Source organism: Streptococcus cristatus, assembly GCF_003943535.1.
Taxonomy (GTDB): Bacteria; Bacillota; Bacilli; order Lactobacillales; family Streptococcaceae; genus Streptococcus; species Streptococcus cristatus_L.
In genome coordinates, this window is record NZ_RJPU01000007.1 from 1 (window position 1) to 57,671 (window position 57,671).

A 57,671-nucleotide genomic window follows, 5' to 3' on the forward strand; every position below is an offset into this window, starting at 1 on the left:
TGGAAGTTGCTTACCTGCTGTCTCACTCTCGAAGCGGTAAGTAGCTTGGTACTTGTTGGCTTCAAAGGCCCATTTTCCTACAAACTCAACATTGGCCTTGTTCACGACTGCATTGCCTGCGTCATAGCCTTTGAAAGTCCATGTGCCATCATTCACACTATCTGTATAAGTGGTTTGAGCTGGTTGTTGAGCTGAAACAGAGGCACCATTCACATATCTTGCACTGTCGCTTGGAGTCAATGCGGCGATCGCTGCTGGAAGTGCTTGACCTGCTGTGGCGCTCTCGAAGCGATAAGTAGCTTGATACTTGTTGGCTTCAAACTTCCACTTACCTGTGAAAGTCAAATCAGCTTTTTTCACAATCTTACTTTTGGCATCATAACCAGCGAAAGTCCAGGTACCATCATTCACATCATCTTTGTAAGTCTTTGTTGTCGGATCTTCTGCAAAAACTCTCGTCCCATTGAAGTAAGTTGAGCCATCTTTTGGTGCTTTCTTCTGGATAAATTCAGGCAAATCAACACCAGCCGTTTCGCTTTCAAAAGTGTAGTTTACATGATGCGGTCTAGGCGTTGCTTCCCAGATACCTGTAAATGTCACGCGCTTGCCATTATAGGTCGCATTCTTCTGATCGTAACCTTTGAAGGTCCAGACATAATCTTTTTCTTCTTCAACTACTGATTCTTTAGCAGGTTGTTTGGCTACAATAGTGTCTCCAACCTTATAAGAAGCTTCATCACTTGGCAACTCTTCTAAAATACTTTGTGGCAATGGAACACCTGCTTTAGATGATTTGAATACATATTCTGGATTTGGAGTAGGTACCCAGCTTCCAAGGAAAGTCTGTCTGCCTTTTCCTACAACGATTTTTTCTTTATCGTATCCTGCAAATGTCCAAGTTACCTTGTTTGCTGTGTCAACATAAGTCGTTTCACTTGGTTGTTCAGCGTCTACTTCTGTAAGGAACAGACCGCCCATCTTATAATCAATTGGGTTTTTCGGAGTCAACTTGGTGATATGATCTGGTAATACGAAATCAGGATTAGTTGATTGGAACTGATAGTCTATACCATTTGGCGTAAAGCTCCAAGATCCTGTGATGGTCTTCACTTTTGTACCTGCAATAGCTTTTCCGTATTTATCTGCATCAAAACCATGGAAGGTCCATGTACCTGTCGGAACAGTTACTGTAGATATGTCGAGTTTGCTTGCATCTTTGTAATCGTCAGCTCGTCCAACGAAATCAGTGCCAGCTGGAAGCATCTCGCGAATCTTATTTGGAAGAGGATAAGCAGGAGTCGAGTTAGTAAATTTATACTCTACCCTATAGATCGTATCAGACTGATTGGTAGGAACCAAAATCCATTTCCCTCTAAAGATAACGTCTCCTGCCTCGACTGTTTTCACACGTGGAGAAATAGTCGTATTATCATCTTCATAGTAGTCATCAAAGACCCAAGTTCCTCTGCCATCAGGATCCTCAAATCTTGTTTTAGATGGCATTTTAACGCGAGCTTTTTCACCCTTGACAAATTCTCTTTCGTAAGTGATTAGATTATACAAAGTTGATGGCGGATAGATCGTTTGACCAGAATCATCTTTTGAATCTGTATAGAAGTCATAGTAAACACTATGCTTGGTCGGTAAAAATTTCCAATGAACCGTGTAGGTAGAATCCTCATCGTCAGCTGGTTTCTCAACTTCCTCCTCTCGCTGAGGAATCTGCTGAGCAACCCATGTACCATCATTTTCATTATCGACGTATGAACTGAGATATTGAATTTCATTAAAGACATTGGCAGAATAATCTGATGGAGAAGTCGTGATAGGGGCAGGGATTTGTGCCTTCAAATCATCAGGGATGGTCTTCCCTGGAGTATCACTCACAAAGTCAAAGGAAACAACCTTATCGCGGTGTGGTGTGAAGGACCAGCTACCTGTAAAGAGGACGCCAGCTTTATTGACTACCTTTTCATCCTTGTCATAGCCTTCAAATTTCCAAGTACCTTTATTCTCAAAGTCCATGTAAGTCGTCTTCTCAGGTTTTTTTGCCTGAACAGTAGCACCATCAACATATGTCTCTGTGCTGATTGGCGGGAAGGTTCTGAGTCCATCTGGTAGAGCTAGGCTAGGGTCTTTGCTGACATACTCATAGTTTTCTGGGTACTTTTTCTCTTCAAATGTCCAAGTACCTGTGAACTTGAGATTCCATCCATCGTGCTCCCAGTCGCTCACTGGTTTTTTAGTAAAATCGTAGCCTTTAAAGTGCCAAGTCCCCTTCTTGTCCTTATCTTCATAGGTTTCTTGAATTGGTCTAACAGACTGAACTATATCCTTGCCTTTCGGGTATTTCTTTCTATCTGCATACGCCCACTCATCCATATAAACAGGCTTCAGATTATTGATCTCAGCAGGTAGTTCTTTGCCAGCCGTTCCACTGACAAACTCATAAGTCGGTTTCCGAGGAACTGGTGTAAATTTAAACATCAATGGTATCGTAACTTTTGGTATTTCTCCATATGTAGCCGCCCGCTCTAGTTCACGACTGAAGGTTAAATCTACTACATCTTCCTCAAAGGTCCAATTTCCTTCATGTTCCGCATCATAAAAGGGTTTGTAGAGATTTTGAGTTTCATCATAGCGGCGCAAAGCAGCTACCGTGTCCAGTATATCTTTAGGTAAATACTCATCTCGTTTATCAAACTGATTGAGAGAAAGCTTGTAATCGTATAGCTTACTTTCTAGATCTTTTATCTCCTTAGGAAGAGGTAATTTATATTCGTCACGTGAGGTCTTAGGACTACTTGGTAAATGATAAAAATTCTCAAAATCGTGCTGGTTCATAGGTTTGTAGGATACAGTGACATCCTCAAAGTATTTCCAAGTTCCTACGAACTCTACATCGCCATTGTTTGCCACTTTACTTGGAGCATCAAAGCCAGTCAAAGCCCAATAGCCTTTTCGGTTAGGATATTCTTCTGAAGTATAAAAAACATAGTGAAATTCTTGTGCTTTTACTACTTCACCCTCAGCAAATCTTCTTTTATCTTCTGGGCTCCAATTTGCAACATAAGATGGCGGAGTTTTCCCAGGTGAGCCATTAACTGCTCTATAGGTAGCCTTGTATGGTGTTGGTGTATATTCCCACTTACCTGTGAAGAAAACATCATCTTTGTCAATCACCTGACTATCATGGTCATAGCCCTTAAAGGTCCATCTACCACTTCCATCATACTCTACATAAGTTGTTTCAGTTGGCTGGATGGCCTTTACTTTATCACCCTTTTTGTAGATTTTTGTGTCTTCTGGCTTCAAGTAGTTCAGAGTAAGCGGAGTTGTTTTTCCTGGTGTAGCACTTTCAAACTCATAAAGTGCCGAGCGAGGAGTTTTATCCTGATCTGGGATGAACTTCGGATTTTTATCACGAAGACCAGAATTGACAAAGTTCACGAGATTGCGATAAACCTTATCAATTTCTTCTTGCTTTGTTGCAGTTTGAAGCACACCATCAGCAGCCGTCATTACGCCATTCAAGATTTCTAGACTATCGTCTGTCTTACTTGAAAAGTCCTTGCTGCGCAAGTTTTTGAGGTAGTTCTCTAAAGCGCTCTTGTTTAGACTTGCATTTGCTGAAGCAGGTTGAGCAGTGGCTGCAGCTGGCTGGCTTGTGCCTGTAGCTGGCTGAGCATTTTTAAAAGTAGTCGAATCTGTCGCTTGACTTGCCTCTGTCTCAGCAGGCGTAGCAGATTTCAATGAGGCTTGGTTATCCCCTTGCGTTTCTGTCTGTGCTGGCGCAGGAACTGTTGTTGTGATAGCCTCTTTACTTTCTACTTGCACGGGTGCAGAAGGCGTTACTGAGACAGTCTCTTGAGTTTCTGTTTTCGCTGGTTCAGAAGTTCCCACCGAGACTTGATTTTCTGACTTATTTTCTACTTGAGCTGTAGCCACAAGCTCATCCGCATGGGCTACTTGACCCGCTCCAATCGCTGCGGGTGCAAACAAAAATCCAATCGCAAGTGATACAGTAGCAACTGATAATTTGCGGATTGAATACTTTATCTTTCTATCCTGAAAAAACATCTTTTCCTCCTTTTTGCTTTTTCGATAACTATTATAGCATAAAGAAGAGGAATTGCATATATTTTGAATTATTATTTAAGGGTTTACGGTTACTTATAGGATAGCAAATTCACCCTATATAAATATAGATATTCGCCTATTTTTTCAGTAGAAATTATCTCATCCAACCCCAAAAAAATTGAAAAAGATAGCTAGGCTACGCTTCTTCAATCTTTTTGATTTCTTTATCGAGACGCTAGCAGTCAAATATTCTATTCATCCTCCGCAGCAAAACCATCATTTCTAATCGCATACTGCTCTATGATGCCATTATCACCAAAGAGAACTCCATGGAGTACTCCGCCATAAACAGCTCCGCCATCCATGCCAATCTTGCCATCCTCAGTCATCCAAAGCTGATCAGTTCCCGGCGCTTCATGCAAGAGATAAAATGTCGGTGTATGACCAAAGACAATCCTTTTGCCAGTCTGATTGCTGCCTTCGTGAAAAGGCGCGCGAATCCAAACTTTTTGATAATCACTGGTCTCTCGCCAGTCTTTCAGTTCCAAATCTAGGCCAGCATGGACAAAAATGTATTGCTCTGTCTCCAATAGGAAAGGCATTTGGCGAATAAAATCTACTAAATCGGCCGCCTCCGTCTTTACATGTCCCGCGTCTGCTAGTCCATCTACAGGAGCATTGAGAGGTCGGCCTAAAAGCGAATTAATTGTCGTATCTCCACCATTGCGTCGGTAATGGTCATAAGATTTTTCAGGATTGTGCAGCCAAGTCAGAAACATATACTCATGATTGCCAGACAGACAAACAGCTCCTTCTTGGTCCACTAAGTCCTTGACCCGCTCCAAAACTGCTCGGCTGTCTTCGCCACGATCGATCAAATCGCCTAGAAAGACTAGTTGGCTACGACCGTCCCAGTGCTGGAGCAATTCATCAAGCATGCCAGCCTTACCATGGACATCACCAATTGCAAAATATTCTGTCATACGCGCCACCTTCTAAAGGAGACCGAAACACTAGTGTCTCAGTCTCGCTTGTTTATTTCTTTAATAATTCTTTGGCTTGAGTCAAAGCAGCCTCCGTCACATCTTCGCCAGCCAGCATCTTAGCAACTTCCTGAACACGATCGTCAGCTGTCAACAGGCGAACCGTTGAGACGGTCGAATTCTCATCCGAAATCTTCTCAATAAAGAACTGATAATCGGCAATCGCAATGACCTGCGGCAAATGGGAAATGGCCAATACTTGTCCATTGGAGCCAATCTTGTGAATCTTCTGAGCAATAGCCTGAGCCACTCGGCCAGAAACACCCGTATCCACTTCGTCAAAGACAATGCTGGTCTTGCCTTCCTTACGAGAAAAGGCAGACTTGATTGCCAACATGAGACGGGAGAGCTCCCCACCAGACGCAACCTTCACCAAAGGTTTGAAATCCTCGCCCGGATTTGCTGAGATGTAAAACTCTACTTGTTCATTGCCTTCACGGTTGAACTTGCCCTTACTGAACTGCACTTTAAAGCGTGCCTTTTCCATGTAGAGATCCTGCAGCTCCTGCTTGATTTCTGCTTCCAGCTGGGCTGCTAGGCCGTGACGAGCTTGACTCAGCTCCTGGGCCAGCTCTACCAGCTCTCTCTCCAAGGCCTTCAGCTCTCGGTCCATATCCTCTGAGGACAAGTTACTTCCAGTTAAAAGGCTGTATTCTTTGGAAATCTGAGCAAAATATTCCAGCACATCATCTACTTGGCCACCGTATTTACGCGTAATGCTGTTAATCAAGTCTAAGCGACTCTCCACCTGCAGCAGCCGATCTCCGTCAAAATCCAGTCCATCCAAAATATCCTCTAGGCGCTTGCTGACATCCTCTAAGACATAATAAGTCTCTGACAAGCTGGCAGAAAGCTCCTTGTAGGCTGGATCGTAATCCTCGATAGACTCAAGGTCATTCATAGCTGAACGGACATTGGTCAGACTGGAAAAGTCTTCATTATCCAGCATGGTATAAGCGTTGGTCAGCGTATCTGCAATGAGCTTGTGGTTGAGCAAACGATCTCGTTCCTGATGCAGGGCGGTGTCTTCACCACTTTTGAGAGCAGCACTCTCAATCTCCGCTATCTGAAACTCCAACATCTCAATTCTGGCCTTATGCTCCTGCTGGTTTTTCTGCAGAGTCAGGACTTGCTTGCGTAGACTTCGATAGCGGTCAAAGGTTTCCTGATAGCGGCCTTTGAGATGCAAAAAGTCTGCTGTTCCAAACTCATCTAGCATGGCTATATGAAGCTGTGGTCTCATCAGCTCTTCCTGATCATGCTGACCATGGATATCCACCAAGTGCTGGCCGACAGCCTTTAGAACAGACAGATTAACCATCTGGCCATTGATACGGCTGACACTGCGGCCGTTTTGCAGAATTTCCCGACGGATAATCAGCTCATCGGTCAGCTCCCAGCCCTGCTCCTCAAAAATCTCTCGCAAAGCTCTGCTATTTTCCAGCGAAAAAAGTCCCTCTATCTCAGCTTTAGGCGCTCCATGACGAATAACATCCGTCGTAGCACGGCTGCCCAGCATCATGTTCATGGCGTCAATAATAATAGACTTGCCGGCTCCAGTTTCCCCAGTCAAAACCGTCATACCTTGCTCAAAATTAAGGGAAATCTCCTTAATAATGGCAAAATTTTTAATCGAAATTTCTAATAACATAGACTTTCCTACCAATTATTGATTTCAGCCGTGACTTTTTGGGCTGCACTTTCACTTACTGCAACGATTAGGATACTGTCGTTATCCGCAATGATGCTGAAAATTTCCTCAGCAAATTCTTTACTCAGATAACGCTTGACGACCGCCGCACTCCCTGGCACCAGATTGAGATTGAGCATATTTCCTAGATTTCGACAGGCCAAAATATTATTTTCAGCCAACTTCAGACTATTGCTAGCTGTTTTTGGAAGCTCGTAAATATAGGTATTATCTTTAAAAGGGATTTTGACAATCCCTAGCTCCTTGATATCTCGTGAAACCGTTGCCTGTGTCGCTGTAATCCCAGATTCCCTGAGATGTTCTACAATTTCCTCTTGGGTGCCAATCTCAAACTCACTGACAAATCGTCTGATTTTCTCTAATCTATCCTTCTTCTTCATCTTTAAATTCCTTGTGGGCCGCCTCCACGACAGCGACTAAGTCTTTCTCCAAGTCATTTTTCGGCTGCTCGCTTTTCTCCAGAAAGGCAAGAAATTCAACATTGCCATGCCCACCCTGAATCGGAGAAAAATCCAAACCTTTGACTGAAAAACCCGCTTCCAGCATAAAGGCTGTCACGGTTCCCAGCACCGCCAAATGAACTTTCTTGTCCTTGATAATCCCCTTCTTGCCAATCTGCTCGCGGCCAGCCTCGAACTGAGGCTTAATCAAGGCCACGACCTGACCTCCCTCTTCTAAAATCTGATAGAGGGCCGGCAAAATCAAGCTGAGCGAGATAAAGCTGACGTCAATGCTGGCAAAGCTGGGCTGAAAGTCAAAATCAGCTGGCTCGGCATAGCGAAAATTGAACTGCTCCATGCTGACAACCCGTTCATCTTGGCGAAGTTTCCAAGCCAACTGGTTGGTTCCGACATCAACAGCATAGACTAATCGTGCTCCCGCCTGCAACATGACATCGGTAAATCCTCCAGTCGAAGCTCCGATATCCAAGGCTACTCGGTCTTCCACCGAAAGGCCAAACACTTGCAAAGCCTTTTCTAATTTTAGGCCGCCCCGACTGACATACTTGAGCTTTTCTCCCTTGAGCTTGAGCTCTGTTGCATCATCGATTTTTTCACCTGGTTTGTCAAAACGCTCTCCATTAGCAAGTGACACGACCAGACCTGCCATCACTCCGCGCTTGGCCTGTTCTCGGGTCTCAAAGAGGCCTTGTCGATAGGCCAGTACATCCACTCTTTCCTTAGCCATCCAGTCTCAAACTTTCTATTATTTTTTGAATTTCTTTAGCTGAAAAATCACTTTCTTTTTCTAATTGCTCTAGCATACTTTTCGCTTGTTCCAGCGTTTCATCGAAAAAGTCTCTGGCTCCATCCAAGCCCAGCAAGGCTGGATAGGTTGATTTCTCAGCCGCCAGATCCTTCTGCGGTGTCTTACCGATCTGCTCAAAACTGGCTGTCACATCTAAAATATCATCCCGCACCTGAAAAGCCAACCCCAAGAGTTCTCCTACTTGACGGAGCTTCCCTAGGACTGATTGACCAGTCTGAGCAATAATTCCCGCTGCTACAAAAGGATAGGCCAAGAGCTTGCCTGTCTTATTGGCGTGAATGGTCTGGAGCTGGTCCATGGTCAACTTGTGACCTTCTCCCTGCATATCCAAAACCTGCCCAGCTACCATACCAAAGGATCCAGCCGCCCAAGACAGCTCTGCTATCAGATCCACCTTGACCTGACTAGGGAGCTCTGACATTGCCACCAAACCATAAGGATCCAAAAAGAGAGAATCTCCCGCTAAAATGGCCATATCCTCCCCGAATTTCTTGTGGCTGGTCAGACGCCCACGGCGATAGTCATCATTATCCATAGCTGGCAAATCATCATGGATCAGGCTACCAGTGTGAATCATCTCTAGAGCTGCTGCCACCTGAAAGTGGGCAGGAGTTAATTCCAGACCAAAGCCCTCCAGCAACTCCAAAAGCAAGAGAGGGCGAATCCGCTTACCACCAGCCTCGATAGAATAGAGAATGGTCTCAGTCAAATCCGCTGACACTTCCTTGCTCTGATAAAAATCTTGAATCGTCAGGCCAATTTGCCTGATTTTATGCTCTGTTGTCATTCCATATCCGTTTCCGTGCCATCAGCCTGCATGACCTTGACCAAGGTCTTTTCTGCCTGATCTAGCGTCTTTTGCAAGTCTTTAGACAGCTGCATGCCCTTCTGGAATTCAGCGATTGCCTCTTCCAAGGCTACGTCTCCATTTTCCAGCTTCTGGACAATAGCTTCCAAATCAGCTAAGTTTTCTTCAAATTTCTTGTCTTTTGACATCTTTTACCTCAACTTGGACCTGACCATCCCGCATAAGAATGGTCAGCTGGTCCTTCTCCTTGATATCCTGACTGGACTCGATTACTGTTTCATTTTTTTGGATAATAGCATAGCCCCGCGCCACAATACGACTGGTGTCCAGCATGAGTAGCGCATCTGACAGCCGTTTGGCTTCAGCCACCTTATGATCATAGATCACTGCCATATTGCTACGCAACAAGCGTTCTTGCTGACGAACCTGCTCCTGATAGCGCTGCACCTGTCGCAGAGGTGACAAAGACTCCAAGCGATGCTGTAGAATCTTGACCTGCTGGACTTCTTCACTATAATATTCGCGAATTTTTTGCTTTAAACGCAGAATAAGTTGGTCTAACTTTTGCAGATAGCCATCATAAAGTCGCTCTGGCTGCCGAAAAATAACAGAGGAAGCCAATTTATGCAAGCGTTCTCGCTGGTAAGCTAGACGATTTGAAGCTGCATTTGCCAGACGATTTTGCTGCTGGCTCAAATGCCCCAGAAGATCCAGCTTGGTTACTGGCGTCGCCAATTCCGCTGCTGCTGTGGGAGTTGCTGCTCGTCGGTCTGCCACAAAGTCAGCCAGAGTCGTATCCGTTTCATGCCCCACACTGGAAATAATTGGAATCTGAGACTCAAATATAGCCCGTACGACGATTTCCTCATTAAAAGCCCAAAGATCCTCGATGGACCCGCCGCCCCGACCAATAATCAAAACATCCAAATCTTCTCGCTCATTGGCTCGACGGATATTAGCCGCCACCTCGGCGGCAGCTCCTTCGCCCTGAACCTTGGTCGGATAAAGCAGGATATCCACGCCTGGAAAACGGCGGCTGACTGTCGTGATGATATCTCGGATGACAGCCCCGCTAGGACTGGTCACCACCCCAATTTTCTTAGGAAATTGAGGTAAGGGCTGTTTAAACTTATCTTGGAAAAGACCTTCTTCTCCCAGTTTTTTCTTGAGCTGCTCAAACTGAACAGCCAAGGCACCAATGCCGTCTGGCTCAGCCTTTTCAATGACAATCGAATAAGACCCACTTGGCTCATAGAGCTGCACACGGCCGATGACATTGACCTTCATGCCCTCTTCTAGTTCAAAACCAAGCTTTTTATAAACACCTGACCAAATAGTCGCCTGAATAACTGCCTTCTCATCCTTGAGGGAAAAATACTGGTGATTGGGGCGCTTGCGAAAATTAGAGACCTGACCTGTCAGATAAACCCGTTCCAAATAAGGATCACGGTCAAACTTCATCTTCAGATAACGGGTCAAGGTCGAAACCGATAAATAATCTGGCATGTCGCTCCCTTTCTATTTTCTAGTATTTGCGTAACCTTTATTATACCAAAAAATGGAAGAAGGCGGTGCTTCCAAGTTCCCAATTTTCAGAATAAAAATCACTAAGATTTTGTACTTTCCTTGATAATTTGATACATTTCGATATGCAACTGTTGCGCAATGAATTCTAAGGTTAGTAAACTAGGAATCGAATCGCCTGCCTCGATCCGAGCAAGCTGTCTGACTGTCAAACGAGTCTCATCTTCACACAGCAATTCCCTTGTCATTTTACGTTGTTCCCTTAATTCTCTAATTTTTTTTCCAATTGCTATCCTTAACTCTGACATAACACTTTTTGCACTTATCCACTTCTACTAAATTGTATAATATTAACTCTCATACTTTATTATTATTATAGCACAAAAAAAGGTTCTATCATATTAACTTTTTTAATATATATTGAAAAAATAGATCATGTGAAAAAGAAGAAAAATCCTATTTCTCCCCAGTCACGACAAGATTTCCTAATCAACAAAAAGAGACTCGGATTTTTCCAAGCCTCTCAAGATTTATTGACTCAAATTTTTCATCCAAGTTGGAATTCGTTGACTCAGTTCTGTCGGTAATACCACATAAATCTCCTTGGCTAACTCATCCGCAATGGCTGAATGCAAGTAGGTCGCAGCTATCACTCTTTCAAAAAGTGAAACCTGCTGAAATTGACCTGCAAAGCCAGCAATCATCCCTGCCAAGGTATCTCCCATACCACCAGTTGCTTGATGGGGACCACCAATCTGCAGTTGATAAACATCCTTTTCCCCACTCTGAAAAACTCGCGTTCCATTCCTTTTCTGTACAACTAGAGTTCCCTTAGGAAATTGGTTAACAGCCTTTTGGCTAGATTTTTCGTCCTGTGACTCGATGGGCAAACCAGACAAGCTTTCCCATTCTTTCTGATGAGGGGTAAAAATTGTCTGGGACTTTGGAAAAGGCAGAGCTTGCTTGGCAAAAAGCGATATAGCACCCCCATCCATAATCAGGATTTGTTGCTTGTTTACAAGCTGTAAAACCAGCTGCAGCACTGATTTCTCTAAAGAATTTTCAGCTAAACCCGGCCCAATTAAAATAACAGTAGCCTTGCGGATCTGATCCATCAGTCGCTCTTGCTCCCACAAATCAAAGGCCATAGCCTCTGGCAAATGAGCATGGAGGGCAGAAATATTTTCCCGTTCAGTTGCAACTGTCACCAAACCAGCTCCGCTCCTTACTGCGGCCAGAGCAGCCATGATAATAGCTCCGCCATAGGGATAGGTCCCACCAATCAAGAGCAGGCGACCATAGTTACCTTTATGACTGTCTGGCGATCGATTTATAATAACCTTTTTCAAAAGCCTGTCACTGACTAGTTTCATATTTGAACCTCTATAATTATTTAAATGTTTTCAAAAACCAATATTACCCGCTCAAGCACATCAAGCAAAGAAATTTGACTGCTATTTTCTATCCCTCATAAGCATATCTTTATTGAATTCTAGTTGCGTAAGAGAACAGTGTTGAGCCCAACAAAAAGCATTATCTTTCTTCACTTCACAATCAAAAGCTAAAATTACTCTCCATCTCGCCAGTTATCGCCAATAAGTATATCCTATACTTTGACAATTTTTTCCGAAATTTCCATTCTTCATTTCGACCCGAGCAATTTTTCTTCTCCCATATTTTACCATATTTTCGCTCGATACTTAAAATGAAGAAACAGATTCAGAGAAAGGACCATGTGGAACTGTTACATCGCTTACTACCACAGCACTTAATAAATGGAAACTTCCACCAAAGAAAACTATACCACGATACTCTAGCCTCATCTAAAAAAGACCCAGCGGATTTTAAAAAACATGTAGTTGCCAATGCAACTCTTTGCTTGTAACCAAAAACAGCTATCGGCTCATCCAAATAAACAAATTTATCTTGAAAACAAAAAAAGGTCCATTGGACCTTTTCAAAATGTTAAGTTACTACTGTATCTTTCTATCAACAACCTAAAAATGTCCCCCAGACATTTTGAAGAAAACTCGCTTTCGCGAGTTCCCATCTGCAACCTGAAACAATCCCCCGGATTGTTTCAGCCACCTAGATATGCTTTGCGGACTTCATCAGAAGCGAGGAGCTCTTGACCGGTTCCAGACAGAACGATTTTTCCTGTTTCAAGAACATAACCACGGTCTGCGATAGACAGTGCTTTATTGGCATTTTGCTCAATCAAGAGCACAGTTGTCCCCTGCTTTTGGATATCTTGGATGATGTCAAAGATTTCTTGGATGAAGATAGGAGCCAGCCCCATTGACGGCTCGTCCAAGAGTAAGAGCTTAGGCGTAGACATGAGCGCTCGCCCCATAGCTAGCATCTGCTGCTCACCACCTGAAAGGGTTGCAGCATCTTGATTTTTACGCTCTTCCAAGCGTGGGAAACGAGAGAAGACCTTTTTGAGATTGGCTTGATTTTCTTCACGATTTTTCTTAAGAAAAGCTCCCATTTCAAGATTTTCCAAAACGGTCAGTCCTGGAAAGACATGGCGCCCTTCTGGAACCTGTGAAAGCCCCGCAGCTACAATCTTTTGAGCAGGAACTTTTTGAATTTCATTGCCTACAAATTCAATTTTCCCAGCACTTGGACGAACCAAACCAGAAATCGTGCGAAGGATGGTTGTTTTCCCAGCACCATTGGCACCGATAAGGGAAACAACCTCTCCTTCATTGACTTCAAAGCTGACATCTCGGACAGCCTGAATCATGCCATAGTGGACAGATAGATTTTCAACTTTGAGCATGGACATTAGGCTTCACCTCCTAGATAAGCTTCAATGACGCGTTTGTCATTCTTAATCTCATCTGGTGTGCCGTGGGCAATCAAGCGACCGTATTCTAGTACGTAGATGCGCTCAGTTACTTCCATAACCAGACTCATATCATGCTCAATCAGCATGATGGTAATATTAAATTCATTTTTAATCCGACGGATCAGGGCAGTCAGCTCAGCTGTTTCCTGTGGATTCATCCCAGCAGCTGGCTCATCCAAGAAAAGAATCTTAGGCTCTGTGGCAAGCGCTCGGACAATCTCCAGACGACGTTGCTGGCCGTAAGCCAAATTTTTAGCTAAGGTTTCTGCTTCCTTATCCAAGTCAAAGATGGCCAGCAATTCCAAAGCTTTCGCTTTCAATTCTTCTTCATTTTTATAAAATGCTGGAAGGCGGAAGAAAGAAGCCAATACATGAAGTTTATGGTGATTACCGAAAGCAATCAATACATTGTCCAAAACGGTCAAATCTTTAAAAAGACGAATATTTTGGAAAGTCCGGCTGAGACCCAGAGTTGCAATTTTGTAAGGTGTTTTACCATTCAGCAAATGACCATCCAAAGTAACCGTTCCCTCACTCGGTTCATAAACACCTGTCAAAAGGTTGAAAAGAGTTGTTTTTCCAGCACCGTTAGGCCCAATAAGACCGACCAATTCTCCCTCGTTCAATTCCAGACTTACATCGCTAACAGCCGTCAGTCCTCCGAAATTTTTGGTTAATTTTTGTACATCAAGAAGCGCCATTATTCTTTGACCTCCTTATTCTTTTTAAAGAGCTTAGCCAAGCTCAATTCCCAAGTACCCAGCAAGCCGCCTGGACGGAAAATCATCACCAAGATTAGGGCAAGTGAATAAACAATCATCCGAACACTGGAGATATCTTGTAAAAGCATATTGAGAATCCCTAATACTACTGCCGCAACGATTGCTCCAGTCATTGATCCAAGACCGCCAAAAACGACGATAATCAAGACATTGATTGTATTGATAAAGGAATAGTCTTTTGGTACAACAGAGCCAACAAAGCCTGCCTGCAAAGAACCTGCAATAGAAGCCGTAATAGCTCCAAAAACGAAAGCAATGACCTTAATTTTTGTTGTATTGACACCGACAGACTCTGCCGCAATCTCGTCCTCACGAACAGACAAGGTGCTACGTCCGATAGGACTGCGGAGGAAGTTGAGAGTCAAAATAGTTGTAATTACGACAAAGACATAAACCAACTGCCAAGAGGTAAAGTTAGGAATGGATAGGATACCTGCCGCACCATTGGTCAATTCACCACCATTGACAATCAAAATCCGGATAATTTCAGAAACACCCAGGGTCGCAATCGCCAAATAGTCTCCCTTTAAGCGCAGGGTCGGAATACCAACAAGCAGAGCTACTGCACCTGCAATCACAGCGCCAACCAACATAGCAATAAAGAAAGTCCCATAGTTTGGAGACTTAGAGCCCATGATAGCTACTGCATAGGCACCAATCGCCATAAAGCCAGCATGCCCAAGCGAGAATTGCCCAGAAAAACCAACGATAAGATTGAGGCCCACAGCCAAGATAATATTAATCCCAATCTGCTCAAAGATTTGCAGATAGAAAGGATTGAGAATGCCTGTGCTAGCAAGCACTGTCATCAAAAGGTAGCCAAAGAGGATCAGAGCAAGCCATAACGCATTTACTTTTAAATTATTTTTCATACATTACACCTTCTCTTTCACATTTTTACCTAGAATACCAGCTGGGCGAACCAATAGAATGATAATTAAGATCGCATACACAATCGCATCACGGAAATCTGACAGTCCAACTGCTGTTGCAAAAGTTTCCAAGAGACCGATTACAAAACCACCCAAAGCTGCCCCTGGGATGATACCAATTCCTCCCAAAACTGCCGCAACGAAAGACTTGATACCTGGGGTCATTCCCATCAGTGGCTCAAGTGAGTTGTAATAAAGGGCAATCAGCACCCCTGCTGCTCCTGCCAAGGCTGAACCCAAGGCAAAAGTAAAGCTGATCGTACGATTGACATTGATTCCCATCAGCTGGGCAGCATCGCTATCCACGGAAACAGCCCGCATGGCTTTCCCCATTTTGGTTTTTTGCACGATAAACTGCAAACCAACCATGAGTAAAATAGAAATTCCCAAAATCATTAGTTGGATATTGGAAATCGAAACTGGTCCAATCGTATAACGCACTGTTTCAATCACCTGAGGGAAAGAACGAGTATTGGCACCTACAAAGAAGACCATCCCGTACTCCAAAAGGAAAGAAACCCCAATTGCTGTGATCAAGGCTGCAATCCGTGTTGAATTGCGCAGCGGACGATAGGCTAAGAACTCAATCACTACACCAAGGATCGCTGTTCCAACCATAGATAAAATAAGGGCCACAAAGAAATTCAGGTGAAGGGTGTTAATCAGGTAATATCCCATGAAAGCACCGATCATATAAATGTCTCCATGCGCGAAATTGATCAGTTTGATAATTCCGTAAACCATGGTATAACCCAAGGCCAGAAGCGCATAGACACTCCCCAAAATCAATCCATTGGCTAGCTGCTGAAGAATTTGTTCGAGCATTCCACACCACTCTTTCTAATATAAAATAAGAGCAGAAACAACAATCTCAGACGAAGCCTTGTCTTGCCGTCTCTACTCAAACATCATAAACAAGTAAGAAACAAGTCAAAGACTGGGTTTGTCCCCAGCCTCAGACCCTTTATTCAGGTTTAACTGTCTCAACAGTATCTACTTTACCATCTTTCAAACCGATCATCAAGGCTGTCTTCACAGGGTTGTGATCTTTATCAATGGTAATGGATCCAGTAACTCCTTCAAAGTCTTTTAACTTAGCAAGGTTATCTTTAATATCTACAGATGTTTTTGCACCCTTAGATGCTTCTGCTGCCATGTAAACTGCGTCATATGAGAGCGCTGCAAACATAGATGGTTCTTCATTGTATTTAGCCTTGTAAGCTGCAACGAATTTCTTCGCTTTATCTGTCATGTCGCCTGAAGTTGAGAAACCAGATACATAATAAACATTAGTTGCTGCTGCTGGAGTTGCTTGTTCTACAAACTTAGCATCGCTAAATCCGTCTGGTCCAACGATTGTTTGAGTGATACTCAAACCACGCGCTTGGTTCACCAATTTACCAGCTTCTGTGTAGTAACCTAGTACAACCAGTGAATCAAATTCTTTGCCTTTGATCTTTGTCAAAGCAGCTTGGAAATCTGAGTCACCAGAAGCAAAGGTTTCTGTCGCAACAATTTCACCCTTGTATTCTTTCTTGAAGGCTTCAGCCATTCCTTTAGCATAGTCGCTTGAGTTGTCATAATAGAGTACAACTTTCTTAGCTTTCAAGTTTTCTGTTACATATTTAGAGATGACTTTACCTTGGTAACTATCAGTAAAGGTTGCACGATACAGATAGTCTTGGTTTTTTGTCAAATCATCCTGTGTAGCACTTGGTGTTACCAAAGGCACACCAGCTTTACCAGCATTGGCAATTGCAGCCGCAACCCCACCTGAAGTCGCAGGACCGATGATGGTATTCACCTTATCTTGAGTCGCCAAGCTTGTAGAAATAGTAGCTGCTTCTGCTGTTTCTGATTTGTTGTCTTTATCAGTTACTTCGATTTTCTTGCCGTCTACACCGCCAGCTGCGTTGATTTCATCAACAGCAAGTTGAGCACCGTGTTGTTCTGCAGTACCGTAAGCTGCTACAGCGCCAGTTTCTTCAAAGTTGAAACCGAACTTAAGTGTTTTACCGATTTCTGTTCCAGTAGCAGATGAGTTGTTTGTAGAAACTTCTCCACAGGCTGCTAGAAGCGCAGCACTAGCAAAAGCTACAAGCGAAAGTGCAAATTTTTTCTTCATGAATAATCTCCTCTATTTTGTTATTTGCTTTGTTTGCAAATGATATAGTAAGAATATACCGAATTATCTGACAATTGTCAACCCAAAGAAGCCTTTTTTTTAAATAATAGCGTTTTCTTGGTTTCTAAACAAGCTTCCAACAAAATTCGTATCCAGATTTTGGATCTCGCAGGTCTGGATTTTTTTGATATAGGACTCTTTTGACAGGCTCTCCTTCAGAGAATCCGCCTGATCTTTTGCCACATAAAGCTGCAAATAGCGGTGTTTCTTAGAATGATAAATAATATCTCCAACATGCGCCAGCTTCTTTGCATCTCGATTATAGTATAGATGAATGATGAAGCCCATTCGTTCCTCTTTTTTAAACATGACAATCCTCTCTGGTCATTTGTACTCTATTGATTATATCAAAAAAAGCCCGCAAATGGGGCATTTTTCGTAGTTATAAATGAAAACTAGCTAAGATTATTATTCGCCATGATTTCATCGATAAAACCATATTCCAAGGTTTCTTGGGCACTCATCCAGTAATCACGTTCTGCATCTGCGTGAATCTGCTCAACCGATTTACCAGAATTGTCGGCAAGAATTTGCTCCAAGGTCCTACGAGTCTTAAGCAAATGCTCTGCTGCAATAGCCATATCTGTTTGCTGAGTACCTCCACCAGTACCACCCATTGGCTGGTGAATCATATACTCTGCATTTGGAAGCATGAAACGTTTGCCCTTCGCACCGCTAGAAGCAATGATAGTTCCCATGCTGGCTGCCATTCCCATGACAATCGTCTGCACATCAGACTTAATGAAGTTCATGGTATCTACAATCGCCAATCCCGCTGACACAGAGCCACCTGGAGTATTAACATAAAGATAGATGTCCTTGGTGCTGTCTTGTGCATCTAGGAAAAGTAGCTGCGCAATAACAGAATTAGCCATATTGTCCTCAACAGGACCTGTCAGCATGATAATACGGTCTTTTAAAAGGCGTGAGTAAATGTCATAAGAACGCTCACCACGGCTGGTTTGTTCAATAACTACAGGAATCATGAATATTTTCTCCTTCATTCGATCTATTCATTATTATAACTTTTTGGTCAAAAAAGGTCAAACATTTGCTTTCTCTGTCGGATGACAGAGAACAGCGCTGAGATTATCTTTGGTTTAGAAAGCACAAATCCACCGGTTTGGCAGAACTTTCCTTTTTGTAACTTCTAGCTATTATTTTGTACCAAAGAGGCGGTCACCAGCATCTCCGAGACCTGGAACGATGTAGCCGTGTTCATTAAGATGATCATCAAGGGCAGCAGTGAAGATATCTACATCAGGATGCGCATCCTGCAAGGCTTTGACACCTTCTGGAGCAGACACTAAGCAGACAAATGTGATGTTGCTTGCACCACGTTTTTTAAGTGAATCCACAGCCAAGATAGCAGAACCACCTGTAGCCAACATTGGATCAACAACAAAGATTTGACGTTGGTCAATGTCTTCTGGCAATTTTACCAAATATTCAACTGGCTTCAAGGTCTCTTCATCACGGTACATTCCGATGTGGCCGACTTTAGCGGCAGGAACCAAACTCAGGAGACCATCCACCATACCGATACCAGCCCGCAAGATTGGGACGATCGCCAATTTTTTCCCTGCAATCTGCTTTTGAACTGTTTTCGTAATTGGTGTTTCAATTTCTACATCTTCAAGTGGTAAATCGCGCAAAACTTCGTATCCCATCAGCATTGCGATTTCATCTACCAATTCACGAAAAGCTTTAGTAGAGGTATCTGTACGACGCAAGATAGACAATTTATGCTGAATGAGTGGATGAGCGATAACTTCAAGTTTTCCCATGATTGGATTTCCTTCTTTCATTTTATTCTTCTTATTATATCAAAAAAGAAGAAAAAAGGCTTGCAACAAGCAAACCTTTTCATCTATTTTAATTACTTTTTGATAGAAGAGTTTGATTTCAATTTAGGCTTTATTGATAGACTATTACACCAAACCTTCTAAGAGGCCTCTCATAAAGTTCTCAGAATTAAACTCGCCGATGTCGTCAATTTTCTCGCCAAAACCAATCAGCTTCACTGGAATATCCAGTTCCTGACGAATGGCAAGAACAACACCACCGCGCGCAGTTCCGTCAATCTTAGTCAGGACAATACCTGTCACAGGCGTAATTTTTGAAAATTCTTTGGCTTGAACCAGTGCATTTTGACCCGTAGAGGCATCCAAGGCTAGGAAGGTTTCGTGCGGCGCTGCTGGATCCACCCGCTTGATAATACGACCGATTTTTTCCAGCTCTGCCATGAGATTGTCCTTATTTTGCAAGCGACCAGCTGTATCAATCATGAGAATATCGACATTTTCAGCCTTGGCTCTTTCCAAACCGTCAAACACGACGCTGGCAGGATCGCTCTTCTCAGGCCCCGTTACTACTGGAACATCTACGCGCCGCCCCCATTCAGCCAGCTGAGCCACTGCTCCAGCTCGGAAGGTGTCTGCTGCCACTAGCATCACTTTTTTTCCTTCCTGTTTGTATTTATAGGCCAATTTACCGATTGAGGTCGTCTTCCCTACTCCATTTACACCGACAAAGAGCATGACAGTCAAACCGTTTTGGAAATTGATTTTTTCATTAAAGCGGCCATCTTTCTCATAGATATCGACCAATTTTTCAATGATGAGTTGACGCAAGGCGTCTGGTTTCTTAGCATTTTCCAGACGAGCTTCATAGCGCAAGTCCTCAGTCAGATTGGAAGCTACCTGTACACCGACATCACTGGTAATCAGCAATTCTTCCAAGTCTTCAAAGAAATCTTCGTCAACTGAGCGGAAATTAGCAAAAAAGGCATTAAGGCGAGCACCAAAGCCAGTCCGCGTCTTTTTGAGACTGCGGTCATACTTGTCTTGAACACTCTCTTCTTGGTATTCAGTAGAATTCTCAGATGTTTCTGCGGGAGCCAACTCTTCCGTCGCCTCTTCTCCATACTCGGTCAAGTCTGCTTGTAAAGATGTGCTTGCTTCCTGCTCACTAGATACTTCTTGCTCTGGTTCGTGGCTGATTTGCTCTCTCGCTGCAGCCAAACGCTCCTGCAATTCTTGGTAATAATCTCTGCTTTCGGTCGCCGCTTCTGATTCGCTACTACTTTCCAAAGCTTGATTTGCTGAAGTTTCAGACTGCTCTTCTGCCTCAGCCAAAACTTGCTCAGGACTTTCCTGATCTTCAAGCACTGGTTGAGATAAGTCAGCTTGCTGGCTAGTTGGGGCCAATTCCTGCTCAGAAATTGCTGAAACTGCAGGCTCTGTATTCTCTTCTGGCACAGATTCTACTACCGGAGTTTCCGCTGTTTCTTCACTAGAAGCAGCAAGGGGCTGGAAGTCTGTCTCAGATGGAACTTCAATCTCTGTAGTCTGATAACTCTCCTCTGCCTGTTCATCTAACTGGGGCTTTTCTTCAAGTTCCTCTTTTTTACGTCCAAAAAGACGGTCAAATAATCCCATTCTTTAGTTCTCCTTCAATACATATTTCCGAATGGCCCAAGCAACTGCATCTTCATCATTGGTCATCGGAGTGACAACTTCTGCGACTTCCTTGACTTCTGGCACAGCATTTTGCATGGCAACTCCTAGCCCAGCCCAAGCAATCATTGACAGATCATTGGCTTCGTCACCGCAGGCCATAACTTGGCTTTTATCAATTCCCAAGTGGGCAATCAGTTTCTCCAAACCAGTCGCCTTGTGGACATTTTTAGGTGACCATTCCAGCAGCATTTCCCGTGATTTGAAAATTTCATACTGGTCAAACAGTTCAGGCGAAATGTGAGGAATGGCCGCATCTAGCGGTTCCTGAGCAAAGGCTGTGACGCACTTATTATAGGTAATCTGGCTAGAAAGGTCTTCAAAAGCAATGGATTCAAAATTCAGAGCTGGATTAAACTCCGCATAGAGCGATGCCTGGTCTGATTGAATCTGATAAACCAAGCCACCATCAATCGCATCCAGAGGTAGGCCTAATTTCTCAGTCTCTTCATAAATTCTAGCCACATCATCATAGGCAAAAACTGTTTTATCCAAAATTTCGCCTGTATTGCGCTGAACTAGACCACCATTAAAGGTAATGGTGTATTCATCTGCCTGACCATCAGTGCCCAGCTCATGCAGGAAAAATTCCATAGCCTTAAGCGGACGCCCTGTGGTCAATACAACTTTGACACCTTGCTGCTGAGCCGCTTTGAGCGCTGCCAGATTCCCTTGAGAAATCTTTTTATCCGTAGTCAAAAGCGTCCCGTCCAAGTCCAAAGCGATCAATTTAATATCAGCCATTATAAGCCCTCCATGTAGGTCATAACAGATTGGGCCGCATGGTGGCCAATCACTTCTTTCGCAACTGCCAAAATTTCCGGCCGTGCATTTTCTGGTGCAATCGGGTGCCCCACCACCTGCATCATATGCAGGTCATTGAGGTTATCGCCAAAAGCCATGACCTGGTCCATTTCTAGGCCTAGCTTCTTAGCTAGCTCGACAAGAGCCACGCCTTTATCCACATAGTCCAGCACGATATCAATCGACTTATAGCCTGTTGTCATCGCCTTGACACCTGCGACATTTTCATTGACCCAGGCTTCGCCGTCGGCCACTGTTTCTTCGCTGAAATTGGTCGTGAATTTAAAAATCTCGTCTGTAATCTCACTAAAATCAGCAACTTTTTGGATATTTTCATTATAATTAGCGCTGAAAGAGAGATAAGTCGGATCTACTGTCTCTAGCACATAACAGCCTTTTTTCCCTGTCAGAAGCAACTCATTGATATTGACAAAAGGCGACTCCTTAAGCTTGTCAAATACCTTTAGATAAAATTCTCTTGGCATGGTTGCTTCGTATAGATCTTTTCCTTGAAACTCTACTAGGCTACCATTTTCTGCGATAAAGATAATATCATCCCGAACTTCATGAAAGAGCTTCTCAAGAGAGAGAATCCCTCGACCACTGGCAACAGCAAAGTAGATGCCCTTTTCTCTAAACTGAGCTAGCAGGTGCTTGAGCCGCTCCATATCAAACTGACCCTTGTCATCTAAAAAAGTCCCGTCCATATCTGTGGCAATGAGTCTTATCATACAATTATCTCCTTTTTTGAATTAGGGGTGTGCAAAGGGCATTTAGGGTATGCATCTTTTAAGGATTTAGGCAACCCCCATCATTTCTCATCTCTGTTAATCCTTTATATTATATCATAAAACTAACACTTCATTCCACAGATGAAAAACAGTCAGATCATATTTCTATGACCTGACCGTTTTTGATATTGTTTATACTATATCTATTTACTTTTTTATTTTATAAAATAACATCACATAAACTTTTTATATATTTAGTTATCCTAAATTCAATTTATGTTTTGCTATTTGGCAAATACGTTCTGGCGAAGCGTGGTCTACAAACTGACTTAGCAGTCTTCGAGTCGCCAGCTTCCAAGGTGTTGGTTTGCCTGGCGAATGGCTTTGATTTCGGCGTGCAGCGTGGCGTCTTGTTCCTTTTCACGTAAGTTATGACCACGCCCAATAATTTCACCATTCAAGACCACGACAGCCCCGATTGGCACTTCCGCTTGGTCATAGGCTTTCTGCGCTTCCTTCAACGCTTCCCTCATAAAGAATTCTTTTTCATGAAGTTCCATGTTCTTACTGATAGACGCGCTTCGTCACGACTAGACTATGCGGTCTCTCAAACTCCTTATCTAAGTAATCTTGGTACGTTCCTGGTGAAATAAATCCTCGGGCGCTTAAAATATCGGTGCCTGCTGTCCCGACAATCGTATCGGCTAGCAATACACAGTTGGTACTCATCACAAAATACGTCTTGAATTTTGAAGAGGTAAATTTATACAAGAGTGCATCTGCTTCTTGTTTGAGCTTGTAGGCATACATTGGTTCTTCTTTGTCGATTCCAGGATGCTTAGGTTTCACCATTTTCGGTGGATCCCAAGGCACTGTCAGCGACATCAATTTGGCGATTTCCTTATCGATGGCCGCGAGTTGTTCTGGAGACAAGGCAAGACCATATCCCAGTAGGGTCTTATGATTTTCGCGTTTACAAAATTCGATGTATTTTTCACGGTCGGCACTGAAAAGTACCCCGTCCCCCATCGTTCCAAAGAGGCGCTCCGAATTCGTATCGTAGTTTCCGAATGAAATAATGCGGCCCTTATAACACAGGTCGACATGCCCGATGGCTCCAAACCCGTCTTTTGTGACATGAATAAACATCTCTAAGTTTGGTTCTGCATTTTCTTTGGCACGGTCGTAAATTTCTGAAGCCGTTTCGCCTTCTCCAAGTTCCAACGCATCATTAATTTTTTGTAAGGTTACTCGAGGAATCAGTGCAGCAAATACAAGCGGCATCCCACGACGCAAGCGTCTGCGAAGGACTTTCTTTCCAACTTCGGCCTCGAAGAACCAGCCGTCCCGAATATTGCTAATCCCATACCCGATAAAATAGAGCGAAAGGAAGAACATTTGCAAATTGCCGTCGCCCCCAAGAGAAATTAAAGTGGCTACCCCGACAACTGAAAGCCAAATGGTATCAAAGAGCAAGCGAAATCGCGGGCGAATATCATCTTTGACATAAATATAGTATGTCACACCACTAATTCCCGCCTTCATCACTTCATTGAGTCCCATCAAGATGCTTACAATCGCAATCGGCAATGACAGGAAGAATTGATTTCCTGCTAAAAATCCGTAAAGGGAAAATTTCCCTATATTCAGCCATAACGGGTCTTTAGATGCCGCTTTACTAAACCAACGGAATAAGAAATTCCATAGTTCACGGGCCCATAAGAATGTTAAAAACAGACGTAACATCAATTCTGGGAAGCTTGGTCCGAATATAAGGAGCAATATCCCAGCAACAAGGAACGCAATCCCTTCAAAGAGGAGCTTTTTCCCCGTAATCCCTAAGTCGCTAATTTTCTTCATCAATAATACCTCCTACAGCTACCACTGGAGCAGCTTGTTCATGTTTCTCCATCCATTCTTTCACGAGACGGTAAATCACGGCAAAGATTGGTGTGAAGAAAATCATTCCTACTAAACCAAAGAGATTTCCACCGATTAACGTAGTAGCAAGGGTTAGAGCCGTTGGCAACCCTACGGAACTGCCGACAACCCTAGGATAGACGACATTGCCTTCCACTGTTTGAACGACCATAAAGACGACAACCGAAATGAGTGCTTGAATTGGGCTTTCTGTAAAGATGAAGAGCATTACGATTCCGCACGCCATAAACGGCCCGATATTCGGAATGAACGAGAATACTCCGGCCAGCACCCCAACAAGTCCTGCATATGGCAACCCTACAAGAGAGTATGCGGCAAAAATCATAACCCCAACAATTCCCGCCTCGATGATTTGACTCATCAAGAAACGGTCATACGTATCCACGATGACTTCCCCGACATAAGAATGTGCTCAATTTTGTCTTTTAGCAACACCACATTGAGAATGCGAAGCGTTAAACGTGCGAGTATTTCCTTACTTACGAGAATATTAATCATGAAGAAAATCCCCATAATCACAGAGAACACATTTGAGAAGAGCCTATAATATTCGTTGTAAATCCGCCAAGGAATGTAATGACAGACGATATACGCTTTTGTATTATCTATAACCTAGTTTATTTCCATCAACATACCTGTGCCTTCAAATTATTTTTTATTTATTATCCTCATTATACCAAGAATTCTCACAATTTACTATAACTCCTACTTTCTATTGACGAAAGAAATGTTATTATGCAGTTATACTGCCTCAAGATGATTGACTTTCGAAACATGCAATTTAACGTTTAACAAATCAAGGGTGTCTCCATAGAATCAAAGTATTTCTGATACCCATTTCCTTCTATCTATAGACAGTAAAAAGCCTTGAAACAACTTATTCAAAGGCTTTCTTAGTATTCTATTGTATCAATTACCTTATTCCGATTTCTGTTGCTACTAATTTTATACTCATACTATAAACTTTCTAAATCTTTTAACTTGACCGACACAATCTTGGAAACTCCTGACTCCTGCATGGTTACTCCATAGATGGAATCTGCCGCAGACATGGTTCCCTTACGGTGGGTCACAACGATAAACTGGCTTTCTTTGTCAAAGCGATTGAGATAATCCCCAAAGCGCTTGACATTGGCCTCATCCAGAGCTGCCTCAACTTCATCCAAGATAACAAACGGAATGGTCTTGACGCGGATGATGGAGAAGAGAAGGGCTAAGGCTGACAGGGCTTTTTCTCCACCACTCATAAGATTGAGAGATTGGATTTTCTTGCCCGGAGGCTGAACCGAAATCTCTACCCCAGCTGTCAGCAGGTCGCCTTCTGTCAAGATCAGGTCAGCTGAACCGCCGCCAAACATCTGGCTAAAGGTCAGCTTGAAGCTTTCACGAATGGCTTCAAAGGTTGTTTGGAAACGTTCCTTGACTTCGTCATTCATCTCTTCAATGGTTTCCAAGAGAAGATTTTTGGCTGAGAGGACATCGTCCCGCTGACTTTTGAGGAAATTCAGTCGGTTGCTGACTTCTTCAAATTGTTCTACTGCTTCCAGATTGACCGGTCCCAAAGCACGAATAGCCTTTTCTAAGTCTTTGACTTGGGCTTCTGCAGCTGCAAGATTTTCCAAAGAACGCGCTCTTTGATCAGCCTCTTCAAAGCTGATCTGGTAATTATCCGTCAGATTAGTCAGCAGACGACGCAAGGCATCTGAAAATTTCTCTTTTTCAGCCTCTGCCTTGGCCTGACGGCGAATCAGACTTTCGTTTTGCTGACGGGCTTGATCTAAGTTCCCTAGAATATCCTCAGACTGGCCCTCTAAGTCGTCCAGCTCAAATTTGAGTCGGATGAGGCTCTGATCCAAGTCTGTCTTTTTCTCTTGGGCAGTCTTAAGCTGCTCTTCCAAGACGGAAATATCCACCTTCTGGCTGACCGCTTCTTCCTTTTGCTCTATCAAAAGCTGCAAAGTAACGACTTCCTTGTCCAGAGCAGCCTTCTCCTCTAGCAAACGCGACAAATCATTCTTCTCAAAGCGCTGGCTAGAAGTCAGCTCCGTGCTCTTCAATTTCAGTTCTGACAAGTTAGCCGATAGCTGATCGAAACGATCCTGAACAGCGTTTTTATTCGACTTGACTTGCTCGATTTCAGCAGTAATAGCTGTTTTTGCAGCCTCAATAGCCGACAACCGCTCTTCCATTTTTTTCTTTTCAGCCAGTCCTCCAGTCTCAGACTGACTAGCCAAGTCCTGCTCCTGCAGTTGCTCCAGCTGGCTGAGTTCTGCAACCCGCTCCGCAATCTGTTCGTAAGCCAACTTAACTCTTTGCTCCGTCAAGCGAGCTTGCTCACCCTCAGACTTGATGGCTTCCAAGGCTTGCTTGGCCTCTGATAGCTGGGACTGCAAGCTTTCAACTTGCTGCTCCTGAGCTTTCAGCTTCTGGGACTGCTGCTCCATTTCTCCAAGCAGGCTGTCCAGTTCAGGCTTGATAAAGATTGTGTTATTATTGCGATTGGCTCCTCCGGCGTAAGAACCGCCTGTGCGCAGTTCCGTTCCGTCCAGCGTTACAATTCTGACTTGGTAACGTACCTGACGAGCAGCCGCACGCGCATGCTCAATCGTATCAAAAATAGCGGTTGTCCCCAACAGATTTTGGAAAATATTCTCCAAACCTGGCTCATAGGTCACCAGCTCCGAAGCTATACCTAAGAAGCCTGAACTAGCCTCAATTCTGGATTGATTTTGCTCGGGAAGTTGACGAGCCTTGATGGTCGTCAGAGGTAGGAAGGTAGCCCGACCAGCCCGATTTTTCTTAAGAAAATCGATGGCTCTGGTCGCTGCCCCTTCGTCCTCAACGATGATATGCTGACTACTTGCCCCCAGCGCAATTTCCAAAGCGGTCTGGTAATGAGGATCGAAGCTCAATTTCTCGCTGACTGCCCCGACAATGCCACCCAGACGATCAGCTTCCTGCAGGACACTTTTTACTCCTGCATAAAAATTACTGTGATTTTTAAGAATAGCTTCTAAACTGGCTGCGCGAGCTTTTTTATTTTTTAAATCATCCAGCAGGGCAAACATGCTGGTCTGCTCATTTTGATAAGTAGTCGCCAACTTCTCGACCTGCCCCTGCTGCTCCTGATACTGATCTAGCAAGACTCTGAGAGCAGTCTGAGCTTCTTCTAATTCTGCCTGTCGAGCCGCTTCTTCTTGCCTACCGGCCTTTAAATCAGCCTGTAGTTTGCTAAACTCAGCCTGTTTGCTGGCAGCTTGACTCCGCTCATTCTCCAGTCGATTTTCGAGCGAGGTCAAGTCGTTGGACAAGTCCGCTTCTTCTTGCATGAGCTTGACGTAACGATCCCGCAGATTTTCAATCAGCTGGTCTGGGTCATCTGAAAAGTCCGCCAACTCTGCTTCCAACTGGCTCATGGCCTCTTGATTTTCAGTCAACTGGACTGCTAGATCAGCTAGATGAGCTTCCTTGGAGGAAATATCAGCTGTCAGCTGCTGGCTTTTTTCTCTCAACCCAGCCAAGCGTTCTTCATTTTCCAAACGGCTGCTGGCCGCCTGACTAGATTCCAGCTTAGCTAGGTCTATCTGGCGTTCCAAATCACTGATCAAACGCGTCAACTCTAAAAGACTGGCCTGATCGTCAGACAGTTTTTGATTCACTTCCTGCCGTTTGACCTTGATTTCTTGGTTTTCACGCTCCAATTCGTCCCGTTTCGTATAATAGGCCGCTAGTTCCTGCTTGATACTCTCCAAATCAGCTTCTGCCGCCGTCAAATCACTTTTATTCGCCTTGATTTGAGCCACCAAGACATCCAGATAAAGCTCCTGACGCTCTTGATCCAGTTCTAAAAAGCGCTTGGCTGTCTCAGCCTGCTTCTCCAGCGGCTTGACTTGACTATCCAGCTCGTAGATAATATCTTCCAAGCGATCCAGATTGTCTTGAGTCTGCGCCAGCTTGCTTTCCGTTTCCTTGCGGCGGGTCTTATATTTGAGCACTCCGGCCGCTTCTTCAAAAATAGCCCGACGCTCCTCTGGCTTGCTGTTAAAGATTTCCTCGACCTTTCCTTGGGAAATAATGGAGAAAGAATCCCGTCCCAGTCCTGTATCCATGAAAAGGTCATGGACATCGCGCAGACGGACCTTTTTGCCGTCAATCTTGTACTCGCTATCACCACTGCGATAGATATGGCGCTCGACGCAGATTTCCTTGCCTGCTTGCTTGATAAACTGATCCTGATTATCCAAAATCACAACGACCGAAGCATAGTTGAGGGGCTTACGGTTCTCCGTCCCAGCAAAAATAACATCGGGCATCTTACCGCCCCGCAGACTCTTGACGCTCGACTCACCCAGAGCCCAGCGCAGGCTCTCCGTAATGTTGGACTTGCCTGAGCCATTGGGACCAACAACAGCAGTCACCCCTTGGTCAAAAACAACCTTGGTCTTATCTGCAAATGACTTGAAGCCCTGAATTTCAATTTCCTTTAAAAACATTAGTGACTTTCCTTTTCAAATGCATCCTTGGCAGCTTCCTGCTCAGCCAGTTTCTTAGAACGGCCTTGTCCCTGACCTGCTTTTTGACCATTGATCAACACAGCCACAGCAAAGTTCTTAGCATGGGCTGGTCCCGTCTCATCTGTAACCTGATAGACAATCTCCACATCGCCATTAACCTGAAGGAGTTCTTGCAGCTTGGTCTTATAGTCTGTCACCTGCTCAAAGTCACCTGCTTCCACCTTGGGAATCATGACTTGATAAATAAAGTCCTTGACAGTCTCCACATCCTTATCCAAAAGGAGGGCACCCAAAAAGGCCTCAAATAAGTCACCCAGAATGGTATCGCGATTGCGGCCTCCTGACTTTTCCTCACCGCGACCCAGCTTGATAAACTGATCAAACTGACAGTCCCGTGCAAAGCCAGCCAAACTCTCCTCTCGGACAATCATGGAGCGTAGTTTTGACAAACCTCCTTCTGGTTTTTTGGGGTATTTTTTATATAAATACTCAGAAATAATCAGCTGCAGAACAGCGTCTCCTAAAAATTCCAGGCGTTCATTGTGTGAAATTTTTAAGAGGCGGTGCTCATTGGCATAGCTGGTGTGAGTAAAAGCGGTCTCTAGCAGACTGCTGTCTTCAAACACCAGTCCAAACTGCTCCAGCAGTGCATCTTTTAATTGTTCCATAGTTTCTTTTTCATGCTAGGCCAAGACAGAGCATGAGTCCAATCCATCCTTTCTAAAATGATGTTCTTTGTGAACTATCTACCATTATACCAAAAAACAAGTGCCAACGCACTTGTTTACTTGCCTTCTTAGCGTATTTCCCGGTCTATTCCTTATCTGGGATGACCTTGAAAAGGTAATAAGTAATAAAGATTGTCAGGGCGAACAAGAAAATTTTCACCCAAATTATCGGGGCTAACGCAATAGAAATTCCCATCAAGATATAGATGGACACGATAATCTTTTTCTTGCGCTCTTTGGCAATCGAGCCTGTCTCCCGAAAATCTGCGACATAGGTCTGATATATCTTGGTGTGATAAAGCCAATTCTCAATCCGCTTGGAGCTACGCGAAAAGCAAGCAATAGACAAAAGTAAAAAAGGAGTCGTAGGAAGAAGGGGCAGAAAAATCCCCAGCACTCCTAAAGCCAAAGATAGACAGGCAATCACAAAATAAATCAGGCGCATTTGGTTTCCTCACGTACATTTTCATAGTCATTCTTTAGCTTCCTCTCTAGTATAAAAAACAAGCTAAAAAATATAAAACTAGTTTCCCATAAAAAATAATTCTTGTCAATCCTAAAAAAGAGGCTGGGACAAAAGTCCTAGCCTCTCAATTTTCTTTGGATTGTCGAGCAAGACGCAGTGGTTGAGCGGGCTCTACTACGCTGATTTCATCAGCTTTTACAGCCCTACTCAACTGTGCGGAGGTGGGACGACGAAATCAAATTCTAACGAATTACCGATTTCTGTCCCACTCTCTTTCTGAGCGACTGATGATTAGATATTCACCAAAGGCGTTGCAGTGTCAGGAGAAGTATCGAAGACCTGGAAATCATGGCCCACTGGCAAGTCTGCTTGAGCCAGTTGATTGACCATGGTCATATGAGCCAACTCCTTGATATTATTTTCCTTGCTCAGATGCCCCAGATAGATGCGCTTGGTGCGATTGCCAAGTGTACGAATCATAGTTTCCGCACCATCTTCATTGGATAAGTGCCCCAAGTCAGACAGGATGCGCTGTTTCAGGCTCCACGGGTAGGCACCGCTCCGGAGAATCTCGATATCATGATTGCTCTCAATCAAATAAGCATCTGCATTCTCAATGACTCCTGCCATGCGGTCACTGACATAGCCCGTATCCGTCAGCATGACAAAGCTCTTGCCATCCTTCATAAAGCGATAAAACTGGGGAGCAGCCGCATCATGGCTCACTCCAAAACTTTCGACATCTAAATCGCCAAAAGTCTTCATCTTACCCATTTCAAAGATATGCTTCTGACTAGCATCCAGCTTGCCCAAGTCCTTTTCCATCGCTCGCCAGGTTGCTTCGTTGGCATAAATATCTAGATTGTATTTACGCGCCAAAACCCCCACACCATGGATGTGATCCTTGTGCTCATGGGTGACCAAAATAGCATCTAAATCCTCTGGTTTGCGATCTATTTCGCTCAAAAGACTCGTAATTTTTTTCCCTGATAGACCAGCATCAACAAGCAGTCGTTTCTGGTCTGTTTCCAGATAAAAGCAATTGCCACTCGAGCCTGATGCTAGAATACTATATTGAAATCCCTTAGTCATGTTCACTTTCTACATTCTCTTCATTTTCCCAGTCATCTACACGGACAGCATCGTTATCATATGGAAGAACAATGGTAAAGGTAGATCCTTTGCCATACTCACTCTTGGCCCAAATAAAGCCATGATGCTGCTTGATAATTTCTTTAGCAATAGCCAGACCCAAGCCCGTTCCTCCCTGGGCTCGACTGCGGGCCTTATCCACCCGATAGAAACGATCAAAAATCTTTGGCAGATCCTGCTTGGGAATGCCCAGACCTTCATCTGAAATCGAGAGAATCAACTGAACATCTGTTGTTCTCACAGAAACCGTAATCGTCCCACCATCAGGCGAATACTTGATGGCATTGTTCATGATATTATCAATCACCTGGGTCATCTTATCCGTGTCAATCTCTACCCAAATCGGTGTAATTGAATAATCCCTGATAATCTCATATTTTTTGGTCTCATCCTGATTTTTTATCTTATCAAAACGGTTGAGGATATAGGTGATAAAGGCTGTAAAATTGGTCAGCTCAACATCCAGATGGCTGGTATTATTATCAATCCGCGATAAGCTAAGCAAGTCCGTCACCATCCGCATCATACGGTTTGTCTCGGTTAGTGAAACCTTGACAAATTCCGGTGCAACAGGCTCTGACAGAGCGCCATCATCCAAGGCTTCCAGATAGGATTTCACACTGGTTAGAGGCGTCCGCAATTCATGGCTAACATTGGAAACGAAAAGCCGACGCTCCCGCTCTTCCTTGTCCTGCTCCGTTGTATCATGTAGCACTGCTACCAACCCTGATATAAAACCTGACTCCCGTCTGATCAAGGCGAAGCGAACCCGCAGGCTTACATATTCACCATTTTCATCTTGAGAATCAATAGTCAATTCTGGAACCTTGGTGATCAATTCGCGCAGATCATACTCATCAGCAATATCCAGCAAATCTAAAATACTGGTATTAAGGACATCATCACGTTTGACACCCAATTGCTTGGTTGCCATGTCATTGATGGTAATAATCTGTCCTCGGCGATTGGTCGCAAGCACGCCATCCGTCATGTAAGACAGGATACTGGATAGACGCTTGGTTTCTTGCTCCAAATTTTCATGCGTCAGGCGGATGACTTCAGAGAGATCATTGATGGAATTGGTCATGTCCGTGATTTCAGGACTGCCCTGCATATCTAAAACTTCTGAATAATCTCCTGCAATCAATCCTTTGATCTTTTGGTTTAACTGCACCAGCTTTTGAGTATCTCGTCGATTTTCCAGTAGCAAAAGAGCCACGACGATGATAAAGCCGACAACAATCAGTGAAAAGACAAAGTCAGGAGAAAGTACGAATTCTTTTAGCGTTTCAATCATTATTTCTTATGTAATAACCGACACCGCGGCGAGTCAGGATATACTCCGGACGGCTTGGAGTATCTTCGATTTTTTCGCGCAGACGGCGAATAGTCACATCGACTGTCCGCACATCTCCAAAGTAATCATAGCCCCAGACGGTCTCTAGCAAATGCTCACGCGTCATGACCTGACCAACATGAGTCGCCAAATGGTGCAAAAGTTCAAATTCACGATGGGTTAATTCCAATTCTTTCCCATGTTTTTTCACCACAAAAGCATCTGGAAGAATCTGCAAATCCCCAATAAACAGTTCCTTTGGACTGCTCTCATCCACATGACTATCTGGGACTAGTTCAGAACGGCGCAACAAGGCCTTGACCCGAGCCAATAATTCACGATTTGAAAAGGGCTTGGTCACATAGTCATCGGCACCGATCTCCAGACCAATTACCTTATCGAACTCGCTATCTTTGGCCGAAAGTACAATAATCGGCACATTGCTGGTCTTGCGAATGGTCCGGGCAACATCCAGTCCATCCACTTCTGGCAACATCAAATCCAGAATCAAGATATCCGGTTGCTCTGCTTCAAACATTTCTAGAGCTTCCTTACCATCAAAGGCTGTCAGTACTTCATAGCCTTCCTTAGCCATGTTAAACTTTATAATGTCCGAGATTGGCTTCTCGTCATCTACAACTAATATTTTTTTCATTTTTTACCTTCATATCTATACAATTTTTAAGCTTAGACATCTATTATTTTTGTATCTGTCCTACCGCTCCATAAGCACTATTATATCAAATTTTCCTTAAAAAATACTATTTTCGCACACTATATTCCAACATTCTTATAGAAATTTTACCTTAGCTTTCCCTCTTGCGAAAATTCCAAGCAATGATAAGGAATCCTCACTAAAATCCTTGATTTTTTTCACTTTTTCTGCAAAAATAGAGGCATAGAAAGAAGGTTGAACTATGACAAAAATCAATCAAATCATCACTTATCTTGAAAATGAAAAGCAGGATGTGGCTGTAATCTCTGATCCTGTAACCATTCATTACCTAACAGGCTTTTACAGCGATCCACATGAACGCCAAATGTTCCTATTCGTCTACACTGACCATGAGCCACTCCTTTTCGTACCAGCACTAGAAGTTGAGCGTGCTTCTTCTACCGTAGACTTTCAAGTTATAGGCTATGTCGATTCTGAAAATCCTTGGGAAAAGATCAAGGCTTCTCTACCATCTCAATCCTTCAAACAAGTAGCGGTCGAGTTTGATAATCTGATTTTAACTAAGTATCACGGCCTGCGTACTGTTTTTAATGGGGCTGAATTTGTCAATCTGACCCCTTACATTAACCGCTTGCGCTTGATCAAGTCAGCCGATGAAATCCAGAAAATGCTAGTAGCCGGTCAATATGCTGACAAGGCTGTCAATATCGGTTTCGACAATATTTCACTAGAAAATACTGAAACAGACATCATCGCTCAAATCGACTTTGCCATCAAGCGAGAAGGCTATGAAATGAGCTTTGAAACCATGGTTCTGACAGGCAATAACGCAGCCAATCCGCACGGCATTCCCGGTGCCAATAAAATTGAAAACAACGCCCTCCTCCTCTTTGACTTGGGCTGCATGGTCAATGGCTATGCCAGTGATATGACACGGACTGTCGCTGTCGGCCAGCCAGATCAGTTCAAAAAGGATATCTACTATCTGACTCTGGAAGCCCAACAAGCTGCACTTGATTTTATCAAACCAGGCGTCACAGCTCATGAAGTAGACCGCGCCGCCCGTGAGGTTATCGAAAAAGCGGGCTATGGTGAGTATTTCAATCACCGTCTCGGCCACGGTATCGGTATGGACGTCCACGAATTTCCATCCATCATGGAGGGCAACGACATGGTCATCGAAGAGGGCATGTGCTTCTCTGTCGAGCCTGGTATTTACATCCCTGGCAAGGTCGGCGTCCGCATCGAGGACTGCGGCTATGTCACCAAGAATGGCTTTGAACTCTTCACCGAAACCAGCAAGGACTTGCTGTATTTTGATTAAGAAACTAAAAAAGCACCNATNGGTGCTTTTTTAGTTTCTTAATAGTTTTATTTATCCTGTTGTTTTCTCCCCCGCCTCTAGTTTCAACAAAAAGGCTTTTTTATCCAGACCGCCGGCATAGCCGGTCAATTTGCCGTCGCTTCCGACAATCCGATGACAAGGAATCAGAAGGGAAATAGGATTATGACCGATGGCACCACCGACTGCTCTAGCCGAGCCATTTTTTCCATACTCAGCCTGCAATTCTCGCAAAATATCTGAATAGGTAGCCGTTTGCCCATAGGGAATCTTCTGCAGCACAGTCAGAACCTTGCTTCTAAACTCAGTTACTTGAGGTGCCAATGGAATTTCATTTATTGCGGGATTTTCTCCCTTAAAATAAGCGTCCAACCAAGCAAAGACGCGTCGGCTGACTTCTGTCTCTTCCTCCTCTGCTTGCTCCAAATCATAGCCTCCCCCAAAATATTTCTGTCCCTCAAGCCAAAGTCCCAACAAGGCATTTGAGTCCGTCAAGATGAGAATCCGGCCAATCGGCGATGTATAATAAGTCTTGTACATATTTTTTCTTTCTTCGATCTTCTTGATATGCCTTATTATACCACTCTTGTCTTAATTTTTGCCACAATCCCATCTGGGTCTGTGACTTCTAGCTCTTGGGAGCTAATCCATCGGACTGGCGCTTGTAAGACCTGAGCATTTTCATAAATAGCTACTAGTTCTTCTTTCCCTTCTACTTGCGCTTCAAAATAGGCTAGTCCCAGTTGCTTCGGTTGGCGATGATTCAAGTGAGAACCTCCCCATTCATTGACTGCTAAATGATGATGATAGTTTCCGGATGCCAGCCAGCTAGCAGAAGGTACAGAAAATTTATCCTCCAAGCCTAGAAGCTTTTGGTAAAAATGACTGGCTGCTCTGCTATTTTTCACAGACAGGTGGACATGGCCCATACGAGTTCCTTCGGCAATACTAAACGGCTGGATTTCCTGACCTAGTTCATAGATTTCTTGAGCCGCAAGCGCTTCCGTCACTCCGATAATGCGGCCATCTTCTCGAATATCCCAATCAGCCTGAGGCTTGTCCCGATAAAGCTCAATGCCGTTGCCTTCTGGATCCTCCAGATAAATAGCTTCACTATAACCGTGGTCCGCTCCTCCAACCATAGGTACTTTATTTTCGGATAAATGCTTCAGGATATCTGCTAAGGCTTGACGGCTTGGAAGCAAAAGCGCCAGATGATAAAGACCGTAAGCCGACTTGACGGTCTGCCGGTCACTGGTCGCTAAAAGTCTCACCAGCACTTGTCCGTCCCTGCCCAAAGCCACCTGTCCGTCCTGCTCTTCCAAAAGTTCCAGCCCTAAAACACGCTGATAAAAGTCCTTTTGTCTTGCTAAATCGGCAACATAAAGTGCCACCTCTCCTAGATAAATTTTGCTTTGATATTCAAAAGTCATGTTCTTTCTCCTCTCTTTAATTTTAAAGTTCAGTAGTTTTCCTGCCCAATCTTTCTTTTTATTCCCAAAACAGAAATACGTTTCTTGATGCAGTCTTCCACATCTCCATTTGCTCCGAAGGATTATTCGTGTTGTAATTGTTTTCATTACATCTATTAGTATAGCACATCTTAATGTAATGTCAACAATTACATCTCAGAATATTATTCACCCCAAAAAACAATCTGCTCACTAGGAAACAGATTGTTCTTTAATTTCTTTTTCGGTTGCTGCGACGACCACGTCAAGGCTGGTCTGAGCCAATTCAGCTTCCATGGCTGCTTGAATAGCTGCCAAGCGATCGTCTAAGACATTGTGAATGTTCTTGCCGATAGGACAGTCTGGATTGGGCTTGTCATGAAAACTAAAGAGCTGGCCGCTCTTGCCCAAACATTCAACGGCACTATAGACGTCCAACAGGCTAATGTCTTTCAAATCTTTGGCAATCTCTGCTCCTCCAGTTCCACGAGCAACGGTAATCATCCCGGCATTCTTGAGCTGGGACAGAGTCTTGCGGATAATGACTGGGTTGACTCCGACACTGCCAGCAAGGATATCACTTGTCAGTTTTCGTTTTTTTCCTTCCAAAGCCAGTACAATCAGCATATGGGTGGCAATGGTAAAGCGGCTAGAAATCTGCATTTTTTTCTCCTCCCTCATCATTTTCTCTCACTATTATATCCCAAAAAGGGTGTAACTTCAAGAGTTACGACTGGACTTTAAGAAAGCTGCAATCTCATCTGCATAGCCTTCCCGCTCACTGATTTCCCGCAGCAGGTCGTGGTTATGGGTATGGTGGATACCATTGACCAAACTCTCCCGATAAATCTCATAGTAAGGCAAGTGGAGCTCCCGAGCCAATCGTAGCTCCTGTTCCACATCGTAGGCCACGCGCCGAAGGTCGACATCAGTCAGACCAGTCTCATCTATCTCTAAAATGGCATACTGGGCTCGCAAGTCCTGACGCAAAGCTGAATCTAGAAAGAACGGCTGACCAATAGAGCCAGGATTAATAATCAGCTGGCCCTTAGTCCCATAACGGAGAAACTGTTGGTGAATATGACCATAAACAGCAACAGCACAGTCATTTCCCTCAAAAAGTCGGTCGAAATCGCTCTGCTCGCCAATATGAATCAGCTCCCGCCCCCAATTCTTATCTGGCAGATGGTGACTAACCGCAATCTTCAATCCCTCTACTTCTGTCAAGATTTGCAGAGGAAGTTCCTGTATACGGTCAATCTCTTCAGGACGGATTTCCTCTAGGACATAATGGCAGAGCCGGGTCAGGTAGAGATGGCTGGGACGATCCAAATCCAGCTTTTGATGCAGGGCATGCCAGAGGCTGTCTTCCCAATTCCCTCTGACCTGGAGGCTGATGGGCAGCTGCTCCATCCTATCTAAGATATTTCTGCGACCGGTTCCTGGCAGGAGCAAATCCCCCAAAAACCAATAGTCTGTCACTTGCTGGCTTTCCGCATCCGCCAGTACTGCTTCCAAGGCTGTGCTATTTCCATGCACATCGGATAATAAGGCAATTTTTCGTGTCATCGTGTGTCTTTCTCTTTCTTTACAAGGAATATTATATCAAAGTTCAAAAAAACTTCCACCCATCAAGTGAGTGAAAGTTTTGAAGTCTTTTTTATCAATCAACAGACTTGAGTGCTTCCAGCATATCCACCCTTCTGAGGCGGTAATTGACAAAGAAGCCAAGCAAGGTCAGAATAAGAGTCACTGCTGTTAGAGGAAACAGATAGACTGAGGGACTTACTTGAGGGTTTAAGCTGATAATGCTAGGCGCAACCTTCTCAATCAAAAAACGATGCAGGAAGAAACCACCTAGAAGCCCAACTGCCATCCCAATCACTGAAAGAATAATGGTCTCTCGATAGATATAGAAGGTCACTTCCTTATTATGGAAGCCCAAAACCTTGATAGTAGACAGTTCGCGAATCCGCTCAGCTACATTGATATTGGTCAGATTGTAGAGAATGACGACAGCTAAAAGAATAGAAATCAGCACTAAAATCATCATCGTATTATTAAGAGAATTAGCTAAAACATTGAACTGCTCCACCATGCTTGCATTTTGTGAAACACTCTTGACAGACTTGAGACTCATAAATTCATTGGCCTTGTCCACAATATTTTTGCTGGAAGAATCCTTGAGCCGCACTAAATAAGCATTTTTCTCAGGCTTTTTCCCGTAAATCTTCTGGTAGTCAGTTGCCTTCATAAAGGCAAAATGGCCAAAATGATTCTCATTGACTGCTGCGAGCTTGACAGGCTTGCCACCCAGCTCTATACTGCCACCGGGGCTAATTCCAGCTATGCGAGCCAATTTATCCGAAACAACTACACCGTCCTTGAGACTCAGCTTTTGCTGGTTATCAGGAGTTTCCACATAAATAAAAGGTTCGAAATTTTCCTTGTCCGTAACCATTAAAGTGACTGACTCTGTCTCTTTTTTCCCTTTGTATTTCTCTGTCAAGGTTTCACTATAGATCTCCTGATAATCAGCAATCGAGTCATCTGCCAACATCTTTTTCAGCTTGTCTTGCTCAGCTTGATTCTCCCCAGGATTGACAGCGACAATCAAGTCGTATCGCAGAATCTCCTCAAACTGACGTTTTGGAATACCACCAATAGAAGATTGGAGTCCTAGACCGGCAAAGAGCAGGGCAACAGAACCCGCCACACCAAAGATGGTCATAAACATCCGCTGCTTATAGCGAAAGATATTGCGTGCTGTGACCTTCTGAGTAAAGCTAAGACGTCGCCAGATAAGGGGCAGTCTTTCCAAGAAAATCTTGGAGCCCTTGACCGGTGGTTTGGGCAAAAGCAAGTGGGCTGCTTCTTCTGTTAGCTCCCGTCTTGCCACCAAATAGGCAGGGAGAACACTGGATAGAAAGGAAAGTCCAAGGGCCAGTAAACTATAGGAAATATAAAAATATGCATGAGAGGCAGAGAGCACCATCCCTCTGGTAATAATAGAAGAAATCACTCCAGACAAGAAATAGTGCCCCAGCAGAATCCCTATGAGGGTACCTAGACTCCCCGCCACCAAACCGTAAAGAGCAAACTTGCGAATAATATCGCGGCTATGATAGCCTAGAGCCTTAAAGACACCTGCATTCGTTCGCTCCTCATCGACAAAGCGAGTCATGGTGGTAAAGGTCACTATAGCCGCCACCAAATAGAGCACCACTGGGAAAATATTACCAATCAACGCAATACTATTCATGGAGTTTTTATACATATGATAGCCATTCCCACCTGGCAGAGACTTGCGGTCATAACTATGATAGGCCGGCTCTTTCAAACGACTCAGGTTTGCCTTAGCGTCAGCTAGCTTGTCCTTGCTAGCTGATAAGTCTTTTTCCGCCTGAGCTAGCTCTGCTTTTTTCTGATTGAGCTGGGATTCAGCTTCCTGAATCTGCTGCTGGCTCTGGCTGAGCTGAGCAGGAGGGAGGATAGAAGCAGCTTGGGCTGCATCTAGCTGGCTTTTTTGCTGGTTCAGCTGATTCTGAGCTTGCTCTAATTGCTTTTTACCTTGGGTCAGTTCGCTCTCAGCCTGACTAATCTTATCTTGGCCCTTCTGAATGGTGCTTTTGGCATCTGCCTCTAATCGCTTAAAGCGAGCCGCTCCGTTATCTTCCAGGCTCTTGTCCAAAGCAGTCTGGTGCTGCTCCAAACGCTCCTGATAGCTTTCAGAAAAGGGAGCCAGCTTTTCTAAATCATGATAGCGCAAGCGGGCAATACTATAAACATCTGTATCAAAGGCCTTGGGGCTGACTACAGCATAGGCTGATAAAGCACCGCTTCCACTAGTCGCATTGCCCAGATTTCTATCAGACCAGAGTTCTGCCGAGTTGACAAATCCCACGACCTTATAGGTCTTGTTTTTCAGAACTGACCGACTGCCTGCTTTCTCGGTCAGAACAATCTCCTGACCAAGTTTATATTTCTTAGACCAAAAGCTAGCCAAGGCAATTTCTTGCTCTTTCTTAGGAAGACGACCAGAGGTCACTTGAAAGTTTGAGATATCTTTGGTATCTGAAAATACTCGGAGGGCCTCCTCGTCTACGGTGACATCTGTCAGATAGCCAAGCTCGACATCAGCTCCCTTGATAGCTTCCAGCTCTTTCTGATCCTCCGCATCTAATCCATAGTCCGCCATAATAGCCAAGTCCATGGTTCGCTGCTCTTTCAAGTAATCTGTTGCTGTTCTGCGCATATTGGGAGGAGCGACCTTGAGTCCCACGAGAGCTAAAGAGCCTAGCATCATGAGGATTAAAATAGATAGGAAACGGCCTTTGGAGCTAGTGAAGGAGCGCAGAATATCTTTCCAATAAATCTTTCTCTTCATATCAATACTCCAATGTACTTATATCCTGTGGCTGTTCATTGACTGTAACACTCTTGACTCTCGCATCGTGCATGCGGATAACCCGGTCAGCAATGGGAGCCAAGGCAGCATTGTGGGTCACGATAATCACCGTCGCTCCTTGATTGCGAGACATGTCCTGTAAGATTTGTAGCACTTGCTTGCCAGTATTGTAGTCCAGAGCCCCTGTCGGCTCATCGCAGAGCAAAATCTTGGGATTTTTTGCCACAGCCCTAGCGATAGACACCCTCTGCTGCTCCCCACCTGATAACTGGGCTGGAAAGTTATTGAGGCGTTTTTCCAGCCCCACTGCTGTCAGAGCCGCTACTGGATCTTGAGCATCCTTGACTATCTCCGAAGCCAATTCGACATTTTCCTTGGCCGTCAGGTTGGGCACCAAATTGTAAAACTGAAAGACGAAGCCCACATCATTGCGACGATAGTCCGTCAGCTGGTGGGAATTGTAGTCAGCAATATTCTGACCGTCTATCAGAATGTCTCCCTCATCATTGGTATCCATCCCGCCGAGAATATTGAGCACCGTAGACTTACCAGCGCCAGAAGCACCCAGGATAATGACCAGTTCCCCCTTTTCAATCTCAAAAGAAATATCGTGATTAGCTACAATTTCTGCCTCACCTACCTGATAACGTTTAAAGCTATGTTTCATTTCAATATAAGCCATATCGCTTCTCTCCTTTTCAAACCCCATCTCCTTAAATCGACAAGATGTTGATTCTAAATCACAGATATTATATAATGAGCTTAGACAAAAAGCAATAATCAGAAATCAACAAAGTGTTGATTTAAGCGAAAAGGAAGAAAAAATGGCCCAGAAACGAAAAACTAGTACCAAGGAAGACATCAAAGAAGCCTTGATTCAGCTACTATCTGAGGAAAGGTTTGATACTATCTCCATCAGCAAGCTCTGCAAACGAGCAGGGATTAATCGCGGCACCTTCTACCTCCACTACCAAGATAAGTATCAGATGATTGATAGCCTCAAAAGCGACATCATTTCTCAACTTTATAGTTATAGTTTGTTTGAAGAAGAAGGCGAATATTCCAAACGGTTCATGATAGCCAAATTTCATATACTGCGTGCTAATGAACGTCTGATCAATGCCCTGACCAGAAGCCATTATATTGACTTTCGCGGAGCTATTCGGGAATTCATAACCAGTATCATTCTGAGCGATAATCAAAAAGCTGCGACCCAGCGTTTTTTAGAGGAGAACTTTCATATCCCTCAGAAATACGCCTTGGAAATCTTCCTATCCAGTGTCGAGGGGATTATTTCTCTTTGGATAGCTGGCGGAGCTCAGGAAGAGCCTGAAGAAATTACGCAAATGATCCTAGCTACCTACAATTATGATTATTGGAAATCATAACCAGCACTCCACTTTTATAGATGAGAACTCAAAAAGGCGCAGATTCATCTGTGCCTTTTCTTAAAACATTTCTGGTGAGCAAATAGCTTTTTGGTGATGCCCACTTAGATAAAGGCAACAAAATCCTGTCTATTTCACCATGTCTGGGTCGTAATCATAGAATCCTGTATCAAGAAAACGATTCTTCGGATGCAATTTGTGAAGCAGCTCATCTAGCAAGAAAGCTTGGTCATGGCTAAATTCACCTTTTTCAATCAGATCTCTTGCCTGAACAAAGAGCTTAGCAATCTCAACAAAATTCTGACCAGGAGTATAGAGACCTTCCAATTTCCAATGAATAAAGCCGTGGTCAACCAATTCTGTCAACTTGGTCATCAAGTCCAAGTCATTATTGGCAAAAATGTGAGTCCCATGCTTGTCCTCAAAGATCGAATAATGGCTCTGAGGATCGCTCGGTTCCGCAAGAAAGAGATCCCTCTCTCTTGATTTCGCATCATCGATGTGTGTAAAGTTATAATAATTTTGCAAAAGCGGACGTTTAGAGTGGTGGATAACGCTCGCACCATAAACTAAGACTTCTGCTGGAATCTCAAGAATTTCTGGCATTTTAAAGAGTTCTGCCGATGGAATTTCCCGCGCCAAAACAGCTTCTGACACCCCAGCATTCTTGCCCCAAAAATTAATCTGGCGGCTGCTGGTAACCATGGTTGAAGCATCATAAATCGTTTTCAACTTATAACCATCCCGCTGCAAGACGTAGAATACACCTGCATCCCCAACGGTGATATAGTCCACTTCAATCTCCTGAAGAAAATCCAAATAAGGCTTGATCTGGTCCATCATGTCCTGATGCATCAAAGCATTGACGGCAACGGTCATTTCTTTTCCTGCCTGATGAACCATTTGTGAGATACGATTTAATTCGTCATAAGTGAAGTTATGCGGTAAACGAAGACCGTATTTTTCCTCACCGACATAAATACGATCTACTCCTGCTTCCAATAAGGCTTGAACTTGTTCTATACTTTCAGCTGTTGCTGTTATGATTATATTTTTCATATCATTATTATACCAAAAAAATAGGATTTATGATTTCTTAATTCGATTTTATTCGTTTTGTAACTATCTTGTAATATATCTAATCATAGAAACATGATAGAATGATAAGGTACTACTAGGAGAGAGACAATGGCTGTAAGAGATTTTAAACAGTTTGAATCAGCGCCCCTGCATGATTCGACAGAGCAAACTAAGGAAATATCCTATCAAGAATACCTGCCCCAAGCAGAATCGGCATCACAATTACGTGAGCTATTTTTCTTTATAAATATCGCTTTATTCTGTATTTTGACAGTCTTTTTTAGCTTTATTTTTTTGTCTGCAAAAATGAGCACCTTTCTATCTTTCTCACTTGCTATTGTCCTAAGTCTTATGATTATTCAAGGATATCGCACTGTTCGGAGAAAGAAACATTGATTATCTACGAATTAAATCAAACGAGATCGAAAGATCTCGTTTTTCTTTTCTTTACCAAGCGTAATTTGGTTCCTGACAAGCACACATAGCTGCCAATAATTCTTCTGGAGTTACCTTTTTTAGCCCTCCATAGACTGGATCCTGAACGGTGTAGGACGGATCAATGTAATAAACTGCAAGGAGATCACTGCCATCTGCTGATAATTCATAGCCTGTCCCCACAACATTGTGTTCACCCTTGTGACCTGGGTAGATGGAGGCATTATCAATCGTATAGTAGAGCGGATAGCCATCATCAATATTCTTGCGCAGGCGCTCTTTAAAAAGACGCATATCTTCCGAATTCGAGGCGCTACTAGTCACTGTAGCAAGATGATAGCCCGCTTGACCTGCTGGCACTTCCGCATAACCAAATAAATATTGATTTAAGACACGGATTGCATTGACATTATGGGTACCGAAGGTCTCATCAGTGCCCATCGCTCGTGCCAATTCTTCCTGACTAGCCTGAACGCCCCTGTAAGCTAGAATCATACTGACAGAGGTCGGTGCGCAAGTATTCCAAGCTCGCTGGATCTGCATGGGGACTTCCAGGCGCTTTCTGATTGGGGATGATGCTTCTTTTCTAGAAGGCTGTGTCTCCTCCTCTCTGACCTTTTCACTGGTCTGACTAGAGCTTTCTGACTCCGCAGAAGCAGAGCTCTGGCTAGGGCTAGATTGATTAGCACTAGATTGACTACTGCTAGCTGTTTTCGAGCGGGCTTGACTCGTGCTCGAAGCCTTAGAAGAAGAGTCAGAACTTCTAGACTGAGGGGACTCTGATGCTTTCTGCCGAGAACAGGCTAGTAAGCAGCAGCCTAAACCAAGCAAGGCAAGTACTTTTAGATTTTTCATACCAACACCCCCTTTTATCTATATAATAACGCTTTCTAGGTCGAAAATCAAGATAGGCTAGCAAATGCTAGCCTGATTTTTATCTTAATCAGAAAAATAACTTGATGTTATAAACAGCTACTGAATTTATAACATCAAAACAGCCAATCCATTATTGAGTATATGAACTAAGATGGAATACTCAATCTTCTTTCCTTTGTAATAAGGCATACTCATTCCCCATCCCATTATGCTATAAAATAACAGTGCTCTTACAAATGAATCTTGATTACTTTCACTTACGGCATGCATTATACCAAAGAGCAGTGATGTGATTACTAAGCCCTTACGACTAAGGGAATAACAATAATTCATCATAACCCCTCTAAAACACAATTCTTCAAGAATTGGTATCAATAGTATGAAAAATAGATAGATTAGAGGGAAACCTAACCTCGCATACATCAAATCAACTAATCCATCATTCGCAAATGGCCCTAGTATAGGTTCAAATATTCTAACAAAACATCGTAAACCAATAACTATAGCTATAGCATACAAAACATTTTTCATTTCTAAATGATCTAAATGAATCGGATTGACTACTTTATATTTAACCGAAATCAGATAGCACACTAAGATTAACATCAAGGTAAATATCAACATCAAAATTCTCTCATAAGTTTTTGGAAAAATTTCTAATCTCAGTAGCACAACCCACAGACCAGATAGAATTCCTAGCGTAAGAACAACCAAAGCTTTCTTATAACTTTTCTTCATTTTTAATCACCTTTACCTTCCCAGTTTTAGAGAATTCTATATAGTAGTCTATAAATTTCTTAAACAAGTCGGTATTATGGAGAATAATAATATCTATAGCACCTGACATTCTCCATTTCCAAAAGAAGATTGATTCAAATCAAATTCCAAGAAACAGCTGTCAAGCGATACTTCTTCCTCACTGTTAAATTTAATATTTCTACTAAGATACCTCCTACCTTACGGAAAGCCTGAAATCACGCTGAACTGTATTTTAAATACTAGATATATTTATGTTCGACAAATTGTTTACATTTATAAATATGTTTCGTTCATATAATAAAAATATAATTTTAAGCTCTGAATATCCCTTAAATTTATTGTAGTACTTAAAATTATTATTGTCAATTAATATATAATTTACACACAGTGTGCATAATAACATCCATTTCAACAAACTTTGACTCTATTGAATTATCTACTATTAGTGTTAGTATTCTAAAAATACATGCTACTTTATATATGTTTTATGCACAAGTAAATTTCTTTAATCTTTTTTCTTCTATTTAAAGAGAAAAGCCTCTAAGAATCAAGATAGGCTAGCAAATGCTAGCCTAATTTTTTATTTTTCAAGTTCTTCTGTTTCTAAATCAATGATGATTTCTTCTGAAGGGGCTTTTTCTCCTTCTTCCACCACGATATCAGAAATTTCTTCTTCAAGAATTTCCTCTTCTTTTTCAAACTTTTCTTTGATTTCTTGGAATTTATCCTGTGAATAGTCCACAACTGACTTGGTCGTATCCTTAACAGACTCCAATACTGTTTCTGCTGTGATTTCGCCATTTTCAACCTTTTCCTTGGTTTGGTTGATGGCCTTAACAGCCTGATCTGAAAAGTCCTTTACTGATTGGACAACGGCTTCGTGAGTCTTATCTGGATCTTCACGATAGTCGACGACAAAGTCTTGAACTTTTTCAGTGATTTCTTTACCTTTTTTGCTGGTTAGAAAGTACGCTGCAGCTGCACCAGACACAGCACCTAATAAAAGTGATGAAATTTTTCCCATAGTAAACCTACTTTCTTATTTTTTGAATAATTTTGTAAACAAACGAAGGGCCGTTAGACCTGCTGTTGTTTTAGCTGTCGTACTTCCTGCTGCGACTGCCTTTTTTCCTAAAACACGCGCCTGATCGTTTAAATCAGATACTGATTCGGATAGGTCTGCCACCGCATTGAAAAGCGGATCAATCGTTGCTACTTTGTGGTTGATATCATCTGTCAAAACATTGACTTTGGCAATCAAATCATTGGTTTGATGTAGGGTGACATTAACATCAGAAGTCAACACTTTGATCGTATTTTCTGTCTCATCCAGCATTTTTGCAGCCTTATCACCGAGAGTTTTGACGGTGAGGGTCATGTAGATTAGAAAGACAATCAAAGCGACAGCAACTAAAGTATAAGCAATTTCAAGCATAATATTCTCCTCTCATTCTTGATAATAGGGGGCTTGTTTTTTTCTTTGGTAAATCATAATGCCGATGCCTAGTAAAATCAGAGCTGCAGACAGCCACTGAGATACACGCACACCCAAGAACATGAGACTATCGGTCCGCATACCCTCGATAATCATCCGGCCAAAGCCGTACCAAATCAGGTAAAAGGCTGCCAATTCTCCCTGACGGAAGAATTTAGACCGGCGTCGTAAGATTAGCAGTAGCCCAAAGCCAAGTAAATTCCAAAGGGATTCGTACAAAAAGGTTGGCTGGCGATAAGCACCATCTATGTACATATTGTTACGGATGAAGGACGGCAGATAATTAAGATTTTTGACCACCGCTCCATAGGCTTCTTGGTTAAAGAAATTGCCCCAACGGCCGATGCTCTGAGCGATCAAGACACTAGGCGCTGCAATATCCAAGAAATCAACAGGATTGATCAGCCTTCTCTGAGAAAAGAAATAGAGGACAAGGGCACCGGTGATCAAACCACCGTAAATGGCTAAACCACCATTCCAAATCTGAAAAATCTCAATCAGAGAATGTTTGCCATAATAAGACCATTCAAAAATCACATAGTAGAGTCGCGCTCCAAGGATGGCCAAGGGAAAGGCAATCAGAATGAAATCAAGAATATCATCTGGAATCATCTTCTTGCGTGGCGCTTCCTTCATAGCCAAGTAGACGGCTAAAATCAAGCCAGTGACAATGCAAATCGCATACCAACGAATACTAAAGGGACCGACTGAAAAAGCTACTGGATCAAGCATCTTTCACCTCATTCTGGCTAATCAAATTAGTCAGTCGTTCTTCAAAAATCTTGGTGGCATCAAAGCCCATTTCCTTAGCCCGATAGTTCATGGCTGCGGCCTCAATCACTACAGAGATATTGCGTCCTGTCTTAACTGGGATGCGAATCCGAGGAATTCTGACACCGGAAACTTCCAGTTCTTCTGCATTATTGCCCAGACGGTCAAAGGTCTTATTGGTATCATAATTTTCCAGATAGACGGCAATCTGTACCTGTGAAGAATCCTTGACCGCACTAGCTCCGTAAAGACTCATTACATCGATAATACCGACACCACGAATTTCCAAGAGATGGCGAAGAATCTCAGCAGGCTCTCCCCAGAGAGTCATTTCATCCTTGGCAAAGATATCGACCCGGTCATCCGCCACTAGACGATGGCCACGCTTAACTAACTCAAGACCAGTTTCACTTTTACCAATACCACTGTCCCCTTGAATCAGCACTCCCATCCCGTAAATATCCATCAATACGCCATGAACACTGGTTCTGACCGCCAAACGTGAGTCAAGGAAACTAGAAATTTCTCCTGATAGACGGCTGGTTGATGTGCGGCTGGTAAGAATCGCGATTTGCTTTTCTTCGGCTGCTCGCCGCATTTCTTCAGGAATCTCCAAATCACGCGCTACAATGACAACTGGCGTTTCTGGTTGAAACATTTTCAAAAGGACTTGATGACGGTTGTGAGATGTCATCTTCATCAGATAAGACCACTCCTTCATCCCAATCAGCTGAATCCGTTCTGGTGTGTAGTAGTCAAAATAGCCGGTCATTTCAAGACCCGGCCGCGAAATATCCGATGTCGAAATCTCCTTTTCTAAGAGGTCATCACTGCCGTAAACGATGCGTAAACGGACTTTTTCAATCAAATCTTTGACCTTTACAGACATTCCCTGCTCCCTTCAAATTTATCTTTCTCTATTATAGCAAATTTTTACCCTAAAAGAGTTTTTAAGATTGGAAATTAAGCAGGATTTTTCCCTAGATGCTTGTGAAAACATCTGCCAGCCAGCAAAAAGGCCAGTCAAAATAACTAGCCAATCCATCTTTGGAGAATTTTTTTCTGATTTTGAAAGCAAGGATGGCTCTCGATAAAAGCTGGTATTTCTCCTAGAGGCAGCCAGAGATGGGCATCGGTTTCGCCTGCCTGATAGCGAACTTGGCTCTTGTCCCCAGACACCACCGCTTCATAGAAATCAAAGTGGCACTGGTCTTCGACAGAGCACACCTGCTCCAACAGTCTGATACTGTCGGGAACCAGGCCTGTTTCTTCTTCCAATTCCCGCAAGGCAGCTGTCTGGCTATCTTCTCCAGCCAGCACACTACCTCCCGCTCCAAACTCATAGTAGCCAGGATAGAGACTTTTATTTGCTGACCGCCGCATAAAGAGAATATCGCCATCCTGATGGCGAACCAAGACATTGACACAGAGATGAAACTGCCCTTCAGGAATCTTTTCTCCTCGAACTAGGAGATGCGGGAGCTGTTTTCGATTCAAGTCATAGGCATTCCAAACTTCTGTCATATTTCCTCCTTGGATAAAGTCATTCGTATTTCGGCAATAGCTTCCAGATTCCGTCAGCTGCGTTTCCCTAGATTCTCTCTTTTCGTTTCTTCTACATCTAGCAAAAATTCGGGCATACTCCCGAATTTTATATTTGTTATTTTACCAAAACCAGCCGTCATTGTCATTAATTGGCTCGGCATCTTTCATTTTGCGAGGACCAGTTCCATACATTTCCGCTTCCACATCTTCCTTGTAAGGCATCACGACAGCCAGCAAAATATAAATCAAAATTCCTAAGCCAAAATTGAAAACTGTAAAGATGATGAATAAAAAGCGTAACAAGCCAAGATCAAAGTTAAATTTATCAGCCAATCCCGACAAAACCCCAGAAATTACTCGGTTTCTTCTTAGTTTATAAAACTTAGTTTTCATGATGATGACCTCAACTCTCATTCTTTCCTTCATTTTATCATAGCGGGATAACAAAAAAATCAGCCCCAAGGCTGATTCTGCATCGATCCGTTTTTAATTTGCTCAGCCTTTGCTAGTCTCCTCTTTTAGGAATGCCAATTTCCCTCTACAACGACCGCAACGATATTTTTGAAGATTGACTCTGCGTCTGCGACGGATAAGTGCTCCGCAGCTCAAGCATTTATAAATGAGAAAGGTTTGCGAGTCGGACAAGGATAGAGCGTAGCGCAGACCGTCAACTTGCTTAAGGAGGTCTTTAAAATCTCTATCTCCATGGCGGTAACCTTTGCCCTGATAATAGAGATGATAGTGGACCAACTCATGGCGGACAATTTTTCGAAAAGTTTCAAGTCCAAAAGTTTCATAAATTTTCGGATTGAAATCTAGATGACCATCTTTTGGAAAGAAGCGCCCTCCAGTCGTCCGGAGGCGCTTGTTCCAAAAAGCTTGGTGGCGAAATTCCCAGCCAAAATCTTCAACTGAAACCTGCTTGACATAGTTAGTTAGATTCATTTGGTGCTATCAGAGAGAGGTTGACCTTCTCCCGCTCCACATCCAGTTTATCCACCCAGACAGTAACTAAATCGCCAACAGACAGGACTTGACTTGGATGCTTGATAAAGTTTTTACTTATTTTAGAAATATGGATAAGACCGTCTTCGTGGATACCGATATCCACAAATGCTCCAAAATCGACGACATTGCGGACAACGCCTTCCAGTTTTTGACCGATGCGTAGGTCCTTGATATCCAAGACATCCTGCCGTAGCACTGGCGCGTCAAAGGAATCACGCAAATCTCGGCCAGGCTTGAGCAGATCCGCAATAATGTCTTTGAGGGTTTCTTCTCCTAAGCCCAGCTCTGCAGCCAAACTAGCAACCTGAACAGCCTTTAATTTCGCTTGGGCTGCCTCATCCAAACTGCTGATTTCTAAGCGCTTAAAGAGCTCTTCTACAGCCTTATAGGACTCTGGGTGAACACCTGTATTGTCTAGCAGGTTATCACTTTCAGGAATACGCAGGAAGCCGGCCGCCTGTTCAAAAGCCTTTGCGCCCAGACGCGGCACTTTCTTGATGGCCTCGCGAGACCGAATCAAGCCTTCTGTTTCCCGGTATTTGACGATATTTTCTGAGATAGTTTTATTGAGACCAGCTACATGGGCCAGCAAGGCAGGGCTGGCGGTGTTGATATTGACTCCGACTTGGTTGACCACGGTATCCACGACAAAGTCCAGACTTTCAGACAGTTTTTTCTGGCTGACATCATGCTGGTACTGACCAACTCCGATGGACTTAGGATCAATCTTAACCAACTCTGCCAAAGGATCCTGTAGACGGCGAGCAATGGAAATAGCTGAGCGCTTTTCAACCGTCAAATCTGGAAACTCATGACGAGCTAGTTCACTAGCTGAGTAGACAGATGCTCCGCTCTCATTGACGATGACATAGCTGACAGTTGGATGAGATTTCAAAACTTCTGCTACAAAGGCTTCGCTTTCTCGGCTGGCCGTTCCGTTTCCAATGGCAATGATTTCCACGCTAAACTGCTCAATCAGCTCTGACAACTCTTTCTTAGAAGCTTCAATCTGAGCTGGCTTTGCTGGCGCTACTGGATAGATAACATGAGTCGTCAGCATCTTGCCTGTCGCATCAACAACAGCCAGCTTGGCTCCTGTCCGAAAGGCTGGGTCAAAGCCCAATACTACGCGACCTTTGAGAGGAGCAATCAGGAGGAGGTGGCGGAGATTCTCTGAGAAGAGCTGAATCGCTCCATCTTCAGCGGCCTCAGTCAGCTCGGTCCGGATACGACGCTCCATAGCTGGAATGATTTTCTTTTTGACCGCTTGCTGGATAGCTTCACTAATATAGGTATTTTTCACCTTGAAACGTACTTCAAAGAAGCGCAGAATTTTCTCAAGATTGTGCTCAAAACCAACCTTGAGAACACCTAGCTTCTCACCACGATTAAGAGCCAGAGTACGGTAGCCTTGCATAGTCGCTACTTTTTCGGAAAAATCATAATAAATCTGGAAAACCTGCTTTTCATCCAAGTCGCCGTCTTTGAGACTGGATACGATAGAAGAATTGGACTGCATTTCATGGTAGGTCCAAGCCCGCAGCTTGGTGTCTTCGGAAATCGCTTCAGTCAGAATATCCACTGCTCCAGCTAGAGCAGCTTCTGCTGTTGGAAAGGCTTCACTAGTCAGTTTCTCAGCTTCTTCCTTCAGATTAGCCGCATCCTGTAAGATTAAGCGGGCCAAAGGAAAGAGACCTGCTTCACGCGCAATGGTAGCCTTGGTACGGCGCTTCTCCTTGTAGGGCAGATACAATTCTTCCACATCAGCCAGCTTTTCAGCAGCCTCAATCTCAGAGCGCAGCGCATCCGTTAGTTTGCCCTGCTCCTCAATCTTAGCTAAGACCGTCGCTTTGCGCTCTGCTAAAGCAGTCATACTCTTATCTAAGTCAATGATTTCCTTAATATCGACCTCATCTAGATTTCCTGTCATTTCCTTACGGTAACGAGCAATAAAAGGAATTGTATTTCCTTCAGCGGTCAAAGCTAGGACCTGTGATACTTGACTTTCTTTAAGACCCAATTTCTGGGCAATTTTTTCAATATTTATATTTTCCATAACGCTTCTATTATATCATAATATGAAGCTGAAAAATCTATAAAGACTAGTTTAATCCATCTTTTTCTTGTTAAGATGAGTCCACTGTCTCTAATCCATCATGGCTGAAAATATCATTTTTTTTCGTTTGGTAGTATAATAGAATTATTATTTTAGAAATGAGGTGGCCCTATGGCTGTGAAATTTACCAAAACAGACGATTTAGACAAGATGTTCGAGGAGTTTGCGACCCTGCCCAAGCTTGAAAAAGTAGAATTTCCAGATGACAAAAAGAAAAAAGAAGCGCAAGAAAAGGCTAAAAAAGCATGATCTTCTTTTCAAACCTTCCTTCCAGCGTCTTACAGGCTGGCGCTATCTTTCTCTCCATCATCATTGAGGCCCTGCCTTTTGTCCTGATCGGAAGTATTATTTCCGGCTTTATCGAGGTGTATGTCACGCCAGACAAGGTTTATCGTTTCCTGCCCAAGAATAAATGGGCTCGGATTTTCTTTGGAAGCTTGATCGGTATAGTCTTTCCTTCCTGCGAGTGCGGAATTGTTCCCATAATTAACCGCTTCTTGGAAAAGAACGTGCCCAGCTACACTGCTGTTCCTTTTCTAGTGACAGCACCTGTTATCAATCCTATCGTGCTCTTTGCGACCTACTCAGCCTTTGGTAATTCCTTCCGAATGGCTCTGCTGCGTGCTTTAGGTTCTATGATAGTAGCCATTATTTTAGGGATTTTTCTGGGCTTCTTTGCAGACAGCAATATTCAAAAAGAAAATCGCAAAGCGGTTCATGAGCATGACTTTTCACATCTCAGCAAAGGACAAAAGCTTTTTCAGGTCTTTGTGCAGGCTATTGACGAATTTTTCGATACAGGTCGCTATCTGGTCTTTGGCTGTCTCTTCGCCAGCCTGGTCCAGGTCTATGTGCCAACCAGAATCCTGACTTCTATCAGCTCGACACCAGCAGTTGCTATTCTCCTACTCATGCTACTGTCCTTCCTGCTCTCACTGTGCAGCGAAGCTGATGCTTTCATCGGAAGCTCTTTGATTGCTAGCTTCGGCTTAGCGCCAGTCTTAGCTTTCTTGGTCATTGGGCCTATGCTAGATGTCAAGAATCTGCTGATGATGAAAAACTACTTTAAGACACGATTTATCTGGCAATTTATCAGCCTGGTTACCGTCGTCGTCTTTCTTTACTCTTGGCTTGTGGGGGTAGTGCTATGATCCGATTTTTAATCTTAGTCGGCTACTTTGAGATTACCATGTATCTGCAGCTGACGGGAAAGCTTAATCAATATATCAATCTCCACTATTCCTATCTGGCCTATCTATCTATGATTCTGTCTTTTGTCTTGGCAGTTGTACAGCTCATTATCTGGATGAAGAAGATGGAGGTTCATAGTCATTTGACCTCTCGCTGGGCCAAGCTAGGCAGCGTGCTGCTCCTTGTCATTCCGCTTTTTGTGGGAATTTTCTTTCCAACTGTAACTTTGGATTCGACAACAGTTTCGGCCAAAGGATTTCATTTCCCGCTGGCTGAGGGAACTTCTGCAGCCGTCCAGCAGGACGAAGGCACAACCAGCCAATACCTGAAGCCGGACACCAGCACCTACTTTACCAAAGGGGCTTACGAAAAAGAAATGCGGGCTGCCGCCAAGAAATATGTTAAGCAAGATACCATTCAGGTCACAACTGAGAACTACATGGAAATCATGGAGGTCATCTATGATTATCCCGATGAATTTGTTGGTAAAACACTTGAATTTACCGGCTTCGTCTACAATGACCCCAGCGACCAAAAGAGTCAATTTCTCTTTCGCTTCGGTATTATCCATTGTATCGCCGACTCAGGTGTCTATGGCCTCTTGACGACTGGAAATACCCAGCATTTCGAGGATAATACCTGGATTCATGCCAAGGGGAAACTTGCCATGCACTACCATAAAAGTCTGGGACAAAGCCTGCCAACTCTAGAAGTTGAAAGCTTTGATAAGGTAGAAAAACCGGACAATCCCTACGTCTATCGGGTCTTTTAGAGTCAAACACCTGTGAAAATCCATTTTCATGGGTGTTTCTTTTATATGCAAGCCTTGCAATTCATTCTCTCCCTTTTACTAAGTTGTTATGACCAACTTTTATAAATTACAAGATCCTTGATTAAAGTTGCTATTTAACTTTTTTCTCTCCTCTCTTGGAAAATCATGCTACAATAATACTATCTCATTTGAAAAGGAGTTGTTTTTATGAATCAAGAAAAAGTAAAAAAACGAGATTTGCTTTCTATTCTGGCTGTGGCCTTAGTCACCTTTGCTGGAATTCTTTCAGAGACCAGTATGAATGTGACCTTTCCCCACCTCAGCAAAGTATTTGGTCTGAGCCTAGGAGTGCTGCAATGGATTACGACTGGCTATCTGCTGGCCGTCGCCATCACCATAACTTTAGGTGCAACTCTAGCCCACAATTGGACGGAGCGTCGCATCCTCTTTACCTCACTTTCCATCTTTACCCTTGGTAATCTGATTGCTATGGTTGCCCCAGACTTTACTTTCCTTATGCTGGGACGGATCCTTCAGGGTGGAGCGACTGGGATTGCCATTCCACTTATGTTTAATCTCATCGTGGAGCGGATTCCTCGGCAGAAAATCGGATTTTATATGGGGTTGAGTGGCCTAGTTATCAGTCTGGCACCAGCCATCGGTCCGACCTACGGAGGATTCATGATTGGCTCCTTCGACTGGCACATGATCTACAGCTTTATCATGCCAGTTCCCATCCTCTCTTTTTTGCTGGCTTATGTTAACTTGGAAAATTCAGCAGGAAAAAGCAAGCGTCCTTTTGATGTGCTAGGCTTTCTCTCGCTCGCAACGGCTCTTTCCTTTTCTCTGATGACCATCTCCAGTTTGGAAGGTGGCGATAGTGTCAATTGGCTCTATCTAGCTATTTTTCTCCTTTCCTTTGCCTTTTTCATATGGCGGAGTCTGACTGTTCAAGATCCGTTTCTGGACATCCGTATCTTGAAAGAACCAACAATTTTCTTTGGAATTCTGCCCTTTTTAATCTTCCAATTCTCCAACCTTTCCAGCAACTTTCTCATTCCCAACTTTCTCGTACTGGCCAAGAATGTCTCTACTGCCCAAGCTGGATTTTCCCTGCTTCCCGGAACCATGATCGGAGCTTTTATGTCGCCCTTTCTAGGAAAATTGTACGATAGCAAAGGCCCAAAGCTGTCTCTGCTAGGCGGCAATTCCCTAGTCTTTCTGGTCATGATTGTCCTTAGTTTTTTTACAAGCTGGCTCAATCTTCCTTTAATCTTAGGATTCTATATCCTCTTTACTCTGGGACGCAACATGGCCTTCAACAATACCATGGCCTTATCCGCTTCTCAAGTCAGCAGAGATAAAACGGCGGATGTGACTGCCCTCTTTCAACTAGCACAAACCTTTGCTGGTGCCTTGGGAACGGCAATTGCAGCTGTCCTGCTTAACCAAGCACCCGATACGACAAGCGGCGTCCACAATGTCTTTAGCCTACTACTTCTTCTTGCAATAGGAAACTTTATTTTCTACTATTTTCTGTTTCGAGCGATTCATCAGAAGAAAGAAGCCTAAATTTCTATTCCGACTTTCCCTCGGGATATTTTCTTTGATCAAATCCAGATTTTTCAAATACAATTTTTCTGAAAATTGTGATAAAATAGAGACAATCAAATTTAGATAGGTAGTAGATATCATGTCTTCAAAAGTTATTATTACAATTTTCGGTGCCAGCGGAGATTTGGCTCAAAGAAAACTTTATCCTTCCCTCTTTCGACTTTATAAATCTGGCAATCTTTCGCAACATTTTGCCGTAATTGGAACTGCCCGCAGACCTTGGAGCAAGGAATATTTCGAATCTGTCGTTGTCGAGTCAATCTCAGACCTAGCAGACAGTGCAGAGCAGGCTCAAGAGTTCGCCAGCCACTTTTATTATCAAAGCCATGATGTGCAAGATACCGAGCATTATATCGAATTGCGCAAGCTACAAAATAAGCTCAACGAGCAATACCAGGCAGAAAATAATAAACTCTTCTTCCTTTCTATGGCGCCGCAATTTTTCGGGACTATTGCTAAGCATCTCAAGTCTGAGCAAATCGTTGATGGAAAAGGATTTGAACGCCTAATTGTTGAAAAACCCTTTGGGACAGATTTGGCAACTGCCAGCAAACTTAACGAAGATCTACTGGCAACCTTTAACGAAGAACAGATTTTCCGCATCGACCACTATCTGGGCAAGGAAATGATTCAAAAGATTTTTGCCATCCGCTTTGCTAATCTGCTGTTTGAAAATGTCTGGAACCGCCAATACATTGATAATGTACAGATTACCTTTGCTGAAAAGTTGGGCGTTGAAGAACGCGGTGGCTACTATGATCAATCCGGTGCCCTCCGTGATATGGTGCAAAACCACACCTTGCAACTCCTCTCCTTATTAGCCATGGATAAGCCAAAAAGCTTTACCAAAGACGATATCCGAGCAGAAAAGGCCAAGGTATTTGAGCGCCTCGTTCAGCCAAGCAAGGAAGATTTGAAACGTTTCTTCATTCGCGGCCAGTACAAGTCTGGCAAAATCAACGGCCGAAAATACATTTCTTACCGTAGCGAACCAAATGTCAACCCTGAATCTACGACCGAAACCTTTGCCTCTGGTGCTTTCTTCATTGATAGCGACCGCTTCCGTGACGTTCCTTTCTTCTTCCGAACAGGGAAACGCCTCACCAAAAAAGGCACCCATGTCAACATCGTTTTCAAACAGATGGACTCCATCTTCGGTGAGCCTCTCAAACCAAATGTCCTAACCATCTATATCCAGCCAACTGAAGGCATCTCACTCAGCCTCAATGGCAAGGAAGTTGGAGAACTCTTTAATCTCGCTCCCATCTCATTGGATTATCGGACAGACGCCACAGCTTCAGGAGCTTCTCCAGACCCTTATGAAAAACTAATTTTTGATGTCCTCAATAACGACTCAACTAATTTCAGTCATTGGGACGAAGTAAAAGCCAGCTGGGAACTCATCGATCGCATCGAAGAACTCTGGGACCAAAATCAAGTGCCACTCCATGAATATCCTGTCGGATCTATGGGACCAGAAGCCTCCTTTGAGTTACTTGCCCAATTTGGAGCAAGCTGGCAATGGCAACCTGATAAAGAATAATACATACAAAAAGAGAGTGGGACAGAAATCGGTCATTCGTTAGAATTCGATTTCGTCGTCCCACCTCTGCACAGTTGAGTAGGGCTGTAAAAGCTGATGAAATCAGCGTAGTAGAGCCCACTCAACCACTGCGTCTTGCTCGACAATCCAAAGACAATTGAGAGGCTAGGACTTTTGTCCCAGCCTCTTTTTTATACTTCTTAAACATCTGCTAGTCTTTCTATTACAGCCATTCCTTGTAACGCTTGATATAAAGGCCTTTCACAAGGGTTACGCTAACCATATAAAGCACGATAATCAAGAAAAGGCAAAGGAAATAGGTGCCATTCAGCGGGGCAGTCTTCAGAACTGACGCAAAGAGGCTGTATGGCAAGGAAGTGACAAAGAGCGCTGCCGCCATGGTCGTCACAATGACGGAAAGAGCAGGACGGCTTTGCACAAAAGGCAGTTTAGGCGAGCGTAGCATGTAGATGACCATAGTCTGGGTCCACATAGACTCAATAAACCAGCCTGTTTGGAAAAGAGTGATAAAGGTCACTGCCTGTTCAGTACCAGCTTGATAGCTGCCTCCTGTGATCATAGGCACAATAATAAAGTAAAGCACCAGATAGGTCAAAACATCAAAAACGGATGAGATAGGCCCGATCCAAGCCATAAAACGGGTAATAGAGCTAGCTGACCAAATATGAGGCTTCTTGAGAAATTCACTATCTACATTATCAAATGGCAGAGCTATACAGGACAAGTCATAAACCAGATTGAGGACAATCAAATGAACTGGTGCCATAGGCAGAAATGGCAAAAAGATACTGGCAAAAAGAAG

Annotated in this window: 54 protein-coding genes and 2 pseudogenes (1 of these 56 running past the window's edge); 8 read left to right on the top strand and 48 right to left on the bottom strand. The window is 43.5% G+C overall.

What is annotated here, in order from left to right; all coding sequences use genetic code 11:
* The 30 genes and pseudogenes from D8790_RS08430 to yycF all read right to left on the bottom strand — a co-directional run.
* On the bottom strand, nucleotides 1–4,080 hold a 4,080-nt coding region (locus D8790_RS08430), incomplete at its 3' end, for an SHIRT domain-containing protein (RefSeq protein WP_125388287.1).
* A 251-nt stretch (nucleotides 4,081–4,331) separates the two neighbouring features.
* The gene (locus D8790_RS08435; protein WP_125388288.1) at nucleotides 4,332–5,063 is read right to left on the bottom strand and encodes a metallophosphoesterase; all 732 of its coding nucleotides are present in this window, start codon (nucleotides 5,061–5,063) and stop codon (nucleotides 4,332–4,334) included.
* 52 nt (nucleotides 5,064–5,115) lie between these two features.
* Nucleotides 5,116–6,774, bottom strand: a complete 1,659-nt coding sequence (recN, locus tag D8790_RS08440; protein ID WP_125388289.1) for a DNA repair protein RecN — start codon at nucleotides 6,772–6,774, stop codon at nucleotides 5,116–5,118.
* Nucleotides 6,775–6,782: 8 nt separating this feature from the next.
* Nucleotides 6,783–7,214 (bottom strand): arginine repressor, encoded by a 432-nt coding sequence (locus tag D8790_RS08445; protein WP_125388290.1) that lies wholly within the window; start codon nucleotides 7,212–7,214, stop codon nucleotides 6,783–6,785.
* Nucleotides 7,198–8,022: a TlyA family RNA methyltransferase gene (locus D8790_RS08450; protein ID WP_125388291.1), complete on the bottom strand. Its 825-nt coding sequence runs from the start codon at nucleotides 8,020–8,022 to the stop codon at nucleotides 7,198–7,200. Before D8790_RS08450 ends, D8790_RS08445 begins: the two co-directional genes overlap by 17 nt.
* Nucleotides 8,015–8,890: a polyprenyl synthetase family protein gene (locus D8790_RS08455; protein ID WP_125388292.1), complete on the bottom strand. Its 876-nt coding sequence runs from the start codon at nucleotides 8,888–8,890 to the stop codon at nucleotides 8,015–8,017. Before D8790_RS08455 ends, D8790_RS08450 begins: the two co-directional genes overlap by 8 nt.
* Nucleotides 8,887–9,099 carry an exodeoxyribonuclease VII small subunit gene (locus tag D8790_RS08460; RefSeq protein WP_005589516.1) on the bottom strand — a complete coding sequence of 71 codons (213 nt, stop codon included), beginning with the start codon at nucleotides 9,097–9,099 and terminating at the stop codon, nucleotides 8,887–8,889. Before D8790_RS08460 ends, D8790_RS08455 begins: the two co-directional genes overlap by 4 nt.
* Nucleotides 9,077–10,417: an exodeoxyribonuclease VII large subunit gene (gene xseA, locus D8790_RS08465; protein WP_125388293.1), complete on the bottom strand. Its 1,341-nt coding sequence runs from the start codon at nucleotides 10,415–10,417 to the stop codon at nucleotides 9,077–9,079. The genes D8790_RS08460 and xseA overlap by 23 nt, the downstream gene beginning before the upstream one ends.
* A gap of 101 nt (nucleotides 10,418–10,518) precedes the next feature.
* Complete coding sequence (locus D8790_RS08470; protein WP_045501079.1) at nucleotides 10,519–10,743, bottom strand: helix-turn-helix domain-containing protein; 225 nt, start codon at nucleotides 10,741–10,743, stop codon at nucleotides 10,519–10,521.
* Nucleotides 10,744–10,965: 222 nt separating this feature from the next.
* The gene (locus tag D8790_RS08475) at nucleotides 10,966–11,808 is read right to left on the bottom strand and encodes an NAD(P)H-hydrate dehydratase (protein WP_125388294.1); all 843 of its coding nucleotides are present in this window, start codon (nucleotides 11,806–11,808) and stop codon (nucleotides 10,966–10,968) included.
* Between the two features lie 707 nt (nucleotides 11,809–12,515).
* Nucleotides 12,516–13,226, bottom strand: coding sequence for an ABC transporter ATP-binding protein (locus D8790_RS08480; RefSeq protein WP_125388295.1), 711 nt, complete (start codon nucleotides 13,224–13,226; stop codon nucleotides 12,516–12,518).
* Nucleotides 13,226–13,990: an ABC transporter ATP-binding protein gene (locus tag D8790_RS08485; protein WP_125388296.1), complete on the bottom strand. Its 765-nt coding sequence runs from the start codon at nucleotides 13,988–13,990 to the stop codon at nucleotides 13,226–13,228. The genes D8790_RS08480 and D8790_RS08485 overlap by 1 nt, the downstream gene beginning before the upstream one ends.
* The gene (locus D8790_RS08490) at nucleotides 13,990–14,943 is read right to left on the bottom strand and encodes a branched-chain amino acid ABC transporter permease (protein ID WP_125388297.1); all 954 of its coding nucleotides are present in this window, start codon (nucleotides 14,941–14,943) and stop codon (nucleotides 13,990–13,992) included. The genes D8790_RS08485 and D8790_RS08490 overlap by 1 nt, the downstream gene beginning before the upstream one ends.
* Before the next feature lie 3 nt (nucleotides 14,944–14,946).
* A complete protein-coding gene (locus D8790_RS08495; RefSeq protein ID WP_095666451.1) occupies nucleotides 14,947–15,816 on the bottom strand; it encodes a branched-chain amino acid ABC transporter permease in 870 nt (289 codons plus the stop codon).
* Between the two features lie 151 nt (nucleotides 15,817–15,967).
* Nucleotides 15,968–17,128: an ABC transporter substrate-binding protein gene (locus D8790_RS08500; protein ID WP_125388301.1), complete on the bottom strand. Its 1,161-nt coding sequence runs from the start codon at nucleotides 17,126–17,128 to the stop codon at nucleotides 15,968–15,970.
* 99 nt (nucleotides 17,129–17,227) lie between these two features.
* Complete coding sequence (locus D8790_RS08505) at nucleotides 17,228–17,497, bottom strand: DUF2129 domain-containing protein (protein ID WP_015605184.1); 270 nt, start codon at nucleotides 17,495–17,497, stop codon at nucleotides 17,228–17,230.
* 86 nt (nucleotides 17,498–17,583) lie between these two features.
* Nucleotides 17,584–18,174, bottom strand: coding sequence for an ATP-dependent Clp protease proteolytic subunit (locus D8790_RS08510; RefSeq protein ID WP_005592197.1), 591 nt, complete (start codon nucleotides 18,172–18,174; stop codon nucleotides 17,584–17,586).
* Between the two features lie 171 nt (nucleotides 18,175–18,345).
* Entirely contained in the window at nucleotides 18,346–18,975 is a 630-nt protein-coding gene (upp, locus tag D8790_RS08515) for a uracil phosphoribosyltransferase (RefSeq protein WP_015605186.1), read from the bottom strand.
* Nucleotides 18,976–19,119: 144 nt separating this feature from the next.
* Nucleotides 19,120–20,628, bottom strand: coding sequence for a signal recognition particle-docking protein FtsY (ftsY, locus tag D8790_RS08525; RefSeq protein WP_125388302.1), 1,509 nt, complete (start codon nucleotides 20,626–20,628; stop codon nucleotides 19,120–19,122).
* A 3-nt stretch (nucleotides 20,629–20,631) separates the two neighbouring features.
* Nucleotides 20,632–21,450, bottom strand: a complete 819-nt coding sequence (locus D8790_RS08530; protein ID WP_125388304.1) for a Cof-type HAD-IIB family hydrolase — start codon at nucleotides 21,448–21,450, stop codon at nucleotides 20,632–20,634.
* Complete coding sequence (locus D8790_RS08535) at nucleotides 21,450–22,241, bottom strand: Cof-type HAD-IIB family hydrolase (protein WP_015605189.1); 792 nt, start codon at nucleotides 22,239–22,241, stop codon at nucleotides 21,450–21,452. Before D8790_RS08535 ends, D8790_RS08530 begins: the two co-directional genes overlap by 1 nt.
* A gap of 332 nt (nucleotides 22,242–22,573) precedes the next feature.
* Nucleotides 22,574–22,801: pseudogene (locus D8790_RS08540) on the bottom strand (nucleoside deaminase); the annotation flags it as partial.
* Between the two features lie 4 nt (nucleotides 22,802–22,805).
* Complete coding sequence (locus tag D8790_RS08545) at nucleotides 22,806–24,101, bottom strand: hypothetical protein (RefSeq protein ID WP_015605191.1); 1,296 nt, start codon at nucleotides 24,099–24,101, stop codon at nucleotides 22,806–22,808.
* A pseudogene (locus tag D8790_RS08550) lies at nucleotides 24,088–24,772 on the bottom strand (AI-2E family transporter); the annotation flags it as partial. The pseudogene D8790_RS08550 and the gene D8790_RS08545, both read right to left, overlap by 14 nt.
* A 366-nt stretch (nucleotides 24,773–25,138) precedes the next feature.
* Nucleotides 25,139–28,675, bottom strand: a complete 3,537-nt coding sequence (gene smc, locus D8790_RS08555) for a chromosome segregation protein SMC (RefSeq protein WP_125388305.1) — start codon at nucleotides 28,673–28,675, stop codon at nucleotides 25,139–25,141.
* A complete protein-coding gene (rnc, locus tag D8790_RS08560; protein WP_125388306.1) occupies nucleotides 28,675–29,364 on the bottom strand; it encodes a ribonuclease III in 690 nt (229 codons plus the stop codon). The genes smc and rnc overlap by 1 nt, the downstream gene beginning before the upstream one ends.
* A gap of 145 nt (nucleotides 29,365–29,509) precedes the next feature.
* Complete coding sequence (locus D8790_RS08565) at nucleotides 29,510–29,869, bottom strand: YbaN family protein (protein ID WP_062004124.1); 360 nt, start codon at nucleotides 29,867–29,869, stop codon at nucleotides 29,510–29,512.
* Between the two features lie 312 nt (nucleotides 29,870–30,181).
* Nucleotides 30,182–30,982, bottom strand: a complete 801-nt coding sequence (gene walJ / locus D8790_RS08575; RefSeq protein ID WP_037586201.1) for an exodeoxyribonuclease WalJ — start codon at nucleotides 30,980–30,982, stop codon at nucleotides 30,182–30,184.
* Entirely contained in the window at nucleotides 30,975–32,339 is a 1,365-nt protein-coding gene (gene vicK, locus D8790_RS08580) for a cell wall metabolism sensor histidine kinase VicK (RefSeq protein ID WP_005589490.1), read from the bottom strand. Before vicK ends, walJ begins: the two co-directional genes overlap by 8 nt.
* A complete protein-coding gene (gene yycF / locus D8790_RS08585) occupies nucleotides 32,332–33,033 on the bottom strand; it encodes a response regulator YycF (RefSeq protein WP_045501071.1) in 702 nt (233 codons plus the stop codon). The genes vicK and yycF overlap by 8 nt, the downstream gene beginning before the upstream one ends.
* A gap of 262 nt (nucleotides 33,034–33,295) precedes the next feature.
* On the opposite strand from yycF, the gene D8790_RS08590 reads away from it, so the two are divergent.
* Nucleotides 33,296–34,378, top strand: a complete 1,083-nt coding sequence (locus D8790_RS08590; RefSeq protein WP_045501069.1) for a M24 family metallopeptidase — start codon at nucleotides 33,296–33,298, stop codon at nucleotides 34,376–34,378.
* 51 nt (nucleotides 34,379–34,429) lie between these two features.
* Here the strand turns inward: D8790_RS08590 and D8790_RS08595 are convergent, their stop codons facing one another.
* The 6 genes from D8790_RS08595 to D8790_RS08620 all read right to left on the bottom strand — a co-directional run bounded on the left by D8790_RS08595 (nucleotide 34,430) and on the right by D8790_RS08620 (nucleotide 40,937).
* A complete protein-coding gene (locus D8790_RS08595; RefSeq protein WP_125388307.1) occupies nucleotides 34,430–34,936 on the bottom strand; it encodes a methylated-DNA--[protein]-cysteine S-methyltransferase in 507 nt (168 codons plus the stop codon).
* A 35-nt stretch (nucleotides 34,937–34,971) separates the two neighbouring features.
* Nucleotides 34,972–35,829 (bottom strand): VOC family protein, encoded by an 858-nt coding sequence (locus tag D8790_RS08600; protein WP_125388308.1) that lies wholly within the window; start codon nucleotides 35,827–35,829, stop codon nucleotides 34,972–34,974.
* Between the two features lie 231 nt (nucleotides 35,830–36,060).
* Nucleotides 36,061–36,510 carry an Rrf2 family transcriptional regulator gene (locus D8790_RS08605; protein WP_125388310.1) on the bottom strand — a complete coding sequence of 150 codons (450 nt, stop codon included), beginning with the start codon at nucleotides 36,508–36,510 and terminating at the stop codon, nucleotides 36,061–36,063.
* A gap of 57 nt (nucleotides 36,511–36,567) precedes the next feature.
* A complete protein-coding gene (locus D8790_RS08610) occupies nucleotides 36,568–37,416 on the bottom strand; it encodes a metallophosphoesterase family protein (protein WP_125388311.1) in 849 nt (282 codons plus the stop codon).
* A gap of 94 nt (nucleotides 37,417–37,510) precedes the next feature.
* On the bottom strand, nucleotides 37,511–40,234 hold the full coding sequence (locus D8790_RS08615) for an FtsX-like permease family protein (RefSeq protein ID WP_125388312.1): 2,724 nt from the start codon (nucleotides 40,232–40,234) through the stop codon (nucleotides 37,511–37,513).
* Between the two features lies 1 nt (nucleotide 40,235).
* Entirely contained in the window at nucleotides 40,236–40,937 is a 702-nt protein-coding gene (locus D8790_RS08620) for an ABC transporter ATP-binding protein (protein ID WP_125388314.1), read from the bottom strand.
* Nucleotides 40,938–41,079: 142 nt separating this feature from the next.
* Between D8790_RS08620 and D8790_RS08625 the strand changes: the two genes are divergently transcribed.
* On the top strand, nucleotides 41,080–41,643 hold the full coding sequence (locus D8790_RS08625) for a TetR/AcrR family transcriptional regulator (RefSeq protein ID WP_125388315.1): 564 nt from the start codon (nucleotides 41,080–41,082) through the stop codon (nucleotides 41,641–41,643).
* Between the two features lie 129 nt (nucleotides 41,644–41,772).
* Here the strand turns inward: D8790_RS08625 and D8790_RS08630 are convergent, their stop codons facing one another.
* Nucleotides 41,773–42,702, bottom strand: a complete 930-nt coding sequence (locus D8790_RS08630) for a peptidase U32 family protein (protein WP_125388317.1) — start codon at nucleotides 42,700–42,702, stop codon at nucleotides 41,773–41,775.
* A gap of 129 nt (nucleotides 42,703–42,831) precedes the next feature.
* On the opposite strand from D8790_RS08630, the gene D8790_RS08635 reads away from it, so the two are divergent.
* Complete coding sequence (locus D8790_RS08635) at nucleotides 42,832–43,119, top strand: DUF3270 family protein (RefSeq protein ID WP_005589467.1); 288 nt, start codon at nucleotides 42,832–42,834, stop codon at nucleotides 43,117–43,119.
* Between the two features lie 51 nt (nucleotides 43,120–43,170).
* Here the strand turns inward: D8790_RS08635 and D8790_RS08640 are convergent, their stop codons facing one another.
* The 10 genes from D8790_RS08640 to D8790_RS08685 all read right to left on the bottom strand — a co-directional run bounded on the left by D8790_RS08640 (nucleotide 43,171) and on the right by D8790_RS08685 (nucleotide 51,668).
* Nucleotides 43,171–44,013, bottom strand: coding sequence for a C39 family peptidase (locus tag D8790_RS08640; protein WP_125388318.1), 843 nt, complete (start codon nucleotides 44,011–44,013; stop codon nucleotides 43,171–43,173).
* Nucleotides 44,014–44,139: 126 nt separating this feature from the next.
* Nucleotides 44,140–44,772: a CPBP family intramembrane glutamic endopeptidase gene (locus tag D8790_RS08645; protein WP_125388320.1), complete on the bottom strand. Its 633-nt coding sequence runs from the start codon at nucleotides 44,770–44,772 to the stop codon at nucleotides 44,140–44,142.
* A gap of 601 nt (nucleotides 44,773–45,373) precedes the next feature.
* Nucleotides 45,374–45,817, bottom strand: coding sequence for a YtxH domain-containing protein (locus tag D8790_RS08650; protein ID WP_061423198.1), 444 nt, complete (start codon nucleotides 45,815–45,817; stop codon nucleotides 45,374–45,376).
* Nucleotides 45,818–45,832: 15 nt separating this feature from the next.
* Entirely contained in the window at nucleotides 45,833–46,228 is a 396-nt protein-coding gene (locus D8790_RS08655; protein ID WP_061910099.1) for a DUF948 domain-containing protein, read from the bottom strand.
* 12 nt (nucleotides 46,229–46,240) lie between these two features.
* Entirely contained in the window at nucleotides 46,241–47,020 is a 780-nt protein-coding gene (gene lgt / locus D8790_RS08660; RefSeq protein WP_125388321.1) for a prolipoprotein diacylglyceryl transferase, read from the bottom strand.
* The gene (gene hprK, locus D8790_RS08665; RefSeq protein WP_048792079.1) at nucleotides 47,013–47,948 is read right to left on the bottom strand and encodes an HPr(Ser) kinase/phosphatase; all 936 of its coding nucleotides are present in this window, start codon (nucleotides 47,946–47,948) and stop codon (nucleotides 47,013–47,015) included. Before hprK ends, lgt begins: the two co-directional genes overlap by 8 nt.
* A 143-nt stretch (nucleotides 47,949–48,091) precedes the next feature.
* A complete protein-coding gene (locus D8790_RS08670) occupies nucleotides 48,092–48,583 on the bottom strand; it encodes an NUDIX hydrolase (RefSeq protein ID WP_125388323.1) in 492 nt (163 codons plus the stop codon).
* 141 nt (nucleotides 48,584–48,724) lie between these two features.
* Nucleotides 48,725–48,997, bottom strand: coding sequence for a PspC domain-containing protein (locus D8790_RS08675; protein WP_015605217.1), 273 nt, complete (start codon nucleotides 48,995–48,997; stop codon nucleotides 48,725–48,727).
* Nucleotides 48,998–49,099: 102 nt separating this feature from the next.
* On the bottom strand, nucleotides 49,100–49,549 hold the full coding sequence (locus D8790_RS08680) for a SprT family protein (protein ID WP_125388324.1): 450 nt from the start codon (nucleotides 49,547–49,549) through the stop codon (nucleotides 49,100–49,102).
* Nucleotides 49,536–51,668 (bottom strand): Tex family protein, encoded by a 2,133-nt coding sequence (locus tag D8790_RS08685; RefSeq protein ID WP_125388325.1) that lies wholly within the window; start codon nucleotides 51,666–51,668, stop codon nucleotides 49,536–49,538. The genes D8790_RS08680 and D8790_RS08685 overlap by 14 nt, the downstream gene beginning before the upstream one ends.
* Nucleotides 51,669–51,839: 171 nt before the next feature.
* Here D8790_RS08685 and D8790_RS08690 point away from each other — a divergent pair, with 171 nt between their 5' ends.
* From D8790_RS08690 to zwf, 5 genes are all read left to right on the top strand, one after another.
* Nucleotides 51,840–51,977 (top strand): SPJ_0845 family protein, encoded by a 138-nt coding sequence (locus tag D8790_RS08690; protein WP_125388326.1) that lies wholly within the window; start codon nucleotides 51,840–51,842, stop codon nucleotides 51,975–51,977.
* Nucleotides 51,974–52,879 carry a permease gene (locus D8790_RS08695; RefSeq protein WP_125388327.1) on the top strand — a complete coding sequence of 302 codons (906 nt, stop codon included), beginning with the start codon at nucleotides 51,974–51,976 and terminating at the stop codon, nucleotides 52,877–52,879. Before D8790_RS08690 ends, D8790_RS08695 begins: the two co-directional genes overlap by 4 nt.
* Complete coding sequence (locus D8790_RS08700; protein WP_125388328.1) at nucleotides 52,876–53,691, top strand: TIGR03943 family putative permease subunit; 816 nt, start codon at nucleotides 52,876–52,878, stop codon at nucleotides 53,689–53,691. The genes D8790_RS08695 and D8790_RS08700 overlap by 4 nt, the downstream gene beginning before the upstream one ends.
* Nucleotides 53,692–53,898: 207 nt before the next feature.
* The gene (locus D8790_RS08705) at nucleotides 53,899–55,263 is read left to right on the top strand and encodes an MFS transporter (RefSeq protein WP_125388329.1); all 1,365 of its coding nucleotides are present in this window, start codon (nucleotides 53,899–53,901) and stop codon (nucleotides 55,261–55,263) included.
* Between the two features lie 121 nt (nucleotides 55,264–55,384).
* Entirely contained in the window at nucleotides 55,385–56,848 is a 1,464-nt protein-coding gene (gene zwf, locus D8790_RS08710; protein ID WP_125388331.1) for a glucose-6-phosphate dehydrogenase, read from the top strand.
* Nucleotides 56,849–57,071: 223 nt separating this feature from the next.
* On the opposite strand, the gene mgtA is transcribed toward zwf, so the two are convergent.
* Nucleotides 57,072–57,671, bottom strand: the 3' end of a protein-coding gene (gene mgtA, locus D8790_RS08720; RefSeq protein WP_125388332.1) for a magnesium-translocating P-type ATPase. The gene runs 2,061 nt beyond the window's last position; the window shows 600 of its 2,661 coding nt (coding positions 2,062–2,661); the start codon falls outside the window, past its right edge; the stop codon is at nucleotides 57,072–57,074.

Bases quoted from the DNA above. Each gene is read 5' to 3' on its own strand.
- D8790_RS08435 (WP_125388288.1), bottom strand. From the start codon at position 5,063: ATGACAGAATATTTTGCAATTGGTGATGTCCATGGTAAGGCTGGCATG.
- recN (WP_125388289.1), bottom strand. From the start codon at position 6,774: ATGTTATTAGAAATTTCGATTAAAAATTTTGCCATTATTAAGGAGATT.
- D8790_RS08445 (WP_125388290.1), bottom strand. From the start codon at position 7,214: ATGAAGAAGAAGGATAGATTAGAGAAAATCAGACGATTTGTCAGTGAG.
- D8790_RS08450 (WP_125388291.1), bottom strand. From the start codon at position 8,022: ATGGCTAAGGAAAGAGTGGATGTACTGGCCTATCGACAAGGCCTCTTT.
- D8790_RS08455 (WP_125388292.1), bottom strand. From the start codon at position 8,890: ATGACAACAGAGCATAAAATCAGGCAAATTGGCCTGACGATTCAAGAT.
- D8790_RS08460 (WP_005589516.1), bottom strand. From the start codon at position 9,099: ATGTCAAAAGACAAGAAATTTGAAGAAAACTTAGCTGATTTGGAAGCT.
- xseA (WP_125388293.1), bottom strand. From the start codon at position 10,417: ATGCCAGATTATTTATCGGTTTCGACCTTGACCCGTTATCTGAAGATG.
- D8790_RS08470 (WP_045501079.1), bottom strand. From the start codon at position 10,743: ATGTCAGAGTTAAGGATAGCAATTGGAAAAAAAATTAGAGAATTAAGG.
- D8790_RS08475 (WP_125388294.1), bottom strand. From the start codon at position 11,808: ATGAAACTAGTCAGTGACAGGCTTTTGAAAAAGGTTATTATAAATCGA.
- D8790_RS08480 (WP_125388295.1), bottom strand. From the start codon at position 13,226: ATGTCCATGCTCAAAGTTGAAAATCTATCTGTCCACTATGGCATGATT.
- D8790_RS08485 (WP_125388296.1), bottom strand. From the start codon at position 13,990: ATGGCGCTTCTTGATGTACAAAAATTAACCAAAAATTTCGGAGGACTG.
- D8790_RS08490 (WP_125388297.1), bottom strand. From the start codon at position 14,943: ATGAAAAATAATTTAAAAGTAAATGCGTTATGGCTTGCTCTGATCCTC.
- D8790_RS08500 (WP_125388301.1), bottom strand. From the start codon at position 17,128: ATGAAGAAAAAATTTGCACTTTCGCTTGTAGCTTTTGCTAGTGCTGCG.
- D8790_RS08505 (WP_015605184.1), bottom strand. From the start codon at position 17,497: ATGTTTAAAAAAGAGGAACGAATGGGCTTCATCATTCATCTATACTAT.
- D8790_RS08510 (WP_005592197.1), bottom strand. From the start codon at position 18,174: ATGATTCCTGTAGTTATTGAACAAACCAGCCGTGGTGAGCGTTCTTAT.
- upp (WP_015605186.1), bottom strand. From the start codon at position 18,975: ATGGGAAAACTTGAAGTTATCGCTCATCCACTCATTCAGCATAAATTG.
- ftsY (WP_125388302.1), bottom strand. From the start codon at position 20,628: ATGGGATTATTTGACCGTCTTTTTGGACGTAAAAAAGAGGAACTTGAA.
- D8790_RS08530 (WP_125388304.1), bottom strand. From the start codon at position 21,450: ATGGCTGATATTAAATTGATCGCTTTGGACTTGGACGGGACGCTTTTG.
- D8790_RS08535 (WP_015605189.1), bottom strand. From the start codon at position 22,241: ATGATAAGACTCATTGCCACAGATATGGACGGGACTTTTTTAGATGAC.
- D8790_RS08545 (WP_015605191.1), bottom strand. From the start codon at position 24,101: ATGAAGAAAATTAGCGACTTAGGGATTACGGGGAAAAAGCTCCTCTTT.
- smc (WP_125388305.1), bottom strand. From the start codon at position 28,675: ATGTTTTTAAAGGAAATTGAAATTCAGGGCTTCAAGTCATTTGCAGAT.
- rnc (WP_125388306.1), bottom strand. From the start codon at position 29,364: ATGGAACAATTAAAAGATGCACTGCTGGAGCAGTTTGGACTGGTGTTT.
- D8790_RS08565 (WP_062004124.1), bottom strand. From the start codon at position 29,869: ATGCGCCTGATTTATTTTGTGATTGCCTGTCTATCTTTGGCTTTAGGA.
- walJ (WP_037586201.1), bottom strand. From the start codon at position 30,982: ATGACTAAGGGATTTCAATATAGTATTCTAGCATCAGGCTCGAGTGGC.
- vicK (WP_005589490.1), bottom strand. From the start codon at position 32,339: ATGATTGAAACGCTAAAAGAATTCGTACTTTCTCCTGACTTTGTCTTT.
- yycF (WP_045501071.1), bottom strand. From the start codon at position 33,033: ATGAAAAAAATATTAGTTGTAGATGACGAGAAGCCAATCTCGGACATT.
- D8790_RS08590 (WP_045501069.1), top strand. From the start codon at position 33,296: ATGACAAAAATCAATCAAATCATCACTTATCTTGAAAATGAAAAGCAG.
- D8790_RS08595 (WP_125388307.1), bottom strand. From the start codon at position 34,936: ATGTACAAGACTTATTATACATCGCCGATTGGCCGGATTCTCATCTTG.
- D8790_RS08600 (WP_125388308.1), bottom strand. From the start codon at position 35,829: ATGACTTTTGAATATCAAAGCAAAATTTATCTAGGAGAGGTGGCACTT.
- D8790_RS08605 (WP_125388310.1), bottom strand. From the start codon at position 36,510: ATGCAGATTTCTAGCCGCTTTACCATTGCCACCCATATGCTGATTGTA.
- D8790_RS08610 (WP_125388311.1), bottom strand. From the start codon at position 37,416: ATGACACGAAAAATTGCCTTATTATCCGATGTGCATGGAAATAGCACA.
- D8790_RS08615 (WP_125388312.1), bottom strand. From the start codon at position 40,234: ATGAAGAGAAAGATTTATTGGAAAGATATTCTGCGCTCCTTCACTAGC.
- D8790_RS08620 (WP_125388314.1), bottom strand. From the start codon at position 40,937: ATGGCTTATATTGAAATGAAACATAGCTTTAAACGTTATCAGGTAGGT.
- D8790_RS08625 (WP_125388315.1), top strand. From the start codon at position 41,080: ATGGCCCAGAAACGAAAAACTAGTACCAAGGAAGACATCAAAGAAGCC.
- D8790_RS08630 (WP_125388317.1), bottom strand. From the start codon at position 42,702: ATGAAAAATATAATCATAACAGCAACAGCTGAAAGTATAGAACAAGTT.
- D8790_RS08635 (WP_005589467.1), top strand. From the start codon at position 42,832: ATGGCTGTAAGAGATTTTAAACAGTTTGAATCAGCGCCCCTGCATGAT.
- D8790_RS08640 (WP_125388318.1), bottom strand. From the start codon at position 44,013: ATGAAAAATCTAAAAGTACTTGCCTTGCTTGGTTTAGGCTGCTGCTTA.
- D8790_RS08645 (WP_125388320.1), bottom strand. From the start codon at position 44,772: ATGAAGAAAAGTTATAAGAAAGCTTTGGTTGTTCTTACGCTAGGAATT.
- D8790_RS08650 (WP_061423198.1), bottom strand. From the start codon at position 45,817: ATGGGAAAAATTTCATCACTTTTATTAGGTGCTGTGTCTGGTGCAGCT.
- D8790_RS08655 (WP_061910099.1), bottom strand. From the start codon at position 46,228: ATGCTTGAAATTGCTTATACTTTAGTTGCTGTCGCTTTGATTGTCTTT.
- lgt (WP_125388321.1), bottom strand. From the start codon at position 47,020: ATGCTTGATCCAGTAGCTTTTTCAGTCGGTCCCTTTAGTATTCGTTGG.
- hprK (WP_048792079.1), bottom strand. From the start codon at position 47,948: ATGTCTGTAAAGGTCAAAGATTTGATTGAAAAAGTCCGTTTACGCATC.
- D8790_RS08670 (WP_125388323.1), bottom strand. From the start codon at position 48,583: ATGACAGAAGTTTGGAATGCCTATGACTTGAATCGAAAACAGCTCCCG.
- D8790_RS08675 (WP_015605217.1), bottom strand. From the start codon at position 48,997: ATGAAAACTAAGTTTTATAAACTAAGAAGAAACCGAGTAATTTCTGGG.
- D8790_RS08680 (WP_125388324.1), bottom strand. From the start codon at position 49,549: ATGAATCTAACTAACTATGTCAAGCAGGTTTCAGTTGAAGATTTTGGC.
- D8790_RS08685 (WP_125388325.1), bottom strand. From the start codon at position 51,668: ATGGAAAATATAAATATTGAAAAAATTGCCCAGAAATTGGGTCTTAAA.
- D8790_RS08690 (WP_125388326.1), top strand. From the start codon at position 51,840: ATGGCTGTGAAATTTACCAAAACAGACGATTTAGACAAGATGTTCGAG.
- D8790_RS08695 (WP_125388327.1), top strand. From the start codon at position 51,974: ATGATCTTCTTTTCAAACCTTCCTTCCAGCGTCTTACAGGCTGGCGCT.
- D8790_RS08700 (WP_125388328.1), top strand. From the start codon at position 52,876: ATGATCCGATTTTTAATCTTAGTCGGCTACTTTGAGATTACCATGTAT.
- D8790_RS08705 (WP_125388329.1), top strand. From the start codon at position 53,899: ATGAATCAAGAAAAAGTAAAAAAACGAGATTTGCTTTCTATTCTGGCT.
- zwf (WP_125388331.1), top strand. From the start codon at position 55,385: ATGTCTTCAAAAGTTATTATTACAATTTTCGGTGCCAGCGGAGATTTG.